Raw genomic sequence first — 55,005 nt, 5'->3', positions numbered from 1 at the left:
CTTCCCCGGGCCCCGCCCCGCCGCCCGGGGCAGCGACAGGGACACGGCCGGCATTCGATTACGCTCGATGTCATGGCCGACGCACCGTACAAGCTGATCCTCCTCCGCCACGGCGAGAGCGAGTGGAACGCGAAGAACCTGTTCACCGGCTGGGTGGACGTCAATCTCAACGAAAAGGGCGAGAAGGAGGCGGTCCGCGGCGGAGAGCTGCTCACGGACGCCGGCCTGCTCCCCGACGTGCTGCACACCTCCCTCCAGAAGCGCGCCATCCGCACCGCGCAGCTGGCCCTGGAGGCCGCCGACCGCCACTGGATCCCGGTCCACCGCAGCTGGCGCCTGAACGAGCGCCACTACGGTGCGCTCCAGGGCAAGGACAAGGCGCAGACGCTCGCCGAGTTCGGCGAGGAGCAGTTCATGCTCTGGCGCCGCTCGTACGACACCCCGCCGCCCGCCCTGGAGGACGGCGCCGAGTTCTCGCAGAGCGACGACCCGCGCTACGCCGACATCCCCAGCGAGCTGCGCCCGCGCACGGAGTGCCTCAAGGACGTCGTCACCCGCATGCTGCCGTACTGGTACGACGGCATCGTCCCGGACCTCGTCGCCGGCCGCACGGTCCTGGTCGCCGCGCACGGCAACAGCCTCCGCGGCCTGGTCAAGCACCTCGACGGCATCTCCGACGCGGACATCTCCGGCCTGAACATCCCCACCGGCATCCCGCTCTTCTACGAGCTGGACGCCGACTTCCGCCCGGTCAAGCCCGGCGGCACCTACCTCGACCCGGAGGCCGCCAAGGCCGCCATCGAGGCAGTGAAGAACCAGGGCAAGAAGAAGTAAGCAGAGCCGAAGAAGCCCCCCACCTGCGGGTTCTCCGCGTGGTGGGGGGCTTTTTGGTGCGCTGGGCCGTCTGTGGGCCGTCAGGTGCTTGACCGGGCCGTGCCGAAGACGGCGGCCACCGCCTTACGCGTGCGCTCCTGGCTGGAGGGCATGAGGTGCGCGTACACGCGGAGCGTCATGCCGGGGTCCGAGTGACCGAGATACTCGGCGAGCGCCTTGATGTTCTCCCCGGCGTCCAGCAGTACTGATGCGTAGAAGTGCCGCATGGCATGCATGCCGTTCTCGCGCGACTCCGCGTACGGCTTGCCCCGCTCAGGCACAGGGATGACCCCGGCCGCCGCGAGCGCCGGTTTCCACGCTTCCTCGTTGAGCGACGTACGCCAGACGTGACCGCCACGAGGCCCGGTGAAGACCAGCCGCTTGGTCACCGGCGGACCGTCCGCGACCTTCCACGGCAAGGTGATGTCGACCGGCGGGAACTGCTTCATGTGAGCCCGCAGCGCATCGGCGACCGGACCGGGGAGGGGCACATCCCGGAGCTTGCCGCCCTTGGGCGGAGCGAAGACGGGCTTGCTGCGGCTCAGCTTCAGCTGTTGGACGACGTGCAGCGTGTCCGAGCCGAAGTCGATCGCATCCACCGCGACGCCCAGGATCTCGCCTTGCCGTAAGCCGCAGCCGCCACCCAGGTCGACCATCGCCTGATACCGGTCGGGTATGGCCTTGCGCACGGCGAAGAGCCGTTCTGCTGTCCACGGCGTGACGCGCTTCGTGTCCACAGCGGGCGGCCGGACCGAGCGGGCAGCGCAGGGATTCCGGGGGAGATGCCCGTCGTCCACGGCCGCGCTCAGAGCGGCCCGGACGTTGGAGTAGATCGTCCGGGCGTACGAGCCGCGGACGCCGTTCGCCTGGAGCTGCTGCACCCAGTCACGAATATGCGCGGGCTGGAAGGAGCCGAGCGGACGTGTACCGAGGTAGGGGAACGCGTGCAGCCGGAGCTGTGACTCCATCGATGCCTGCGTGTTCGGATCAGCTCCTTGTGTGGCCACCCAGCTTTCGGCGTACTGCTGGAACGTGGTCCGAGCCGCGCGAGGATCGATGTACTGACCGCGTGCCATGTCCGCTTCGATATGGCTCAGCCACTGATCCGCGAGCCGCTTCTGCCGGTCCGGGAAACTCTTGGCCTTCTCCGTGCCGTCTGGGCCGATGTAGCGGGCGCGGTAGCGGAGCCCGGTCCCGTACCGGGAGGACTTGACCTTGATCTCCTTGCCATCGGCACCGGCCTTGGTCGTGTACCAGCGATCCTGAACGTGTCCGGCCATCAGGCAGCCATCCCGTTGCGCAGGGAATCGACCCAGGTTCGTACGTCGGCCGGGTCAAAGCGAAGGTGCCGGCCGACCCGGAAGCCGCGGGGACCGGTGCGCTTGCGGCGCCACTGATAGACCGTCTCGACGCTGGGCAGCTCGAATATCTCGACCAGGTCGTCAGGCGTCAGGTAGCGAGGCGGGAGAAAGAGTCACGGTCACCACTCCCGCTCGTCAACCAGGTCTGCGAGGGCTTCGCGAGCTGTCTCGCGGTTGAGCTGGAGGCCACGGGCGATGGTGGTGGCGAGGGCAGTTTCGCCGGGGCTGTGACCGTGGCCTGCGTACTGCCAGTCGGTCAGGACGAGCACGGTGTCCGGTTGGCGGTCGTCGAGGCCGAGGGCCTGGCGCTCCTGGGCCGAGCGGAAGTCGGCGTGGCCGGAGTGGTGGTACGCGAGGACGGACGACTCCTGGCGATCCGCCGCGCCGACAATGGCGCTTGGGAACTCCCGGGCGGCGTGCTCGAACTCGACGAGACCCCCGAGGCAGGCGTCCAGCGGGAAGTCCGGGAAGAGACGGGCATCCACGTCGAGGTCGACGAGCTCACCGGGGTCTACAAGAACACAACACGAGGCATCGTGGCATTGGTCTTCCGGTGCAAGCCCGCAGGTGGCACCGAGCGAACTTCCAGCGAATCGACCGCAGTTGCCTGGTTCACGCCCGACGAGGTCTCCGAGTGGATGTCCGAGGTCTACGCGGTCCGGCTGCTGGATGCCCTGGACGGGAACGGGCCTCACGTGCGGAGCCATGACGGCAAGCGCCTGACACCCACGCGATAGAACTTTCCCTACTTCATGAACTTTCCCTACTTCATCAAGGCCCGCGCACGGCGCGGGCGCGCGCCACCTCTGCGGCGCGGCCTGCCTCCTGTCTCCGCCCCGGCTGGCCGCGCCCGGCGGCGCGCTACGTGCCGCGGGTTGGAGGTAGGGAACCCCGCTTTGGCTGGGGCGGTCGGCTCCACGGCTTTAGCCACCTCCCCGGTTCGGGCCCCGCGTCGAGCAAGACCAGGGGGCCACTCGTTCAAATTCCGGGCAGGTCCACAGCCTGCCCGAGTTGCTGGCCAGCGTACGGCCCCCTGATCATGCTCGACCCCAAACCGGGCAGGACACCGGCCAAACCCGCTGCACCGACCTCACGTCATACCCATCAACATCGTCTTTCAGCCACAGGGCTTGATCTCGTCCTTCTGGTCTCGCCATGCGAAAGGTAAGTATGATCTAGTTTCCATAAATGCAGTGCGCGACATCCAGCGGGCGAGGACCATAGGCAGCATGAAGCAAGCAAGCATGCACGTAGCGTCCTTGACGCTGGATGAGACTAACCCGCGGCACGCGAACAAGACTGCAAGTCTTGAGGAGTCAATCGCTGCCCTGCTCGATAAGGGCCCCGAGAAGCTCCTCAAACTGGCTAGGGATATCTGCCAGCACGGCGTCAATCCCTCAGAACTGACCATCGTGCTCGTAGATGGTGAGGACAACGTAGTACTCGAAGGGAACCGGCGGGTCGCGGCCCTCAAGTTGCTGCACAACCCCGCCCTTGCGCCGACGGATAAGTTGCGCAAGCAGTTCACGGCTATCGCCAAAAGCGGCGAATTTCCGCGGCGGCTCACATGCGTGGTCGCTGAGAGCCGGGTGCAGGCTGAGCATTGGATCAGACTGAAGCACACCGGGGAGAACGGTGGAGTTGGCGTCGTCAAATGGAGCGCCGGCGAAGCGAGCAGGTTCAGCGGCCGGTCGACACCGACCGAAAAAGCTCGACTCTTCATTGATGCAGTCAATGAATGGTTTCCCGACGACCCGGACTTGTTGTCCAATACGCAGACAGTACGTGACGCCCGGATCACCAACCTGGGGCGGATGATTGCGGATCCCGCGGTTCGGAACAGGCTCGGCATCTCCTTCGATGGGGATGTTGTCCTGAGGAGTTATCCGACGATAAAGCTCCAGCCAATTCTCGCCCGCCTATTTCACGACCTCGCTGGCCCCATCTCTGTTGACCAAATCAAGAACAAGAGACAGCGGGAAGATTACCTGGAAAAGGTAGAGGGAGAGCTTCCCAAACTGGCTGACCGGCTAGAGGAGCCCGAGAAGTACTCAAAGTCCGTCGGCGCCGAGGGCTCCGAAGGAACTAGCGAAGCGGACGATGGCTCTGACGCGCCGCCCAAGCCGGGACGGCGGAAGCGGGCAGACTTCGAGAAGAGACTGTTCCAGGGAGTAACGCTGCGACACGTGAGCCTTCGGACCTCTGACGTGGTCGAGGAGGCGAAGCGGATCAAGATCGACGAGATGCCCAACGTTGCAGCCGTCATGGTCCGTGCTGTCGTGGACATCGTAGTCACCGAGGTCGCAGACCAGCTCGGGTGGCGGCGGAACCAGGACACTTTGAAGGGTAGAATCGGCGCCGTTCTGCAGCAGGTGGATCCAGACAAGAAAGACCCTCACCTCTCTAATGCCTGGCGGTTTTCCCAAGAAGTCGACGGAGCGCTAATCTTGCGGTCACTGCATTCCTTCGTGCATTCCTGGAATAATAACCCCATGTCCTCTGAGGTGCGGAAATTGAGCACCGCATACGGAATCGTTCTTATTAAGGCTGATGAATTGCTAGAAAAGAAAAAGCGATGAGGTATATTAGCCCTCTTCGGTACCCCGGCGGAAAGGCCCGCCTGGCTCCCTATGTGGCCCACCTTCTAGCACGACAGCGCCCGCGTCCCAAAGCGTATGCAGAAGCATTCGCGGGGGGCGCGGGCGCTGCACTGAGATTGCTTATCGATAACGAAGTCGAACATATTTATATCAATGATCTGGACCCTGGCGTAGCGGCACTCTGGCGATGCATTTTCAATAACACTGAAGAGCTCGTCGACGCGGTTGCGCATGAAGAAGTAAGCATCAAAGCATGGCATCAGCATGCCGAAATTTACCGAACTCCGACCGGAAGAAGTGATCTGGAGCTCGGATTTTCGACATTCTTCCTAAATCGCTGCAACCGATCCGGCATCTTGCGAGCGCGACCGATTGGAGGACTTGATCAAAAAGGCGACTGGAAGATCGATGCTCGATTCAATCGATCCAACCTTATCGAAAGGATTAGGAACCTCGGGGACTACGGTAGTCGGGTCACCCTGTCGGAAATTGATGCCCGGAAATTCATCAGCTCGTTGGAACATGAGAGTGACGATGTTCTTCTGTACGTAGACCCCCCCTACCTCGTACAGGGCGACCGCCTTTACCTGGACTCTCTCGCTGAAAAAGACCATCAGGAACTTTCTGCCCTATTGCGCGAAACCCCGTTGCGATGGTTGTTGACATACGACGCTGACAAGCGAATCACTGAGGAACTCTACAAGGGTTTCCGTTGTGTCGAGTTCAGTATTCTCCACACAGCTCAGATACAGCGCACAGGAGCCGAGTATGCAATTTTTGGAAATCGACTGATTCTCCCAGAAGTCACCGGAATCATTGGCGAAGGCAACTATCGTTGGATGACCTCAAAACGCAAGAGAAAGACAGCCTAGAGGTCTTCTTCTCCTTGGTCGCATCGCTCGCGTCTTCCACCACCTCGGCCACGTCGCTGCGGAGGATGTGAAGTGAGTCGCCCTGTACCACCCCCGGGGTACCGTCTGGCAGGCACGCGAACCGCGGCGTCGTTGCCACCATCTGCGGCCCACTATGCGCTCCATTGGGCCATCCACCCTGACATCACCGGTTGAAATCCACGGGACGCAGACGGCCCTAAGCGAGCACACACGCCTTACTGGTAGAACTGAGGGAGTCGGGTGAGAGGCTCGCAATTGAATTCCTAAAGCGGTGCGCGATCGGCACAGGAACCCCAGACTTGGCCGGGTGCTCCTCTGCCGATCGCTGTCTATCTGCTAGCTGAGTGCTACGGGCAGATGTGCGGGCTTCCTCGTCTCCGTTGCAACCGTTGGCAGAAGACGGTGACCGCGGCTGATTGCTACACGAAGTGCATCTCGCAGGGCTCCGCTCATATCCGTTGCCAGGAGCCGCAGCTCGTTCGGCTCCGTCTCTCCATCGCCGAGTACTTCGGCAGCGTGCTCCAAGAGCTCGGCCGCCATGCCCAGCTGCACTGCTTCGGTGTTGTCGGCCAGGCGGGACAGGTAGCCGTCGGTATCGTCAGTGCTCAAGTAGCAGGGCTTGCCTTCGGATCCCGTCCAAGGCAGGAGTCGCAGCTCATCGTAATTTTTCATTCACTCTTCCCCTTCTCTTCGGTCATGTGGCGAGTGGTGAAGAAGGCGTCGGCGCGGTCGCCGGGTAACACTGAGAGCCCCGCCTCAACTACGCGTCCGGTGTTGTCCGCCGCCACACGTGTGATGGCGAGAACTGCCAAGGCTGAGCTGATCCGTAGGCTCGCCGCTTCCTCCGGGGTCGGAGGCCGTGTGGTGACTCGTTCTCGAACTTCGGTCAGTGGCGGACGGAGCACCGCCAACTGCGCCTCGATGCACTTGAAGCAGGGTGATTCGTCGGGCACGTCGGTCGGCGACAGGTCGCGGGGGACATAGATGCGAGCCAAGCTGTGCGGTGACTCCCCCTCGTGGCTCAGGCAGAAGTATTCGGTCAATGGGGTGTCTGCTGGCACCCTCAGTAAGTCGATCAACTGTCCGTGCGCCTGGACGTTGGTAGTGCGGACGCTGATGCGTAAGGCCGACTCGGCCGGGGGCTCCGCCTTGGTGCCGCGAACACCGCCGACGTACGTGATTCTGCGGAGCGGGTAGCGGACGTAGTTCCCCTTGCCGTGGATCTTCTCGACGAGTCCTTCGCCCTGGAGGACAGCGAGGGCGCTTCGCAGCGTCGCTGTGCTGACCGTGTAGCGGGAGGCAAGCCGCGCCTCGGATGGGAGACGTTCGCCGGCCTTGATCTGGCCGGTTGAGATCTGGTTCCGAATATCGGCGGCGATGGCCTGGCGGTGGGAAGGCATGGGTTGCATCACCACCTTCTCAGCGTCCGCAGCGCAACGAGCCGGGTACGGGAGTTCATGGTGAGCAGCTCGCCCGACTCGAAGCGCAGGCGTTTTGCTCCGCCGTGGAGTTGGAAGAGGTCGGACACCCGGCACGGCTGACCGCCGATCTGGATGACGTCGCCGCGTTGGACGCTCGCAGAGGTGATCTCGACAGGTCCGGCCATTGCGCTGCCCGGTGCCCAGCCCCTCACTGCGGTGCGTCCGTCCGAGAATCACTGGCCACCGTGTGGCACGGGCAACTGCACGCCTCGTAGACCACAGGGATACCGGCCGGTGCAGCAGTCGGGGTGGAGTGCGCGCACTCGCGGTGCGTACCAATCAGGCAGGAGCTCGATAGGTATCGAACGACCTGCGCGCGATTGACTGGAGATCCGTGACGGGGAGGCATCAGACGACCTCCGCCATCGCGGGCCGGTTGAATGCGAAGCGACCGTCAGGCCCGACGGCCGGTCGGACATGCATCGAGGAACGGCGAGGCTGACTCATTGGGACGCCCCGCTCGTCCGTGTGCGAGACGGTGTGGCGGATACGGTTGAACATGCTGATCAGCTCCTATCGCTGATGGCCCGGCCCCTGGACTTCGCCCGTCGCGGGGGCCGTTGTGTGTAAGGCAGCCCATAAGGTGCGGCCGTTCAAACTGTTGACAAGGAGCCCGAACCGATCGGCTTCCGCCAGCGCTTCCAGGACCTCTCGCCACGACTCGGCGGAGAGCGGCTCCGGTATCTCCGCTTCGATCGACGTGAAGTGGGCGTGACGTTCCACGCGCGGGGCGAGTCCGACGGCGGATAGCCGGGTTGCGATGTCTTCGGCGCTTGCCTCCGAAGCAGGCACAGAGCAGCCCCCGTCGTCACTGGATCACGTTAAGTGAAGCTAGTTAACTAGATTAGAGCTAGTGGACTAGATTTTCCATATGCCTGAGCAACCGCCGTATCTCCGCATCGCCGACGAGCTCCGGCGACGGATCACGGAGCATGAGTGGACACCGGGAGACCGCCTTCCCTCGCGCGCGCAGATCGCCCAGGAGTGCGGCGTGGGGGAGAACGTGGTCCGACGGGCTCAGGAGCTACTGATCTCCCAAGGGGCGTTGGAAGGCCGCGCCGGATCCGGTACGTACGTCGCCGCTCCCCGTCGGCGGGTACGCGTGGTCCGTTCTTCGGCACGCGAGCAGCCGAACGGCTCACCGTTCCGCGCGGACATGAAGGCCGCGGGCAAGCAGGGGGATTGGGAGAGCCGGACTGAGGCGAAGGTGCCGGCCCCGGCTGAGATCGCGTCGCGGCTCGGCATCGTCGAGGGCGACTTGTGCGTCCGTACCGTGTACGAGTTCCTCGCCGACGGCAGGCCCGTGCAGTTGTCGACGAGCTGGGAGCCGTACGACCTCACCGCTGGCACCCTCGTCGTCCTTCCGGAGGGTGGGCCGCATGCCGGGCAAGGCGTGGTCAACCGCATGGCCGAGATCGACATCGCGGTCAGCCACGCCGTCGAGCAGCCGGAGCCACGGTTGGCGACTGCCGAGGAAGCGTCGCTCCTGGGCATCCAGAAAGCCGCTCTCGTCACGCACATCAAGCGGACCTACTACAGCGACCAGGGACGGCCGGTAGAGACGGCGGACATCGTCCTTCCCGCAGCGCTGTGCGAGATCGTTTACGAGGTCCCCATCGGTCGGCAGTAACCCGCGCGGTGAGTGGCGGACGGGCCGCTCCTGGGCCGTCTCTGGGCCGTCCGAGGTTGCTCAAGGGCACCCGATGACGACCAATGGCGACCACTCACCCGGAGTCGATCAGCGTCTCCACCTGCGAAAACCCTGGTCGGCGAGATATCCCGCAAGACCCAAGGCAAGAAGAAGTAGCACGCCCCCACCGAGCCCCCCGCCCGCGGATTCGCCCGCCGGCGGGGGGCTCGGTGCTGCCCGCGACGGGTTCGTCAAGTGGCGGATCAAAGCGCCGAGTTGGGGCACAGTGGTGGCCTCTTCGGGGGCGTTCGCAAGATCCTTCACTCGAAAGGCGGGGAGTGCGCGGGGCGGGTGTTTTCCGCCGTGGGGGCGGAGAAAGTGGAGCCTGGTGCGCGCATCACGTACGGGCCCGCGGTCACCTGGGCCCCCGGCCGGTCGCGCATCTTCGACCCCGCTCCGTCGGAAGGAACCCCTCCGTGCCACTGACCCTGGAAGAACTCCCCAAAGCCGACAAGGTAGGCGACCCCCAGGCGGACGCGCTGGTGGCGGACCTCCTGGATTCCGGGGACGTCGACGGCGTCAACGGGCTGTTCCGCACCATCGGCACCCTCTCCGCCGCCCACCCTCAACTCCCGCCCAGGCTCGAAGCGTTCCTCCACGAGGCCGCCGCCCCGCCGCCCGGCTGGACGGCCGACGACGTGCGCAGGGCGGAGCAGTTCTTCGCGCACCACCACGGCACCGCGTCGATGATGCAGGGCACCGTCGGCCTGATCGGCTGCTACCTCTCCCCGGCCGGAGCCTTCACGCTGCGCTCCACCGGGCGCCTGGGAGGACAGGAAGGCCCCGGGCGCCGCCTGTCCCAGTCGTCCCGGCTCTTCCTCGACATGGGCAACAAGAACGCCCTCACCGACGGTTCCCTGGCCGCCGACGTCACCAAGGTGCGTCTGGTCCACGCCTCCGTCCGCCGGCTCCACAAGAATTCCGGGCAGTGGGACTACGAGAAGTGGGGCGAGCCGGTCTCGCAGAAGTACACCGGCGGCGCCGGCTTCGTCTTCTCCACACAGGTGCTGGAGTGCATGGCCCACCTCGGCCTGCACGTCGACCCGGAAGACGCCGACGGTTTCCTGGCGGCCTGGCACTACGTCCTGCACTACCTGGGCACTCCCGAGGAGTGGCTGCTGCCCAAGAACGCGGGTGAGGCCCGTGAGGTGTGGCACGCCGCACGTGACAGCGAGTGGCAGCGCAGCGACGACGGCATCTTCATGACGCGGCAGGCCCTCGACTTCTACCGCGGCTACCTGCCACCCGGCTTCCACGACGCGTTCGTCGCGATGATCCGCACCGCGCTCACCGACCACTACGCGGACCTGGTCGACATCCCCCGCTCGGCCTTCGACCTGGCCGCGAAGCCCGCGACGACGGTCAGTTCGATCTTCGGGGCGGCCGCGGGTTTCGGCGGTGACGCGGCGAAGCCGGTGGCGGGAGTGAACCCGTTCGAGGAGGTCATCGGCATGGCCAACAAGGCGTTCAACGCCGTGGAGCACTACGCCCTCACCCACGACCAGGACAATCAGCCGCAGATGCATGCCGAACTGCACGACGGCCGCTGAGCGCGGGATGCGCGCGGGCCGCTGAGCACGGTGGCGCGCGGCCTCCGCAGGGCGCCGCGCACGTCACCGGCCCCGTACGGCAAGGTGCCGTACGGGGCCGGATGCGTTTCTGCCCGGATCGCGGTGTTACCCGCAGCAGCCGCCGCACTGGCACGGCGCGCCGGACTGGCAGCCGCAGCCGCAGCCGGAGCCGCAGCCGCAGGCGCCGAGCAGGGGCAGGTGTGGGCGAGCGACGTCCGTCGGCTCGCCGCGGGTCGTGGCGTCGTGGGAATCCGTGCGCAGTGCCATGAATTGCCTCCTCGGGATCACCTGCCGCCATTGCAAGCCCGTGCAGAGCGGCGCGTCAACGGCGCGCAGAGGCACACGACAGCGGCGCGATCCGCTCCCTAAGCGCCCTCGACCGCCGTCGGCGGCGCGATCTCGTCGGCGTGCTCGCCGGTCACCAGATAGACGACCCGCTTGGCCACGGACACGGCGTGGTCCGCGAACCGCTCGTAGTAGCGGCCCAGCAGCGTCACGTCCACGGCGGTCTCGATGCCGTGCTTCCAGCGGTCGTCCATCAGGTGCTGGAAGAGCGTGCGGTGCAGCAGGTCCATCGCGTCGTCGTCCTGCTCCAGCTGGAGGGCCAGGTCGACGTCCTTGGTGATGATGACCTCGCCGGCCTTGGCCATCAGGCGCTGCGCCAGCTGCCCCATCTCCAGGATGGTGGCGTGCAGATCGCGCGGCACGGCCGTCTCGGGGAACCGCAGCCTGGCCAGCTTGGCGACGTGCTGGGCGAGGTCGCCCGAGCGCTCCAGGTCGGCGCTCATCCGCAGGGAGGTGACGACGATCCTCAGGTCGGTGGCGACCGGCTGCTGGCGGGCGAGCAGGGTGATGGCCCGCGCCTCCAGGTCGCGCTGGAGGTCGTCGACCTTCTCGTCGGCGGCGATCACGCTTTCGGCGAGCTTGAGGTCCGCGTCGAGTATCGCCGTGGTGGCGCGCCCGATCGCGGAGCCGACGAGCCGGGCCATCTCGACCAGACCTTCGCCGATCGAATCCAGCTCCTCGTGGTACGCGTCCCGCATCTGTGACCTTCTCTCGCATCGAGTGGTGGTGTGGGAAACCCGCGGTAAGGAACGGCACGGTGCACGCTCCGCTCCCACGCTCCCACGGTCTGTGCGCGCACGGACCGGACTCCGGGAAGAGGCTCCGGACGGTCCCCGGGAGACCGCCCGGATACCGTGTCCAGGACGGCATCCGGGAATCCGTGGCTCCAGGAGGCCGCGCCCGGCTCATGGCCGCGCGCCGCTGCGGGACCGATTCGCCGCCGCATCCGCACGGTCCTCACAGTGAGCGGACCGCGCGACGTGCGGTGCCATCCGGAGTGAAGCGCGGCTGACGCCAAGGTGAACTCTGGGCGACGCGGCCGGGCGCCGAGGGTGATGCCGGGAGGACGGGCGGACCGGCCGGGGGTAGGGGGCGGCGGTTCCGGCCGCCACGGGGGCCGGAGGCCGTCCCCGGGGAACGCTCCGGCGGCCCGCTCGCGGCGCCCGGGGTGAACCACCGCCGACGCCACGGTGAACTCTGGGCGACGGGTGTTCGAGCAGACACTCGCACGGCTGGGGAAGTGTCCGACCAGGCGCATAACCTGGAGCCATGAACGTGGACGCGGCCGTCGCCGCAGTGGCAGCGATAGCCGGGTTGTGCACCGGCGTCTTCGCCATGCTGGCGTTCCGCTGGAGCGAGCGCGACCAGATCAAGCCCACGCGGACATCCCTGCACACCGACGCCGTGCTCCCGCCCGGCGTCGACACCGTCCTGTCGGTGCTGCGCTCCTCCGCGGTGGTGCTGGACGAGGCCGACTCCGTCGTCAAGGCCAGCTCCGCCGCCTACGCGCTCGGTCTCGTCCGCGGCGGCAAACTCGCCGTCGAGCCGATGATGCAGATGACCCGCGACACCCGCAGGGACGGCGAGATACGCCAGGTCGAGCTGGATCTGCCGCGCCGCGGCACCGGCCGCGGTGACGCCCTCGCGGTCTCCGCCCGGGTCGCCCCGCTCGGCTCCCGGCTGGTGCTGCTGCTGGTCGAGGACCTGACGGAAGCCCGTCGCATAGAGGCGGTGCGCCGCGACTTCGTGGCCAACGTCAGCCACGAGCTGAAGACGCCGGTCGGCGCGCTGTCGCTGCTCTCCGAGGCGGTGATGGACGCGAGCGACGACCCCGAGGCCGTCACCCGCTTCGCCGGCCGGATGCAGAACGAAGCGACCCGGCTCACCAACCTCGTCCAGGAGCTGATCGACCTCTCCCGGGTCCAGAACGACGATCCCTTGGAGGACGCCGAACCGGTCCGGGTGGAGGAACTGGTCGAGGAGGCGGTCGACCGCTGCCGCCAGCAGGCCGGCGCGAAGCAGATCACCATGGCGTCGAACCTGGGCGGTCCGGCGGGCTCGTCCGCCGAAGGCAGTGCGGGGCGCGGCCCGGCCGACAGCCCTGAGCTGTACGTATGGGGCAACCGCGGCCAGCTCGCCGCCGCCCTCGGCAATCTCGTGGAGAACGCCGTCAACTACTCCCCGGCGCGCACCCGCGTCGGGATCGCCGGCCGCCGGGTGTCCGCCCCCGGTGGCGACCTGATCGAGCTCGCGGTGACCGACCAGGGCATCGGGATCTCCGAGAAGGACAGGGACCGCGTTTTCGAGCGGTTCTACCGTGTGGACCCGGCGCGCTCGCGCGCCACCGGCGGGACCGGCCTCGGCCTCGCCATCGTCAAGCACGTGGCCGCCTCCCACGGGGGAGAGGTCACAGTGTGGAGCGCTGAGGGACAGGGCTCCACCTTCACCCTGCGTCTCCCGGAAGCCGGAGCCGTACGCGACCGCGAACGGCCCGCCGACCTCACCGCTACGGAGGCCCTCGACGAAGAGGACCGGCCGTACGAGACCTTCAACGATCCGCTTCCAGCTCACCCTGCCCCGGAGGTCCTTCCGTGACCCGAGTGCTCGTCGTCGAGGACGAGGAATCGTTCAGCGACGCACTGTCGTACATGCTCCGCAAGGAGGGATTCGAGGTCGCCATCGCGGCTACGGGCCCCGACGGACTGGACGAGTTCGAGCGCAACGGCGCCGACCTGGTCCTGCTGGACCTGATGCTGCCGGGCCTGCCCGGCACTGAGGTCTGCCGCCAGCTGCGTGGCCGTTCCAATGTCCCGGTCATCATGGTGACCGCCAAGGACAGCGAGATCGACAAGGTGGTCGGCCTGGAAATAGGAGCCGATGACTACGTCACCAAGCCGTTCTCCTCGCGCGAACTGGTCGCCCGCATCCGCGCGGTGCTGCGGCGGCGCGGCGAGCCGGAGGAGGTCACTCCGCAGGCGCTTGAGGCCGGCCCGGTCCGAATGGACGTGGACCGTCACGTCGTCACGGTCGGCGGCGGCAAGGTCGACCTGCCGCTCAAGGAGTTCGACCTGCTGGAGATGCTGCTGCGCAACGCGGGACGGGTGCTGACCCGTATGCAGCTCATCGACCGGGTGTGGGGCGCCGACTACGTGGGCGACACCAAGACCCTGGACGTGCACGTCAAGCGGCTGCGCGCCAAGATCGAGCCGGACCCGGGCGCACCGCGCTACCTCGTCACGGTCCGCGGTCTGGGCTACAAGTTCGAGCCGTAAACCGCCGCGGCACCACCGGCCGCTCGGCCGCCCGCAGTGCGCGTCAGGGGCGCCCCTCCCATCCGGAGGGGCGCCCCTGACGCGTAGCGCTGTGCGGTGGCCGCCCGGGAGGGCGGCGGCCGGTCAGTGACCGGCGTGCTCGCCCTGGCCGGCCGTGCCGGACGGCGACTCCGTACCGGCCGGGCTCCCGGAACCGGCCGGCTTGCCCGACTCCGAGGGCTTGCCGGAGCCCGACGGGGTCGCACCCGGCTGCGGCACGATCGTGGGGCCGTACTCCTTGAAGTAGCCGTTCGCCGGGACGACGTAGGCCCGCAGCTGGACGGTGCCGGTCTCGCTGAAGCGGAAGCTCACGGGCTGCGCGTTGCCGTCCTGGACGGCCTCCCGGCCTTCCGCCAGGACCGCGGTGGCGTTGCCCTTGCCGCCGATCACGACGGAACCGCCGGCCGGCACGGTGATCGGCCCGGCGCCCTTCACCGGGGTGAGCTTGGCCTTCTTGCCGGTGTCCACGAGGGTGATGGCGGTCAGCTTCTGGTCCTTGGTGCCGCTGTTGAACACCGTCGCGGTGATCGCGGCCGGGCCCTTGGCCTTGAGGTCGGGCTGGGTGACCACGGACGCGTTCTGGACCTTGATGTCGCCGACGGTGGTCGCGGCGTTGTCCGGCTTGACCTCCAGCGTCTGGGCGTCGTTCCCGGCCCCGCACGCGGAGAGCGTGGCGATCGAGAGCGTAAGGACGGTGGCGGCGAGGACGCCGCGTCGAAGGCTGCGGCTCACGGCGGCGGCATCTCCTTGGACGAGCTTCGGCGGCCGAACTTCGTCCGGTCGCGGTGGACGGCTGGGGCGGCCGATGCGTACGCGTCATGACGACGGGTGCGTAAAGCCGCCCTAAGGGTGTGTCAGCGCCGCTAGGTTACCGAGCCGCCCTCGTGCCGCCGCACCCGACCCGCCCCCTGGGTGATCACGCCCCGGATCACCCCCGGCGGACACGGGGCCGGAACGGGGCGGACACGCCCGGCAGACGTCACGGGCGCGCGCCGCACCGCGCCCCCTCGGCGCGCGCTCCGGACACCCCGCATACGGCAGCCCCCACCGAATCCACCCTTCACCATCCGTCGCCTCACCCTCCGCCTCCACCGAAATCCCCGCCGTATCTCAGGCCCTCTCTCCGCTCCCCCTCTCCGGTCTCTTCGCGGCCTTCTCAGTGCAGCGGTGAGGGAACGCGGATCGGTAAGTCGGGGAATATGCGCGAAGAGACCGTTCGGGTGGCCGTCCCGCCGGATTCCGCGCAGGTTTCCCCGATGAAATGGAGTATTCGCAGGGAATGCGGCCGGCCCGCGGAATTGATCACGCACCTCCCGCCGTCGGCGGGTGATCAATTCGAGAAACCCGACCGGGGCGCTCGCACGCACCGAACGGAGTAGCGGAAGTCGCTCATACGGATCCGTGCAAACCGGGACTTTCGTCCTGTTGATCAACGACTTCCCGACGTGTCGCGGGCCTGTTTCCGCCCGCCTGAGAAGGGGCTCCCACCTGCGAATACCTGTCCGCGGCGGCCCCTCGCAGCACGTTCCAGGTATGCTTGTCAAGCCCCGAGATATGCCCTGACCTGCGAAAACGCCATTCAGAACGGCCCGTTCACGTGTTAGCATGGATAGCCACGGAAGGGGTACCTGTCACATGACGTTCAAGGTTGGCGACACCGTGGTCTATCCCCATCACGGGGCCGCGCTGATCGAGGCCATCGAAACTCGCCAGATCAAAGGCGTGGACAAGACCTACTTGGTGCTGAAGGTCGCCCAGGGCGACTTGACGGTTCGTGTACCGGCGGACAATGCGGAGTTCGTCGGCGTACGCGATGTGGTCGGCCAGGACGGGCTGGACCGGGTCTTCGAGGTGCTGCGCGCACCGTATGCCGAAGAGCCGACGAACTGGTCCCGTCGCTACAAGGCAAATCTCGAGAAGCTCGCTTCTGGTGACGTGATCAAGGTCGCCGAGGTCGTCCGCGACCTGTGGCGTCGGGAGCGCGAGCGCGGACTCTCCGCCGGTGAGAAGAGGATGCTCGCCAAGGCGCGCCAGATCCTGGTGAGCGAGCTGGCCCTCGCGGAGAACACCAACGAAGACAAGGCCGAGGCTCTGCTCGACGAGGTCCTCGCGTCCTGACGACGCAGGCTGTGCCGGAGCGATCTGTGGTGACGCGACGCAGGTGGTCCCGGTGCAGTGATGCAACGCAGTAATGCCGCGGTGCCCGAGTGACGACTTCTCCTCCGGAGGGGTCTGTTGCCGGGCGCTGCGGCATATCTGCGGCCCTTCCCGGTCCCGGACTCCCGTCCCGCACCGCCGGATCCCGCGCCGCGTGGTCGCGCCCGGAGGTACGGGGGAGCCGACGACACCGGCTGTGCCGTGCACGGCCGGTCCGGGCCCTGAGCGCCCGCCGTATCAGCCAGGTGGTGTGCCGGGCTCGGGCAGCTGACTCGACCACTGTCACGGAAGGGGCGGTCAAGGCGTCGCGCCCGGCACGCTGTGGCCATACCCACCCCGGCTGAGGCAACAAACCTGTCTGCGCCAATTCCGGGAACACCCCGGACTCCGGAGCCTTCGATGCCAGATTCTTCCCGTCCGATCCGCACCGCCGCGGTCATCCCCGCCGCAGGTCGCGGGGTACGGCTCGGCCCCGGCGCCCCCAAGGCGCTGCGCGCGCTGGGCGGCACCCCGATGCTCGTGCACGCGGTCCGTGCGATGGCCGCGTCCCGTGCCGTCTCCCTCGTCGTCGTGGTCGCGCCGCCGGACGGTGCGCCCGAGGTCCGCAGCCTGCTCGACGAGCATCCGCTCGGCGGCCGCACCGAGCTCGTCGTCGTCCCGGGCGGCGAGACCCGCCAGGACTCCGTGCGCCGCGGGCTCGCCGTGCTGCCCGATGACACCGACGTGGTGCTGGTGCACGACGCGGCGCGCCCGCTGGTGCCGGTCGACACCGTCGACGCGGTGATCGCCGCCGTACGGGCCGGTGCCCCGGCCGTCGTCCCGGCGCTGCCGCTGGCCGACACGGTCAAGCAGGTCGAGCCGCGTTCCCCGGGTGAGCCGGAGCCGGTGACCGGCACTCCGGAGCGGGCCCTGCTGCGGGCCGTGCAGACCCCGCAGGGCTTCGACCGGGAGACCCTGCTCAAGGCGCACGAGACGGTCGCCGTCGAGGGCGAGGGCGCCACCGACGATGCCGGGCTCGTGGAGCGGCTGGGGGCGCCGGTGGTGGTCGTCCCCGGTCATGAGGAAGCGTTCAAGGTGACCCGGCCGCTGGACCTCGTCCTGGCCGAGGCCGTACTCGCCCGTAGGAGGGCCACCGATGGCTATGTCTGAGCCGACCACCGATTCCGGCGCCGACGGGCTGCCAGGACTGCCTCTCGTCGGCATCGGCACGGACGTGCACGCCTTCGAGCGGGGCCGTGAGCTGTGGTGCGCGGGGCTTCTCTGGGAGGGCGAGGAGTACGGCCTGGCCGGGCACAGCGACGGTGACGTGGCCGCACATGCCGCCTGTGACGCGCTGTTCTCCGCGGCCGGCATCGGCGACCTCGGCGCGCATTTCGGCACCAGCAGGCCCGAGTGGTCCGGGGCCTCCGGGGTGACGCTGCTGGCCGAGGCCGCGCGCCTGGTCAGGGCCGAGGGTTTCGCGATCGGCAATGTCGCGGTACAGGTCATCGGCGTACGCCCGAAGGTCGGCAAGCGGCGGGACGAGGCGCAGAAGGCGCTGTCGGCCGCGGCCGGTGCGCCGGTTTCGGTGTCGGGGACGACCTCGGACGGGCTGGGGCTCACCGGCCGTGCGGAGGGCCTCGCGGCGGTGGCGACGGCGCTGGTGGTCCGCAGGGCGTAGCGCGCTCCCGTAGGGGCGGGTGGCCGGGGTGTTCCCGTACGGTCCGGCGCCCGTCCCTTACGGGGCACCCCGGCATGTCCCTGGAAGGCGCGGGAATGCCGTTGGGGGGTGGGGAGTTGGGGAAGAAACGGAGTGTTCATGCCCCCGGCCCGGTTCTCAGGAAGGACTCCCGTGACGGCCACCCTGTCCGATGACCTCAAGAACCTCCTCGATGCGCCGGTCTTCGTGACCGTGGCGACGATCCAGCCGGACGGCAGCCCGCAGCTGTCCCCGGTCTGGGTGAAGCGGGACGGCGACGAGCTGCTGTTCTCGACGACGCTCAGCAGCCGCAAGGCCCAGAACCTCCTCCGTGACCCGCGGGTGAGCGTCGTCCTCCATCCCGCTGACACGCCGTACGTGTACGCCGAGATACGCGGCAGTGCCGCGCTGAGCACCGAGGGCGGCCCCGAGCTGGCGGACGAACTGTCGCGGAAGTACACCGGCAAGGACTTCGCCGACTTCGCCCCCGAGCCGGTCAGCGGCGAGCGGGTCGTCGTGCGGATCACGCCGCACAAGGTGGTGGGCCGCCTCTGAGCGTGCGGTGAGGTCCCGGGGCTGCGCACGGGCCCGGTGGTCTGCCGGGCCCTGGTGCGCCCGGTGATTCCTCGCGAATCGGGCGAGTGTCACGCTTGTGTCTCCGCGCGACTGAAGGGGTCGCGGTGCACTCCCTCATTCCGACTACCCTGGTTCCGTGACGATTCGCCTGTACGACACCAGCGCCCGGCAGATTCGCGATTTCACCCCGCTCACGCCGGGCTGTGTCTCGATCTACCTGTGTGGCGCTACCGTGCAGGCCGCCCCGCACATCGGGCACATCAGGTCGGGACTGAACTTCGACATCATGCGCCGCTGGTTCGCCCACCGCGGCTACGACGTGACGTTCGTGCGCAATGTCACGGACATCGACGACAAGATCATCAAGAAGTCCGCCGAGCAGGGCCGCCCGTGGTGGTCGATCGGTTACGAGAACGAGGTCGCCTTCAACGCGGCGTACGACGCGCTCGGCTGCCTGCGCCCGACGTACGAGCCGCGTGCGACGGGCCACATCCCCGAGATGATCGAGATGATGCGCGGCCTGATCGACCGTGGCCACGCCTACGCCGCCGACGGCAACGTCTACTTCGACGTGCGCTCCTTCCCCGGCTACCTGGAGCTGTCCAACCAGGAGCTGGACAAGCTCAAGCAGCCGTCCGGCGAGGGTGAGACCGGCAAGCGCGACTCCCGGGACTTCGCGATGTGGAAGGCGGCCAAGGAGGGCGAGCCCAGCTGGGAGACCCCGTGGGGCCGTGGCCGTCCCGGCTGGCACCTGGAGTGCTCGGCGATGGCGCACAAGTACCTGGGCCGCGCCTTCGACATCCACGGCGGCGGCGTCGACCTCGTCTTCCCGCACCACGAGAACGAGATCGCGCAGGCCAAGGCGTTCGGCGACGACTTCGCCGCCTACTGGTCGCACAACGCCTGGGTGACCATGAGCGGCGAGAAGATGTCCAAGTCGCTGGGCAACTCCGTGCTGGTCAGCGAGATGGTCAAGCGCTGGCGGCCGATCGTGCTGCGCTACTACCTGGGCACCCCGCACTACCGCTCGATGATCGAGTACAGCGAGGAGGCGCTGCGCGAGGCCGAGTCGGCGTTCGCGCGGATCGAGGGCTTCGTCCAGCGGGTCGTCGAGAAGGCCGGGGCCGTCGAGCCGGCGCCCGAGGTCCCGCCGGCCTTCGCCGAGGCGATGGACGACGACCTGGGCGTCCCGCAGGCGCTGGCGATCGTGCACACCACCGTCCGGCAGGGCAACTCCGCGCTGACCGCCGACGACAAGGAGGCCGCCGTCGCCAGGCTGGCCGAGCTGCGGGCGATGCTCGGCGTGCTCGGCCTCGACCCGCTCGACGAGCGGTGGTCGGGCGGCGGCACGGACCGCGGCGAAGACCTGCACGGCGTGGTCGACTCGCTGGTCCGTCTGGTGCTCGACCAGCGGCAGGCCGCCCGTACCCGCAAGGACTACGCGACCGCCGACGCCATCCGTGACCAGCTCCAGCAGTCCGGTCTCGCCATCGAGGACACCCCGTCAGGGCCGCGCTGGTCGCTGTCCTGACCCCGTCGTGAGCCCCGGCGTGATCTCCGTCGTGACCCCCGGCCGCCGTCCGGATTCGCCCTTCCCGGCGGCCGCGGGCGACACTCAATCCATACGTTCGTACCCACTCCACGTCGCGAGACGTCGAGAGCAGTGAAGAAACAGGTGACCCATGGCCGGCAACAGCCAGCGCAGGAACCGCCGCACGTCCAACAAGAAGGGCGCGCAGGTCGGCAGCGGCGGCCAGCGGCGCCGGGGCCTGGAAGGCAAGGGGCCGACCCCGCCCGCCTCCGCGCGCAAGGGGCATGTCAAGAACCGCGTGGCCAACGCCAAGGCGAAGCAGGCGGCCGCGCGCCGTCCCGCGCCGCGGCGCGGCGGCGCGAAGGGCACGTCGGAGCTGGTCGTCGGCCGTAACCCGGTCTTCGAGGCGCTGCGCGACGGGGTGCCCGCGACCGTTCTCTACGTCCAGCAGTTCATCGACACCGACGAGCGGGTGCGCGAGGCGCTCCAGCTCGCCTCGCAGCGCGGCGACATCAACCTCATGGAGGCGCCGCGCCCCGAGCTGGACCGGATGACCAACGGCCTCAACCACCAGGGCCTGGTCCTTCAGGTGCCGCCGTACGACTACGCGCACCCCGAGGACCTGGCCGCGGCCGCGTTCGACGACGGCGAAGAGCCGCTGATCGTGGCGCTGGACGGGGTCACCGACCCGCGCAACCTCGGCGCCGTCGTCCGCTCCGTGTGCGCCTTCGGCGGCCACGGCGTGGTCGTGCCGGAGCGCCGCGCGGCCGGGATGACGGCCGGTGCGTGGAAGACGTCGGCGGGCACCGCGGCCCGTACGCCGGTCGCCCGTGCCACCAACCTGACCCGGACCCTGGAGCAGTACCAGAAGGCCGGTCTGACGGTCGTCGGTCTGGCCGCGGACGGCGAGACGGAGCTGCAGGACGTCGCGGCGCTGGACGGGCCGGTCGTCATCGTCGTCGGCAGTGAGGGCAAGGGCCTGTCGCGGCTGGTCGGCGAGACCTGCGACGTGCGGGTGCGGATTCCGATGCCGGGCGGCGCGGAGTCGCTGAACGCCGGTGTCGCCGCCGGTGTCGTCCTGTGGGAAGCGGCGCGCCGCCGCGGCTGAGCGGATGCCTGCGGGTACCGGCCGTCCAGGAGGGCGGCCGGTACGGCGGCGGTTCAGTCCAGGGCAAGACGTGACGCTCCGTACGATTTCCGGCGATCCCGTGACCTTTTGACGGGTCTCGGACAGATCGGCGTGGTCAAGACAGTGTCTTAACCGCTCGTCACTCGGTTAGATGAGCGTGGACACCAGAACACCCCGCACACCTACGGGGGGACGCTCGCCTGGCTTCGATGACGAGCCGCTGTTGAGCTCGGTCAAGGTGCCGTGCGACCCCGCGCAGGTCATCGTCAACCACGCCAGCTTCCGTGTGCAGCTCGCCGCGCCCGTCGTGAGCCGGGCCATGGCGTCGGCCGCGCTCCTCCCCGCCATCAGGGGGACGGCAGGCGGTGCCAGACGACGGGCCCCCGTGGTGTGGACCGGCCGCACGGATCCGGGCAGCCAGACCGGCGCCACCACCCAACTCCTGCGCGCGGTCCGCCATGCGGGCCTCGGCCTCGGCGCCGCCGAGCCGGGCGACGACGCCGGCACGACCCAGGTCCTGCCTCGGGTACGGCTCGACGACGGGGCGCAGGCGCCCGCCGCCACCGTCATCGGGCAGCGCGGCCCCACCGACTCCGACACCTCGCTCATGCGCGGCGTGCGGCCCGTCGGCGGCGCGTACGACGGCACGGGCCACGACGCCTACGACGGCGCGTACGGCGGCCCGCACTCCCGCGACGCGTACGCCGAGGACCGCTACGAAGCGCAGGACCGCTACGACACGGCGGCCCGGCGGCGCAACGCCGACAGCGTCCGGCACGCCTACTATCCCGGGCGCCGGATGAACCTCGGCGTCGTCCTGCTCCCGCTGCGTATCTTCCTCGGCCTGATCTCCATCTATGCCGGGATGGGCAAGCTCTGCGACCCCGTCTACTTCGACGGCGGCGAGCGCGGCTCGATGGTCAAGTGGATGCTGTCGCTCGATCCTTGGGCGCTGGCCGTCCCGCTGCGGGACTTCGCCGTCGCGCATCCGGTCGGGGCCGGCCTGACCGTCGCGTTCCTCCAGGTCGTGGTCGGCGTGCTGACCATCTGCGGCCTGTGGCAGCGGCTGGCGGCCTCGTTCGGCGCGCTGCTCTCCGCCGCCCTGCTGATGACCGTCACCTGGCGCAACGTCCCCGCCTACGACGCACCGGACATCATCTACCTCGCCGCCTGGAGCCCGCTGATCATCGCGGGCGCGCCGGTCTACTCCATGGACGCCCGGCTGGCCGGCGAGGCATGGCGGCGGCTCGGCCCGCGCGTCGACGTCATCGACCTGCGGCGCCGGGTGCTGCGCCGCGGCGCCGTGCTGGCGGCCGTGATCGGGGGGCTCACGCTGCTCATCGGCTCGCTGCTCGGCGGGGCCGTACGGTCCGCGACGGTGGTGCCCGTGCCGCGGCCGGGTGAGCCGGCGATCAACAACCTGCCCGGTTCGCCGCTGCCCAGCCCGCGCCGTCACGTCACCCGCCCCCAGCAGTCCAGGACCGCCGCCCCTGAGCCCACGGGTACGCCGACGGCAGGCGCCTCGCACACCGCGGGCCCGTCCGGCTCGCCGTCCGCCTCGGCCCCCGGCAGCTCCCCGTCGGCGGGCAGCACCAGCGGCACCGCCCAGCAGCCCGGCGCGACCACCAGCGGGGCGCCGCAGCGGACCGCACCGACCCACGCCCCGGCGCCCACCCGGGCGTCGCCCACCTCGGGAGGCGCCGGCGGTGGCGCCACCGGAGGCGGCTCGGACGGGGACAGCAGCGGCGGCTCCGGTGGCGACTCCGGACACCACGGCACCCTGGGCGGCCTCCTGGGCTGACCCGCCCCGGGTGCGCCCCGGCCCCCGAACACCCCGTATGCGGAGGGGAGTTCGGGGGCCGGAGTCCGTTGCGGCCCGCTACCGGGCGGGGGCGGGCAGCGACCGCAGCCAGTCGACGAGGAGGCGGTTGACCTCGTCGGGGCGTTCCTGCTGCACCCAGTGGCCGCAGCCGTCGAGAAGGTGCGAGGAGACCAGGCCCGGCAGGGTGGTGGGGAAGGCGTCGATGGCGTCGGCCATCCAGGTCGTGGAGGCGTCGCGGGTGCCGCCGATGAACAGTGAGGGCTGGGTGAGCGGGGCCCCGTCCAGGGCGCTCAGGTCCGACCAGTCACGGTCGACGTTCCGGTAGCGGTTGAGCGCCCCGGTCAGCCCCGTCCGCTCGAACTCCTCGGCGCAGACGTCGAGATCGGCCTCGGTGAGCCAGGACGGCGAGGCGCCGCGGACGAACCGGTCGGACATCCGGCCGCCGTCGGGAACGAAGAAGTGCCCGGAGCCGCCGTCCGCGGGCATGGTGTCGCCGGACAGCGAGGCGTAGAACCCCGCGAGCCAGCCGCGGACATCCGGTTCGATCTCCGCCTCGGCCCGGCCCGGCTCCTGGAAGTAGCTGACGTAGAACTCCTCGCTGCCGCCGATGGCCGCGAACGCGTCGGTCGGCCGGTAGCCGTTCCGGGGTGCGTAGGGGACGCCGAGCAGCGCGACGGCGGTGCAGACGTCGGGGCGCAGCAGCGCCGTGCCGGCGGCGATGGGGGAGCCGACGTCGTGGCCCACGAGCGTCGCGGTTCGTTCGCCCAAGGCGTGCACGACCGCGACGTTGTCGGCGACGTGGGCCGCCATCCGGTAGCCGCCGACGTCAGCGGGCTTCGACGAGCGCCCGTAGCCGCGTACGTCGATCGCGACCGCGCGGTAGCCGGCCGCGGCGAGCGCCGGGAGCTGGTGGCGCCACGAGTGCCAGGTCTCGGGGAAGCCGTGGAGGAGGAGCACCAGGGGGCCCGAGCCCTGCTCCACCAGATGGATGCGGCCGTCGGGAACGTCCACCAAGCGGTGTGTCGGGTCCGGCAACGGGGTGGGCTGCGGCATGCGTCCTCCCAGGGAGACGGGTTCGTCGTGGCCGGCCGCTCCGTGCCCGGCCGGTACGGCGGAGCATGCGGCAGCGGGCGGGGCGGCCGTGAGCGAACTTGCCGTTCCGGCAAAACCGGGCGGCGCGCCGCCGGTCTCAACTCGCCTGCGCGCCCAGTTCCTTGGCGGCCTCGGTGAGGTCCTTGGTGGTGTCGATGGCCCGCCAGTAGGCGCCGTGCGGAAGCGGGTAGCCCGCCAGCCGGCGTTCGCGGGCCAGCCGCGGGAAGGTGGTGCGCTCGTGGTCGCCGCGTACCGGCAGCAGGTCGGCGAAGGCGGCGGAGAAGACGTAGACGCCGGCGTTGATGAGGTACGGCGAGGGCGGCGCCTCGATGAAGTCCAGGACGTGCCCGAACTCGTCGGTCTCCACGACGCCCCACGGGATCCTGGGGCGGGCCAGCGCGAGGGTGGCATCGACGCCGCGTTCGTCATGGAAGGCGGCCATCTCGCGGAGCGGGAAGCGGGTCCAGATGTCGCCGTTGGTGGCGTACCAGGGCTCGTCGGGCCGGGGGAGGGCGGCGGCCGCATATTTGAGCCCGCCGCCGCGTCCCAGCGGTTCGGTCTCGACAACTGTCGTGACGCTCAAGGGGAGTTCGGTCTCGTCCAGCCAGTCCTTGAGGACGTGGGCGAGGTGGCCGCAGGAGACCACCACGTCGGTGACGCCTTCCGAGGCCAGCCAGGTGAGCTGATGGCCGATGATCGGGGTTCCGGTACCGGGAATCTCGACCATCGGCTTGGGGCGGTCGTCGGTGTACGGACGGAGGCGCGAGCCCTGGCCTCCTGCCAGGACAACGGCCTGCGTGGGGAACGGGGGCGGGGCGACTGTCATGATTCGCACCCTATGCGGTGCGAGAGCAGGTCACTGGGCGGCGGCGACGCCGGTGGCGAAGGAGGTGTCGCAGACCGGGCGGGAGAACGCCTGGGCGCGATGCGCGGCACCGTACTTGATGACGGCTGCCCGTCCCAGCGCCTGCGCGATGGACACGCAGTGCTTGGCGAGGGACGGCCTTTCGGTCGTGGCCTTCTGGAGATGGGTCAGGGCGACCCCGGGGTCCTTCTCCTGTAGTTCGACCAGGAGGCGGTCCCGGAGGACGTCCTGCGGGGCGCGGGGGGCGGCCTTGGCGGCGACCTTGCCGGAGGACGCGGTCAGCACCTGCGGATCCGTGGCCGTCGAGGCCCACGGCACGCGGGTGACCGCGAGCGTCCCGGAGAGGACGAGGACGACGGGAAGGACGAGGGCGAGAGTTCTGCCGATACGGCGGGCTGCGGAGTTCACGGTCGCGATGGTAGCGAGGGGTGACGATGTGGCGACATTTGGTCACCTTATCGGGGGACGGAACGGCCGTCGGGGCGGTGCTGATGTTGACGTACAGATTCGAAAAGCGGTGTGTGGTGGGGAGTTCGGAGGGCGTCGGGGTGTGTGGAGGAGGGCCTGCAAGTACGAGCAAAAGGGGGGGCACGCGAAAGGGGCGGCGCGGCACTCGGCCGCCCCGCCCCTTCCCGCTTCAGCCGGACCTCGCGCCCGGCCCGCTTTCAGTCGCTCAGTCGCTCGCCCGAGGACGTTGAGAAGACATGCGTCTCGCCCGGCAGCGGCACGACGTGCAACTGCGCGCCCTTCTCCGGTACCTGGCGGCCGTTGACCCGTACGACCAGGTCCTTGATCTCGCCGCCGACCTCCGCGGAACCGTAGACGTAACCGTCGGCGCCCAGCTCCTCGACGATGTTGACCGTGACGGCCAGGCCCGCGGGCGCGTCGGCCGATGCCTTGGACAGCGACTTCGCGGCAGCGCCGTTCTGCTCGACGATCTCGAAGTGCTCGGGACGCACGCCGACGGTGACCGTCGTGTCGCCCTTGTCCGCCGCCGAGGTCAGCGCCTCACGGCTGACGGGCACGACGCTGTTGCCGAACTTCACCCCGCCGTCGGTGATCGGCACCTCCACGAGGTTCATGGCGGGAGAGCCGATGAACCCTGCCACGAACAGGTTCGCCGGCCGGTCGTACATGCTCCGCGGCGAGTCGACCTGCTGGAGCAGCCCGTCCTTGAGCACCGCGACCCGGTCGCCCATCGTCATGGCCTCGACCTGGTCGTGGGTGACGTAGACGGTGGTGATGCCCAGGCGGCGCTGGAGCCCGGCGATCTGCGTACGGGTCTGCACGCGCAGCTTCGCGTCGAGGTTGGACAGCGGCTCGTCCATCAGGAAGACCTGCGGCTCCCGGACGATCGCCCGGCCCATTGCCACCCGCTGCCGCTGGCCGCCGGACAGTGCCTTGGGCTTGCGCCCGAGGTACTCCGTCAGGTCCAGGATCTTCGCCGCGTCCTCGACCTTCTGCCGGATCTCGGCCTTCGGCACACCGGCGATCTTCAGGGCGAAGCCCATGTTGTCCGCGACGGTCATGTGCGGGTAGAGCGCGTAGTTCTGGAACACCATGGCGATGTCCCGGTCCTTGGGCGGAAGGTGCGTGACGTCACGGTCGCCGATGCGGATGGCCCCGCCGTCGACGTCCTCAAGACCGGCGAGCATGCGCAGCGAGGTCGACTTGCCGCAGCCGGAGGGGCCGACCAGAACGAGGAACTCGCCGTCCTCTATGGCGATGTCGAGCTTGTCGACCGCGGGCTTCTCGGAACCCGGGTAGACGCGGGTTGCCTGGTCATAGGTGACCGTAGCCATGGTGATGTGTCCCTTCACCGGCAGGAACGTGCCGGACGATCCGAGTAAAAGGAGTGGCGTGGCCCACAATCGTGGGCTGCCCGAGACGCTACCTGCGGCAACGCCCGGTGTCAGTAGCCCACCGGTCACGAAATGGCGACCGGCATCCGGCCCGCCTGGGTACACTGCTTCCGCACGCCTCCTTAGCTCAGCTGGCCAGAGCACCGCTCTTGTAAAGCGAAGGTCGTCGGTTCGAATCCGACAGGGGGCTCTGAGTAGGAGCGTTATGACCTGCGGTTTTGTTGCGCGGGGGCGCTGTGATTGGCCCCGGACTCCTTGTCCGGGGCCTTTTGCGTGAGCGGTGCGTGAGCGGATGTGTCGCCAAGTCCCGTTACGGCGGCGGATTCCCCGGCAGTTTTGGACGGATCCGGTGCGGCCTCGCAGGCGAAGGCGTGCCAGGCCGCACGTCGGAGCGGAGTGACAGGTCCCGGCACGCCCATGGCGAGTCGCCGGGACGCGACTGTGGAGGTCCTCCGAGGGCTAGCGGGTCCTGAAGCGGCGGAAGAGGTTTCGGGCCACGTACGCCCCCGGGCCGCCGAAGCCGACGATGTCGACGCGCCCGTCGCCGGTGATGTCGGCGAGGAAACGGGGGTGGCGGTCGACCCGCCAGCCGCCTGCGTCCTCGTTGTACCCGAACCCTCGGCACACCAGCTGGGCCTGCTCGAAGTGGCCGTCGCCGCGGCCGTGTGACACCCAGACCCCTTCGTTGCCGAAGCCGACGATGTCCGGGGTGCCGTCGCCGGTGACGTCGGCGAGGAACCGGAGGTGCTTCCCGCTCGTCCACCCCTGGGCGAGCCCGAAGTCGTTCAGGACGAGCTTCGATGGCTCGAACGTGCCGTCGCCGCGCCCCCGTGCCGCGACGACGCCCTGCGGCCCGAACCCGACGATGTCCGGAGCTCCGCCACCGGTGGTCCTGAGCAGGAACCGGGGGTGCTCCTCGACCGAGCTCCACCCCTGGTCGACCCCGAAGTCGTCGAGGACGTACAGGGGGTCGGCGAACGCTCCGTCCTCGTCCTGGAGCGATACCCAGACGCCGTCGTCGTGGCAGCCGACCACATCGAGCCTGCCGTCACCGGTGGTGTCGCCGAGGAAGCGGGGATGCTTGTCGGCAAGCCAACCGCCCGCCTTCTCGTCGTGGCCGAACGCCCGGAGAACCGGTTCGTCGCCGATCGGTGCGAACTTTCCTTCCTCGTCCTGGAGTGACACCCAGACGCCGTCGTCATGGCAGCCGACCACATCGAGCCTGCCGTCACCGGTGGTGTCAGCGAGGAAGCGGGGATGCTTGTCGGCAAGCCAACCGCCGGCCTGCTCGCCGTGTCCGAACGCCTTGAGGGCCGGCTCACCGCCCGCGGGCGCGAACGTCCCGTCCTCGTCCTGGGGGGACACCCGGACACCGTCGGCGGCGAGCACGATGACATCGGGCTTGCCGCCGCCCGTCGTGTCCGCGAGGGTCCACAGGTCCTCGGGGCTCGCGGAGGGTACGGGCGGGTGCAGGACGCGCTCTTCGTCGTCGAACGTGCCGTCGCCCCTGCTGGACGACGTCACGGCCCCCTCCGCGGCCTTGAGCCCTACGATGTCCGCCCGCCCCGCTCCCGTGGTGTCGGCGAGGAACCGCGCACCGGCCCCGGCCCACCACCCCGGTTGCCCGCCGGGGGAGCGGGTGGCCCCTTCGCTCTTCCACTCCCCGGCGTCCTCGTCGCTCCCGAACTGCTCCAGGACCAGCAGCACGTTGCTGAAGGAGGGCGTCGCGCCGGGTGCCGGCCGCAGCCCGGCCGACGGGGCCAGCCGCCAGGACCGGCGGCCGTTCCAGTGGTCCAGCGCTGCCCAGTGCAGCACGGGGTCGCTGGTGCGCTCGGGCTCGGCCGGGACGAATCGCCACCGCTGGCTCTCCGCGCTGTCGTCGTGCTCGCGCAGGACGATCCGGGTGTCGTCCGCGCCGGGCTCGTCAAGGTCGAGAACGGCGCCATCGGTCGCGCCCTCGATGAAGAAGAGGCCCGCTTCGCCCTCAACGGGGACGACGTGCCACTGCTGACTCCGATTGCCGTCTGCGGCGTCCCACTGGCGGACGCCGCGGTCCGCGGCGGCAGGGTTGTCGAGCACCTTGCCGCTGACCGCGTTGCGGATCACGTATACCTGGTCGCCTTGCGCTTGCCCGCCCTGTGCGGCCTGCACGGGGGCGAGTTGCCACTGCTCCGGGCTCGGGCCGCCGTCGGGGAAGTCGCGGACGACGAGCACCCCGTCCGCGCTCGGCGCGGCCTCGGCGCCGAGGGTCTTCCCCGTGGCGGCGTTGACGATCTCCAACTTCAGTTCTTCGATGGGCACGGGCATCGTGGTGCCTCTTCCAGGCGGTGCGGGCGTTGGCTCGGGACGGGTTCGGCGCGACGGTGGCCGCGGATCACGTGAAGACGTGGTGGTACGGAACGTTCCACTCGCTGGGCAGCCGCGGGTAGAACGTGTTGATGACCGTCCCGGTGAAGTCCCCGCCCCAGTTGTAGGTGAGACGCACCTCGCTGTCGGCCGTCACCGCGTGGTCCTTGAACCCGAGAATGGCGTCGGGGTGGGTGATCGGCACGAAGGTGATCCCGCCCCACGGCGTCACCGTGACGACCCAGAGCTGAGTGTCCTCGGGCGCGCCGTTCTTCCCGCGCCACTTGTCGCCGACCTTGTTGGGGAGTCCTACCTGCACGGTGTCGGCCGTGCTCTTCGGGGCCTCCTGGTGGACGGCGATGCGCCTGCGCTGCGGCTTCGGCGCGCCGTCGTCGCCGCGCCCGGCGCCGGCTTCGCCCGCACCGGCGGGTTCGGGCGACACCTGGCCCGCGGCGCTCTCGATGAAGTACAGCGGTCGCTGCCCGAAGAAGCCGGCGGGAGTGATGTACCAGAGGTGGCCCTGCGCTTCCTTGGTGTCCGGGTCGAGCGCGGTGGCCAGTTTGACCCCCTTGTCGTGGCTCTCCTCCTTCAGCTCGGTGGGCCGCAGGTAGCCGCCGTTGAAGGCGTGGACGAGCATGACCGGCCGGTTTTCGAGCAGTGCCGCCACGATTGCGTTGTCGTAGCTGTTCACCGCCACCGGTCCGCCGACCACCAAATTCGACATCGCCGTGCGTTCTTGGGTGTACATCGCGGAAACCTCACCTGTTCTGAATGTGGAGAACAATGCGTCGGGCGCTCAGTTCAGTGCTTTATCGCGCGGCATTACCGCAGACTCAATCACCCTCGATCAAGACGCCTCCAAGACGCCTTCGAAAGCGATGAGATGGTCGAATCGAATCCCCTCACCTGCGTCAACGGCGAGGCCGCAGCGCTCACAGGAAGGGCTGTCGGAAAGTCATCGATCGGATGATTGGCAGCGCTTCAACGTACCTACAGCTCTTGCAAGTTGAGAACAGCCACTGAACCTTGATCACCCGATTGGGTGAATGTCCAGAGGCGCCCTTCCGAGTGATGAAGCCCGTGGTAATTTCAATTTCCGGGACATGCGCAGACGCCTGTTACCGCTTTGCCGTTCACTGAACGCAGTTCGATCAGATCAGTCGAGGACGGGGAATGCCTTCCAACGCGTACAACCTGGAACGGGCCAAGCGCCAGCCGCTGACGAAGAAGAACCTGCGGGAACTCAATATCGAGCAGACCTGGCAGTCCGTCCTGGACCATCCCAACCTGGTCTACGTCGATGACTACGGCGTGCGGCACAAGCCGGTCGGGTTCTCCTTGAACAAGTCGAGCTTCGGCGCCTTCCCCGGTTCCGCGTTCAAACTGGGCTGGCTCGCCTACATGAACCTCGGGGAGCCGCTGATCGAGGAGCGGCGCAACGTCGATCAGCCCCCGCCCGACACGTTCTCCTCGCGCACCTACGTCAACCGCAGCCAGACGTCCACGATGAAGTTCACCGACTCGGTCGAGTTCACCGTGTCGAACGAGGTCACCTGGACGCTCCAGGGCGAGGCCCAGCTCACCTTCGGCGGCAGCGTCGGCGCGGAGCTCCAGCTTCAGCTCCAGAGCCACCTCCAGGTGGACCTCCAGGCGCAGTTCGGGACGGAGCTGCAGAACCAGCTCCAGAACGAAATGGGGAACAAGGTCACGAACACCGTGACCAACGAGAACAGCAAGGACGACATCGGGGTCGACACCGCCAACGGCACCGAGAACGGCGTGACGAACTCGACGACGAACGGCGTGACGAACTCCGCGTCGAACTCGGTGACGAGCTCGGGGGCGTTCACGACCTCGGGCAGCGCCACCGGCAGCGCGGAACTCAACGCCCAGTTGATGCTGGGCATCATGGCCTCCGTCGGCGGCTCCCTGACCACCAGCTGGGCCTCGAACTCGCAGATCGAGGGCGAGGTTCCGCCGGATTCCCGCGTGGAGACCATCGTCACGCAGCGGCGTACCCGCAAGCAGTACTCCTACGAGATTCCGGTGACCTTCTCCGGGTTGCTCGCGGTGAAGTACGACGTACCGGTGGCGGTCCTGTCTCCCCCACAGTCCAGGGATTACCCCGGCCTTGAGTACGTGGTCGCCCGCGACCTCGGCGACATCGACCTGGCGGGCGGGAACGGCTTCCGTATGAAGGGGCTGGCCGAGGTCGTGTCCGCCCTGGAGGTCCACCACACGATGTTCGACGGCGAGAGCCTGACCGGCAGCGAACGCGGGCTGCACAAGCAGCCTTGAGCAGGCGGGCGGCGTCGGCATGACGACGACAAGGGGTGACGATCATGGTGTTCGACAACGTTTTCGGCTTCGCGGGCAGGGGTGCGGGGCTTTTCTCGGTGACCACCGACGGCGCCAAGCCGCAACCGGGGGTGGGCGTCGACTTCGAGGACGCCGACGACGACACATACGACGACACGAGCACGAGCCTGTTCACCAGCTCGATCCACGGGGCCAACTCCCGCGCGAAGGTCGTGCAGGAGCAGTCGCCGGAAGCGCGGGCCATCCTGGGCTTCCTCGGCTCCTTCATCCAGACCACCCAGGCGTCGGCCGGTGCGCAGGCCCAGTACGCCCAGAACCCCGGCTCGGTGTCCACGGCGGCGTCCGCCGGCATGCAGGAGTCGAGTGCGACGGTGACGGAGCACAGCGACCTCCAGAAGGACGAGGACCTGGAGAACAGGCCGAAGAAGAGCGACTTCTCCAAGGCGCCCGAGGCCCCTCCGGCCCCCGAGGCCGAGGCCCCGAAGGCGTCCAAGCCGACCGCCGAGGACCCGTCCGCCTCCAACGACAACCGCTCGCGGTAGGCGGTCAGTGAACGGTGAAGGGATGACGATGAGCACTGCCCACGAGGCAGCCACAGGTGGCGAGGACTCCGCCCCTCCGATCAGCACGGCCGCGGGGACCGGGGCCAGTGGGTTCGCAGGGGACAACGGGCCTGCCGTTTCGGCCAAGTTGCAACACCCGTACGAGGTCGCGGTGGACACCACCGGAGCCCTCTACGTCTCCGAGTACAGCCACCGGGTCCGTAAGATCACGGCTGACGGGAAGATCAGCACGGTCGCCGGCACGGGCACCAAGAGCTTCGGCGGTGACTGCGGCCCCGCCGTCTCGGCCCAACTGAACACCCCGCGCGGGGTGGCGGTGGACAGTGTGGGCGCCGTCTACATCGCCGATTCCGAGAACCAACGGGTCCGGAAGGTCTCGGCCGACGGGAAGATCTGCACGGTCGCCGGCACCGGCACCAAGGGCTTCAGCGGTGACGACGGACCCGCCACCGCCGCGCAATTGGACGGCCCGTTTGGGGTGGCGGTGGACAGCACCGGCGCCCTCTACGTCACGGACTGCAACAACCACCGGGTCCGTAAGATCACGGCTGACGGGAAGATCAGCACAGTCGCGGGGACCGGGACCGCGGGATCCGACGGAGACGGCGGTCCAGCGGTTTCGGCCCAGCTGAACCGCCCACGCGGAGTGGCGGTAGGCCGCGCGGGCGACCTCTACATCGCCGATGCCGGAAACCACCGGGTCCGTAGGATCGCGGCCGACGGGAAGATCTGCACGGTCGCCGGCACCGGCACCAAGGGCTTCAGCGGTGACGACGGACCCGCCACCGCCGCCCAATTGGATAGCCCGTTGGGGGTGGCGGTGGACAGCATCGGCACCCTCTACATCGCTGATTTCAACAACCATCGGGTCCGGAAGATCGCGGCCGACGGGAAGATCAGCACGATCGTCGGCACCGGCACCGCGGGCTTCGACGGTGACGACGGCCCGGCCGCTTCGGCCCGGCTGAACAAACCGATCGGGCTCGCCGTGGACCGCGTCGACACCCTCTACATCGCCGACCACGCCAACCACCGGGTTCGGAAGGTCGCGTTGCCGGAGATGGCCGGGCTGCCCGATTCGGGCGCGGTGGTCTCCTGGGCCAACATCCGCAGCAGGCTGCGCATGGCGGTCCACCGTGAGTCCACCAAGGACGGGGCCGAGATCCACCAGTCCCTCGCCGCCCCCAGGGAACACCAGCGGTGGCGGCTCGTCGTCGCGGGCCAGGACAACGGCGAAACCCTGTACACCATCGAGAACGTGCGCAGCGGCAAGGTCCTGGAGATCGTCGGGGCGCACGAGGCGGCCGGGGCAGTGGTCGCGCAACGCGCCTACGAGGGTGACGACGCACACCACCAGCAATGGAGGCTGATCCCGGTGAGCCCCGCGACCGACACCCCGTCGGTGTACGAGATCGCGAACCGGAACAGCGGTCTGCTCCTGCGCGTCGACACCAACGCCCGCACAGCGCTCAAGCAGCACAGGGCGGAGGGCGACCACCGGGACCGGCAGTGGCACCTGCTCCCCGTGTGACGCACGAGGAGTCAGGGGCGGCCTCACCCCTGACCATGCCTGGCCAGCCGTCCGTTATGCGTGAGCGATGCGTGAGCGGACGGTGGAACATGAGCCATCAGAGGCAGGACCGGCTATCAGGCCGGGTGGTGCTGACCTGCGAAGACAGCATCACCCAGCCTGATCCAGCACGCTGGATCAGGGATTCGGTCCCGCTTGTCAAGCGAAGGCCGTCGGTTCGAATCCGACCGGGGGCTCTGTGGAGGGGCGCTGCGAGCCGCGGGTTGGTTACGTGGTGGCGTTCTGGTCGGCCCCGGATCTTTTGGTCCGGGGCCGATTGCGTGAGCCGTGGGCGCTGAGCGTGGCGGCGGCGGTGGTCAGCAGGGGCTACGCCTTGTCCCAGGTGACCGGGAGGTGGTGTACGCCGTAGAGGTTTGAGTGGGTGCGTAGGGGGATCTCGTTCGGGGGGACCGCCAGGCGCAGGGTGGGGAACCGGGTGAGGAGTGCGGGGAGGGCTACGCGCAGTTCGACGCGGGCCAGTTGCTGGCCCAGGCACTGGTGGATGCCGTGGCCGAAGCCGAGGTGGCCGGTGGCCTTGCGGTGGAGGTCGAGGGTGTCGGGGTCGGGGAAGCGCTGCGGGTCGCGGTTGGCGGCCTCGATGGAGAGGGTGACCGTCTCGCCGGCCTTGATCAGCCGGCCGTCGATCTCGACGTCCTCCAGGGCCGCCTTCATTCCGGTGTGGGCGATGGTCAGGTAGCGCATCAGCTCTTCGACGGCCTGGTCGGCGAGGGCCGGATCGCTGCGCAGGGCGTGCAGTTGGTCCGGGTTGCTCAGCAGGGCGAAGGTGCCGTGCGCGATCATGTGGGCGGTGGTGTCGAGGCCGGCGGCGAGCAGGAAGCCGCCGACGCCGGCGAGTTCTTCGTCGGTGAGGGTGCTGGTGGTCAGGTCGCCGAGCAGGTCGTCGGTGGGCTCGGCGCGCTTGGCCACGACCAGCGCGTGCAGGTACTCCTGGAGCCCGGCCATGGCGGAGTACCTGTCTTCTTCGGTGGCGTGGAGGTCGGTCAGCGTCTGTGTCTGACGCTGGAAGAGCTCGCGGTCGGCCGTGGGCACACCCAGCAGTTCGCAGATCATCAGGGCGGGGACGGGCTGGGCGAACGCCTGCACCAGGTCCACCGAGGGCCCCTGGCGTTCCATGGCGTCCAGGTGATCTGTGGTGATCTCCCGGACGCGGTCGGTCAGTTCGCGCATCCGCCGGACGGTGAACTTGCCGGCGAGCAGCTTGCGGTAGCGGGTGTGTTCGGGGGCGTCCATGCCGGTCATGTCGCCGACCGGCGCCGGGGGCAGGCTGCCTTCGGGTCCGCCGGGGAGCGGGTAGTGCATCAGCTCGTAGCGTGAACTGAAGCGGGGGTCGGCGAATATCGCGCGGACCGTGGCGTAGCCGGTGGCCAGCCAGCCCACGTGGCCGTCGGGGTAGGTCATCCGGTGGAGCGGTTGTTCCGCGCGCAGCTGGGCCAGTTCGGCGGGCGGGTCGAAGGGGCAGCCTGCGGGACGGGCGGTGGGCAGGCCGGGGAGCGGCGCTGTGGCCTCTCCTGGGGTCTTCTCGGGCGGGTTCGGCGAGGGTGCGTGGGTCATGGGGCCTCCGGGGTGTGATGCGGCGTGTGTGGTGGGGGGTCAGCATTTGGTGTTACGGGTGAAGGCGGTGCGGGCCCAGAGGTAGCCGGTCAGGGTGAGGCCGAGGCACCAGGCGAGGGCGATGAGCCAGTTGTTGCCGATTTCGGTGCCCATCAGCAGGCCGCGCAGCGTCTCGATGACCGGGGTGAAGGGCTGGTACTCGGCGAACCAGCGCAGCCCGGCGGGCATGGACTCCGGCGGGACGATGGCGCTGCCGAGGAAGGGCAGGAACGTCAGCGGCATGGGCAGATTGCCGGCGGTCTCGACGTTCTTGGCGATCAGGCCCATGGCGGCCGCCAGCCAGGTGAGCGCCAGGATGAGCAGGGTCAGGACGCCGATGGTGGCGAGCCACTCCACGGGGGTGGCGGTGGGGCGGAAGCCCATCAGCAGGGCGACGCCGAGGACGAGCGCGATGCTGATCAGCGTCTGGATGACGCTGCCGACGACGTGCCCGGTCAGGAACGAGGCGCGGGAGATCGACATCGTACGGAACCGGTTGACGATGCCCTCGGTCATGTCCGAGCAGACGCTGATCGCGGTGGACAGGGCTCCGGAGGTCGCGGCCATCAGGATGATGCCGGGGGCGACGTAGTCGATGTAGGAGCCGCCGCCGGTGGGCGCGCCGCTGATGCCGGAGCCCAGGGCGCCGCCGAAGACGTAGTTGAAGAGCAGCAGCATCACCAGCGGCATCGCGACGACCGTGACCGTCATGCTCGGGTAGCGCAGTGCGTGCTTCAGGTTGCGCCGCAGCATCGTCAGGGAATCGCCGGCGGCGTAGGACAGGGAGCTCATCGGACGCTCTCCTTCCGGGAGTTGGCCCCGGCGCCCGGCCGGGTGCGGGCGGTGAGGGTGAGGAAGACGTCGTCGAGGTCGGGGGTGTGCACGGTGAGGGCCTCGGCCCTGAGCTGCGCGCCGTCCAGGGAGTCGAGGACGGCTCGGAGCGTGCCGATACTGCCGTCGGCGGGGATCCGCAGGGCCAGGTCTTCGCTGTCGCGCGTCGCGGAGGCGAAGAGGGCCGCGGCCGCGTCGAAGGCGCGCGGGTCGCCGAACCGGAGGCGGATGTGGCCACCGGGGACGAGGCGTTTCAGCTCGTCTGCGGTGCCTTCGGCCACCAGCCGTCCCTGGTCCAGTACGGCGATGCGGTCGGCGAGTTGGTCGGCTTCTTCCAGGTACTGCGTGGTCAGGAAGATCGTGACGCCGTCGTCGGTGACCAGGCCGCGGATGATCTCCCACATCGTGCGGCGGCTTCGCGGGTCCAGGCCGGTGGTCGGCTCGTCGAGGAAGATGATGCGCGGCTTGCCGACCAGGGTCATCGCGAGGTCGAGTTTGCGCCGCATTCCGCCCGAAAAGGTGGAGACGGGTTTCTTGGCCGCCTCGCTCAGCTCGAAGCGGTGCAGCAGCTCGGCGGCACGGCGTCTGCCCTCGTGGCGGCGGAGATGCAGCAGGTCCGCCATCAGCATCAGGTTCTCGTGGGCGGTCAGCAGGTTGTCCAATGCCGCGAACTGGCCGGTGACGCCTATGACGGCGCGTACGGCATCGACCTCGTGGGTCAGGTCGTGGCCCGCGATCCGCACCTGGCCGGCGTTCGCGGAGATGAGGGTGGAGAGGATCTGGACGGTGGTGGTCTTGCCCGCGCCGTTGGGCCCGAGCAGCGCGAAGACCGTGCCTTCGGGGACGTGCAGATCGATGCCGTCGAGCACCACTTTGTCGCCGTAGGACTTGGAGAGGCCCGAGGCGGTGATGGCTGGGGGGAGGGGGGATCGCGTGGGCGCCGTGGGAGTCGCAGGCATGGGAATAGCCATGGGCATGACAGTCCTCTGCTGAGCAGTGAGTGCGGTGTCGTGGTGGGGTGTGTGATCAGGCGTGGCGGGCCAGGCGGCCCGGTGGCGTCCGCCCGGTCCCTGGTCCGGTGTGACGGATTGCCTGGTCAGGGGCGGTGGATGAGGATGTCGCCGACTCCTGTGCGGGCGCGCACCTCGACGGTCTCGTCGGAGTCGCCGGGGCTTTCGGCCGGGCCCAGGGAGTTGCGTACGCTGCCGAAGCCGGTGTGCACGTCGAGCCAGGCGGCGGTGGACTCGCGGATACCGACGGCGATGTCACCGGCGGCGGCCTGGAGCGTGACGTGGCCGCGCGCCACGTCGCCGATGCTGATGCCGCCGTTGGCGGACCTGGCGTCGGCCCCGGCGTGCGCGATGCCGACGGAGATACGGCCGTTGGACGCGTTCACCTTCACCTCGCCTGCCACCTCGCCGATCTCGGTGTCGCCGTTGGCGTTCTTGACCGTCGCCGCGCCCTTGACCTCGCCGATGTCGACCTGGCCGGCCGCGACGACGTCGGCGTTCCCTGTTACGTGGCGGGCCCGGACGGTGCCGTGACCGGACTTCAGGTTCACCGTCGCCGCCTGGTCGATCTGGATGTCGCCGAGCGACGTCTTCAGGCGGCAGTCCCCAAGGCGGCCTTCACAGGTGAAGTCGGCCACGGGGGAGGTGCCGTGGAGATCCGAACCGGCCGGCAGCTCGATGCGTACATCGAGCGAGCCGCTCTTGCCGAACAGGGAGCGCTTCTTCGACCCCTTGATCAGCAACTTGCCGTCCGAGCAGGAGACTTTGACCTGCTGTGCGGCCCGCACGTCGGCGTCGTCGGCCGCATCGCTCGGCAGGATGTCGACGACCGTGTCGGCGCGCTTGCTCGCGGTGATCCGGACGGATCCCATGTCGAATTCCAGGGTGACGGAGAGCGGTTCAGACGTATCGAATGCAGGCATGGCTGTGCCGTCCTCATGGCTGTGGAGTGAGTTCCCGCCGGTGGGGCGGGTGTTGGAGGGAGAAGCGGTACGGGAGGGCGGGCCGGCTAGCGGACCCAGCCGGTGTAGCCCTGCTTGCCCCGGTGGCGGCTGCGGGCGGGCGGGCCGCCGCCGCTTGTGCCGGGTTCCAGCGCGGCGGCTGCGGCCCGTACCAGCCAGGCGTTGACCGAGAGACCTTCCTGGCCCGCCGCGTCCTCGACCCGCGTCTTCAGCTGTGCGGGAAGCCGGAAGTTGACCCGCGCCGTGCCGCCCTCGTCGCCGTCCGTAACCGGGGGCACGGGCGCCGGCGCGCCGCTCGGTGCACCTTCCCGGCCGTCCGCCTCTTCGTACGGTTCCGAGGTCGGCGACGGCGTCACCACGAACTCGGGGTCGAGCCCGCGCAGCCGTACGTCGACCGAGCCGGGCGCCAGGTCGCGGGTGACCTCGGCCATGGCGGCGGACAGTGCGTTGAGCAGGGTGAGCCGGGCGGCGGATTCCATCGGGGCGGTGAGGCGCTCGGCCAGGGCACGGGCTTCGGCGCCACCCGCGTCCGCGGCGACGGCGAGCTCATGCCGGAGATTGTCGACGTAGGGCGTGAGGTCCATGACGCCATCATGGCGCCACTGTGGCGCCATGGCAAGCCCTTGTGGCGCCATCATGACGTCGAGGTGGCCCCGGGTGCTGAGTCGATCTCCGCTGCCCGGCTTCGGCCCGCGCGCCGCCGGGTGAGGGATTCGTCACCCGGGTCCGCCGCCTGGGGCGGGTGCGGAAGTGGTGATATTCCTCGTCGAAACAGCGGGAATATGCAGTGCGACGTCCGGGGAAAATGCTGGTCAGGGCAAAATTCCGGGCATTGCCCCGGCACGGTTGGCCGCGCCGTGCTACTGTCGTAATCAGTTGCAGTTGTGGTTCCCAAGAGACTTCGAGTGCCTCCGCCGTCATACACGGCGGGAGTGCTTTTGTATTTTCCGGTGCATTTCCGGACGGGGCGATCATCGCGGCGACGCGGGGTCCACATGGTGTGGGCTCCGGGCACTGCCCCGAAGGAGAAAAAAATGGCTACAGGCACCGTGAAGTGGTTCAACTCGGAAAAGGGCTTCGGCTTCATCGAGCAGGAGGGTGGCGGCGCTGACGTCTTCGCCCACTACTCGAACATCGCCGCCCAGGGCTTCCGTGAGCTCCAGGAAGGCCAGAAGGTCAGCTTCGACGTCACCCAGGGCCAGAAGGGCCCGCAGGCCGAGAACATCGTTCCCGCCTGACGCTGACGCGTACGACGCAGCTGGGGCCCGCACCTTGGGTGCGGGCCCCAGCTCGTTGTTTTCCCGGTAACTCCCTCGTGCGTGCCATCGCCGCCGCACGAGCGACGCCGGCCACCCCTCGGGGTGCCGGACCGTCAGCTGCCGAGGCGGGACGTCCGTCCGCCCGGCTCACGATCGGCAGGAAACGCCCTTCTGTACGGCGAATTCCGATCGTTTTCGACACAGCGGATCCGGTGTATTCCGCATCCGCTTCGTTTCATCTATTTTTTCGGTTCGTCTTTGCGGTTCTCTTGTGTGCGGCCGGCAGCTGCCGAGGATTCCTCGACGTACCGCATCGAGGAAGGTTCCCATGAACCGCACAGCACGCTCCAACGACCGCTCCCGCACCGGCTCGTCCGGCTCCGGACGCAGCGGTGGCCCCCGCTCCCCGGCCCCGAGCCGTTCCGGTGGTTCCGGACGCGGCGGAGCCCCCAACCGCTCCGGTGCGCAGGGCCGTTCCGGCGGCGGCGGGCGTCGTCCCGCCGCGCTGCGGGGCGAGTTCGCGGCGCCCGCCACCCTGACCCCGGCCCTGCCCCCTGCGGAGACCTTCGCCGAACTGGACATGCCGGCCGAGCTGCTGGCGGCCCTGGCATCCGAAGGCATGGCGGCGCCGTTCCCGATCCAGGCCGCCACCCTGCCGAACTCGCTGGCCGGCCGCGACGTCCTGGGACGGGGCCGCACCGGATCGGGCAAGACGCTCGCCTTCGGCCTGGCGCTGCTGGCCCGCATCGCCGGCCGCCGCGCCGAGCCCCGCGAGCCCCTGGCCCTGGTCCTGGTGCCCACCCGTGAGCTGGCGCAGCAGGTCAGCGACGCGCTCGCGCCGTACGCCCGTTCGCTGAAGCTGCGGGTGGCCACCGTCGTCGGCGGGATGTCGATCGGGCGGCAGGCCGGCGCGCTGCGCGGCGGGGCCGAGGTCGTCGTGGCGACTCCCGGGCGGCTCAAGGACCTCATCGACCGTGGCGACTGCCGCCTGCGCCAGGTGTGCGTCACGGTGCTCGACGAGGCCGACCAGATGACGGACATGGGCTTCATGCCGCAGGTCACCGCGCTCCTCGACCAGGTCGGCCCCGACGGGCAGCGGATGCTGTTCTCGGCCACCCTGGACCGAAACGTCGACCTCCTGGTGCGCCGCTACCTGACCGACCCGGTGGTGCACTCCGTCGATCCCTCGGCGGGTGCGGTCACCACGATGGAACACCACCTGCTGCACGTGCACGGCGCCGACAAGTACGCCACCACCACCGAGATCGCCGCACGTGACGGCCGGGTGATCATGTTCCTGGACACCAAGCACGCGGTGGACAAGCTCACCCAGCACCTGCTGAGCAGCGGTGTCCGCGCGGCGGCGCTGCACGGTGGCAAGTCCCAGCCCCAACGCACCCGGACGCTGGCCCAGTTCAAGACCGGGCACGTCACCGCCCTGGTGGCCACCAATGTCGCCGCCCGCGGCATCCACGTCGACAACCTCGACCTGGTCGTCAACGTCGATCCGCCCAGCGACCACAAGGACTACCTGCACCGTGGCGGCCGTACCGCCAGGGCCGGCGAGTCAGGCAGCGTCGTCACGCTCGTCCTGCCGGGCCAACGCCGGGGCATGACGCGCCTGATGGCGGACGCCGGCATCACCCCGCAGACCACTCAGGTCCGCTCCGGCGAGGCCGAACTCAGCCGCATCACGGGCGCCCAGGCCCCCTCGGGCGTCCCCGTCACCATCGCCGCGCCGGTCGCCGAACGTCCCAAGCGGTCCGCTTCCTCCGCGCGGGGACGGCGCAGCAGGCCCGCCCGTGCCCGGCGGGCCGCCGGTGCCGCGCAGAAGACGGGCGGGAAGCCCTCCTTCGGCTCGGCGGCGTGAGGACGGACCGGAATTCCGCGCTCCACGGACCCGCCCCGACCCCTGCCGCACCGTTCTCCGCCCGGCGGCACGTCCGTTGCCGGCTTTCTCTTCGACCCTGTTGAGGCCCCATGCGCTGCGTCATCGCCCGCTTTCCCTTCGACCTGATCAAGAGTGAGGTGCAGGAGTCGATGAAGGGCGTCAAGCCCGAGCCCATCACGGGGGAGTCCGTGATCATCGGCCGCCGCCACTACCCCGTCAAGCAGGTCGGGGAGATCATCACCCGGCAGGACCGCCGCGACTTCAGCGCCGGCGAAGTGACCAGGGCGCTGAGCCGCCTCGGCTTCACCTGCCGCCCCGCCCCGACGGAGCTGCCCGCCGCCGGCCTCACCCCGCTGGAGACGGCGTCGGCGCTCCTGGGGCCGTCCGGCAGCTGACCGGCGCCACGCGCCCCTCGCCCGTGCGGAGTTGAGATTTCCGCGCCCGCCCCGTCCCGCCTGCGGAAGCCGGTGACGGGGCGGCGGCGTATGGCCGATCATGATACGAATGGCGCATGCCGGACCTCACGCTGCCCGCCCTGACGCCTGAGCCGGCCGCCGTGCCGCAGCAGGCCCTTCCCTTCGAAGCGGAGCGGGCCCCGGCCGTTTCGGACGCGGAGCTGGCGAGCGAGGTGAGCGGGCTGCTGCGGATTCCGCTCGACAGGGCGATGCTGGTGGTGACGGAAGCCGAGCGGCTCTACGTCAACCGGATGCGGGAGAGGTTCTCGTCGCTGAAAGTCGCGGACCGCCTGAAGCGCACCAATCCTTTCCTGCTGCGCATCAGGAAAGCGGAAACCGTCCGCGATTGGGCGACGCTCCAGGTGCGGAGCGCCCTGTACGCGTCCGAGGAAGAGGCCGTCGGGCATCTCCTGGAAGCCGTCGTCAAGGCGTGCTTTCCCGGCGCCCGGTATCCCGAGCACCCCGACGACTTCGACTTCGAGGTGCTGGGGGAAGACGGTGAGGTGCAGGGCTACCAGGTGAAGATGAGCTGGGACTGCATGCCGATGAGTTCCCGGAAGAACCTGTCCCACACCATTGTCCGGGTACGCGGCGAGTACGAGAAGACCGGCCAGGATTTCGTCGGATACTTCGCCCCTTGCTACGGCAGGGCGCGGACTTCCAAGGCGCCGGGACAGGAATATGTGACGCTTTCCAGCCGGGAGTTCTGGGAGCGGGTGGGAAATGGCACCGCGGACTACGACGTACGGGTGGGCGAAGTCTGCGCGCTGCTGTGCTCGGAGTTCCGGAAAGAGGTGCTGGACACTCTCGTGCCCGATCTGCTGGATCGCCTCACCCGCGCCGCACAGCCGGAGATCGGCGACGCGGACGGAAACATCGACTACGCGAAGCTCTTCCGCCGGGTCAATCGACAGGCGGCGGCCTGGTCAGACGGTGACGGTGGCCGGCCGGCTTTCCAGGGTGCAGCGCAGGTGCGTGCCGAGCGCCTCGGCGAGACGGACCGGGACGGCGTTTCCGACGAGTTTGTACTGGTCGCGGCCGAGCCCGTAGAACTTCCAGCCGTCGGGGAATGTCTGCAGCCGCGCGCATTCGCGTACGGTCAGCGGCCGGTCGGCCACGGGGTGGCAGAGGGCGGTGCTGGCGTTCTGCGGTTCGGTGAGGATGGTGGGCGAGGGGGTGGCGAAGCTGAGCCTGCGCCAGTAGCCGGAGCGGCCGCCCTTGGCGTAGAAGGCGCGGCCCATGGATTCCTGCTGTATTTCTTCGGGAAGGTCGCGCCAGTTCCCGCCCTCGGGAATCATCCGCAGATACTTCAGCTTGCGCTCGCTGAACTTCGCGCAATACGAGTCGTCGGAGTCCAGGCCCGCCAGACCGTCGCCGATCGTCTGCCAGGGCTCGGTGAAGATCCCGGGTTCCTTGGCGTGCGTGGGGTCGGGGAAGGTGACCGTGCGGCCGTCGCGGTAGCCGATCAGGAATACCCGCTGCCGAGTCTGCGGAACGCCGTAGTCCGCGGAGTTGAGCTGGCGGTGGTCGAGGCTGTAGCCGAGTGCCTGCAACTGTGCGCAGAGTTCACGGAAGAGCGAGCCGTGCAGGTCATCGATGATCTTGCCGTTGTTGTTGTACGGCAGTTGCCGCCATTTCATCGAGGCCGAGAGCAGCCCCTTGACGTTCTCCATGATGAACGCCTTGGGCTGGAGGTCCTTCACCAGGCGGACGAACTCGAAGACGAGCGAGCCCTTTTCCTCGTCGTCGAGACCGCGGCGCTTTCCCGCGGTGCTGAAGCTCTGGCAGGGCGGACCGCCGGCGAGCAGGTCGAGCTCGCCCTCGCGGAGACCGGATGCCGCCCAGATATGATCGGTGGAAAGTCTGCGGATATCGTCCGGGTAGAAAGGAAGTCCGGGGCGGTTCGATTTCGCCGTTTCCACTGCGGCACTCATGTTGTCGGCGCCGAAACGGATCGAAAAACCCGCCTGTTCGAGGCCGAGGTCCAGGCCCATCCCGCCCGAAAAGACTGATACGCAGGTCGGTGCATCGCTCATGGGATGGAAACTCACTCCTGGTGGTATTTCTGCTACCTCTTCGTGACGCGAAACTCTCGCTTTTGCCGCCGTGTTCGTGACCGCGGCCGCTGTCAAGATCCGTCACGGCGCGGGTGTGAGGGCGTGCGCATTCTACACGATGAGCGGGGCCGTGTAATGGCCAATGGCGGGCGGCGGGCCTGTGGGTGAGGGATATCCCTTCCCTTTTCCTTCGGGAATGGGCGGGGAATGGGCGGGCCCGCGTTTCCCGAGAGAGCGTGGGCGGGTGCGGCGTACCCGGACCGGCCGCACCCGCGTGCCGTTCGGGTGCTTTCGCTCTGCCGCGCGCCCGGCGGCGGGCGTACATTCCTGGCATGGCGACTTCCACGACGCGTGACGACCACGAGCAGCGGATGGGACGGGCCGCCGCGACGGCCGCAGAGGCGGGCCTTGCCGGGCTGATCGTGACGCCGGGGCCCGATCTGGCATGGCTGTGCGGCTACCGCGTCACCGCGACCACCGAGCGGCTGACCGCACTGTTCCTCGCTCCCGGCAGGCGCCCGCGGCTGCTGGTGCCCGTACTGGAACAGCCGGACGCCGAAGCGGCCGCCGGGGCCGGGGCGCTGGACATCTCCGGGTGGGGCGACGGCGCGGACCCGTATACGGAACTGGCCGAGTGGCTCGATCCCAAGGGGCGTTACGGGGTGTCCGACGCCACCTGGGCGATGCATCTGCTGGGGCTGCAACGGGTATTGCCCGGCAGCGGCTACGGCGCGCTGTCCGAGGTGCTGCCGATGCTGCGGGCCGTCAAGGACGCGCACGAAGTGGAACGGCTGGCGGCGGCCGGTGCCGCGGCCGACGCGACGTACGAGGACATCCTGGGCCTGCCGTTCGCCGGCCGCCGCGAGCGTGAGGTGGCGGCGGACCTCGCCCGGCTGCTGACCGAACACGGGCACAGCCAGGTGGACTTCACCATCGTGGGATCAGGACCCAACGCCGCGAATCCGCACCACGAGGCGGGGGCGCGGTACATCAAGGACGGCGACATGGTCGTCCTCGACTTCGGCGGGCTGCGGGACGGGTACGGCTCGGACACCTCGCGCACGGTCCACGTGGGCGAGCCGACCGCCGAGGAGCGCAAGGTCCACGACATCGTGCGGGAGGCGCAGCAGGCGGCGTTCGACGCGGTGCGGCCCGGGGCGGCGTGCCAGGAGATCGACCGGGTCGCCCGGCGGGTGATCAGGACGGCGGGGTACGGCGAATACTTCATCCACCGCACCGGCCACGGCATCGGGGTGACCACGCACGAGCCGCCGTACCTGGTGGAGGGCGAACATCTGCCGCTCGTACCGGGGATGTGCTTCTCGATCGAGCCGGGGATCTACCTGCCGGGGCGGTTCGGGGTGCGCATCGAGGACATCGTGACGTGCACGGAGACCGGCGGGCGGCGGCTGAACGAGACGGAGCGGGGGATGGCGCTGGTGCGGTAGCCGCGGGCCGGACGGTACGTGGGCAGGGAGGCGGGCGGCGGGCCGGCTTCCTGCCACGCGTTCGGTGCCGCGGGCCCGCCGTCGCCTCAAGCGCGGTGGGGCACCGCCGTGTTGCGCAGGGCTCGGGCGGAAGCGAGCGCGAGCGAGACCGCCTCTATGGCGCTGCTGAAGGACACCTCGCACAGCACACCGGGGGCCGCGACCTGATCGCCCGCCAGATAGACGCCGTGCCCGCGGTCGATGGCCGGACGGTCCCGCCACGTGGTGCCCGGCAGATCCACCGCGCCCGTACGGCCGGTGGCCAGGGAGTCGCGCCGCCAGGTGGTGCGTGCGCGCCAGCCGGGGAAACCGGCGTCCAGGAGGAGCTCGGCCCGGCGGATCCCGTCGGCGCGCTGCTCGTGAGGCCCGATGCCGCTCTGCCCCTGGAGCAGCTGCTCACCCCGGGGAGCCAGCCCCGGATCCTGGGCGGTGAACCGCTCGACCCAGGCGGGGAAGTCGAGCCCGGACACCAGGAACGCGTCGCCGCGACGGGTCCGTACGGCGACGTCGATCAGTGCGGTACGGGCGCTGCCCCAGGTGAGGCCGTCGTCCTTCAGGAGGGCGCGGGCGGAGTCGAGTTGGGTGGCGACGATGACGGGGCCCGACTCGGGCAGGGTGCCGATGCGGGCGCCGGTTTCGATGCGTACGCCGAGGCCGCGGGCGTGGCCGGCCATCCGGGCGATCAGCTCGCTCCAGCCGCCCCGGATGTAGCGCGCTTCGGGCACGAGGGCGGTGGTGCGGCGCAGCCGCTCCTGGACGAAGGCCGCGGACAGGCTGCCCGGGTCGTGGTGGTAGGTCGCGACACCTGCGTAGTGGGCCGCGGCGCGGGCGGTCCGTTCGCCGGCCTGCCCGGCCGCCCAGGTGTGGAAGTCCTGGTCGACGGGGGCGTTGCGCCGGGTGCGGAGCCGCAGGATGCCGAGCGGCGGCGTGCGCCGCAGGGCGCCTCCGCGGAAGAAGCGCAACCGGGCGCCTTCGCGCAGCGGCAGCGGGGCGAGCGGCCCGGTCAGCCCCCGCTGGGCGAGCCAGGCCCAGTGCGGGCCGCGGCTGTAGAGCGCGTGCGGGCCTTCGTTGGTGCGGTAGGGCGCGTCGGCGGTACGGGCGCGTCCGCCGAGGGTCTGGTGCGCCTCGTACAGGGTGACGTCGGCGCCGGCCTCGGCCGCGGAGATGGCGGCGGTCAGCCCGGCGAAGCCGCCGCCGATGACGGTGAGGCGGGCGGGGGCGGGGTGGGGCGCGGGGCGACCTGTGTGCGCCGTGTCGGCCGTGCGTGCCATGAGAGTTCCTCCGTCGCGATGTGTCCCGGGCGCGCTGGGTGCGCGGTGTGTGCGGTGCGTGCGTGCCTGTGTGGGCTTGGACGGGAGGGCGGGGCCGGATGTGACATGCGGGGACGCGCGGGCGGGGGTGAGGTGTCAGGCGATGTCGGATCGTCACAGGTCAGAGGGGTGGGGAGGGGTCGCGGACGGGCATTGTCAGTGGTGTGGTTCACGATGGGTGTGCAGACGGGGACAGGGCTCACGTGCCGCGTGGGCCGCTGCGTCCGGCCGACGTGGAGCGGTGGCCGGGGGCGGGCGTACGGGCGTGGTGAGGCGGAAGGCGGTGAGCGCCGTGGCGGCGCGGGGCAAGGGGACGGCGCGGGCGGTACGGCGGGCCGAGGTGCGGCTGCCCGAGCTGGCGCCGCACGACGGCGCGGAGCTGGAGACCGAAGGGGACTACGACGGGCTGGAGTTCACCGAGGCCGACTGGGCGGGGCAGTCGGCGCGGGGCGCACGGTTCATGGACTGCGCGGTGCGGCGGTGCGCGCTCGACGAGACGGTGCTGAGCCGGGCGCGGATCATCGACAGCGTGCTGAGCGAGGTGCGCGGCGTCGGCACGGACCTGTCGCAGGCGTCGCTGCGCGATGTGGAGGTGACGGACGCCCGGCTCGGCGGGATACAGCTGCACGGCGCGGTGCTGGAACGGGTCCTGGTGCGGGGCGGGAAGATCGATTTCCCGAATCTGCGCAAGGCGAAGCTGCGGGACGTCGTCTTCGAGGGATGCGTGCTGGTCGAGGCGGACTTCTCCGGCGCCGAGATGGAGCGGGTGACGTTCGACGACTGCACGATCGCGCGGGCGGACTTCAGCGGGGTGCGGATGAAGGACGTCGACCTGCGGGGCGCGGCCGCACTGGACATCGCACGCGGGATCGAGCAGCTGTCGGGCGCCGTGATCAGCACCGTCCAACTGATGGACCTGGCACCGGCGTTCGCCGCGCAGGTGGGGGTGCGGGTGGAGTGACGGGGTGGGCCCTGGCGACGGGCCGGGGGCGGGTGGTCCGGGTGATCCGGCCGGTCCGGGTGACCCGGTCGGCCTGGTCGGTCAGACGCGGGGGAAGCGGGCCTGGAGGGCCCATACGGCCGGGTTGTCGTCCAGGCCGTCGTGCATGTCGGCGAGGTCGGCGATCAGGTCGTGCAGGAAGTCGCGGGCCTCGCGCCGGAGCGCACCGTGGTTGAAGGTGAGCGGCGGCTCGTCCGTGGGCATCCAGTCGGCGGCCACGTCGACCCAGCCGAAGCGGCGCTCGAAGAGCATCCGGTCGGAGGACTCGGTGAAGTCCAGCTCGGCGTGGACCGGCCGGGCCGAGCGGCTGCCCCGCGGGTCGGTGTCGAGCTGCTCGACGATGTCGCACAGCGCCCAGGCGAAGTCGAGTACCGGCACCCACCCCCAGGCCGTGGACACCTCGCGGTCCTCCTTGGTGTCGGCGATGTAGACATCGCCGCAGAAGAGGTCGTGGCGCAGCGTGCGGACGTCCGCGGTCCGGTAGTCGGTCTGCGGGGGGTCAGGAAAGCGGCGGGAGAGGGAGTAGCCGAGGTCGATCACGTCATCGATGGTGTCACGAGGCCGCCCGTCCCGCGTCGTGGCGGGTCGGGCGGCCTCGGCCGGCTTGTCAGTGCGTCGGCACGGGTCAGACGTTGACGCCGAAGTCCTGGGCGATGCCGACCAGGCCGGAGGCGTAACCCTGGCCCACGGCGCGGAACTTCCACTCGGCGCCGTTGCGGTACAGCTCGCCGAAGACCATGGCGGTCTCGGTCGCCGCGTCCTCGCTGAGGTCGTAGCGGGCGATCTCGGTGCCGCCGGCCTGGTTGACGATGCGGATGAAGGCGTTCCGCACCTGGCCGAAGTTCTGGCTGCGGTTCTCGGCGTCGTAGATCGAGACCGGGAAAACGATCTTCTCGACGTCGGCCGGCAGGCCCGCGAGGTTGACCTTGATCTGCTCGTCGTCGCCCTCGCCCTGGCCGGTGACGTTGTCGCCGGTGTGCTCGATGGACTGGTCCGGCGTCACCTTGTTGTTGAAGAAGACGAAGTGCTGGTCGGAGTAGACCTTGCCGCTCGGGTTGACCGCGATGGCGCTCGCGTCGAGGTCGAAGTCCGTGCCGGTGGTGGTGCGGACGTCCCAGCCGAGGCCGACCGTGACGGCGGTCAGGCCCGGGGCCTCCTTGGTGAGCGAGACGTTGCCGCCCTTGGACAGGCTTACAGCCATGGGAAGTCCCTTTCCTCATCGAATCGTCGAACCGTCGGGCTTCGTACCGAACTGACGAAGCTACCGTCATCCCTCTCAACGCGCCCAGGGCGTCAGGAGGTTCCAGGCGACTTTACTTTCTTTGCCGAATCCTGATGGCGTGGCGGCCGCGTGCCGACGAAAAGCGGGTGCCCGGCGCCGGGAAACACGGGAACATGGGACACATGTCCGGTCCCTATGTCATCCGCGGTTCGGTCGCCCTGCCGGAGGCCGAGCTGATGTGGCGCTTCTCGCGCTCCTCGGGTCCGGGCGGCCAGCACGTCAACACCAGCGACAGCCAGGTCGAGCTGCGCTTCGATCTCGGCAGGACGCAGGTGCTGCCCGAGGTGTGGAAGGAGCGCGCCCTGGAGCGGCTGGCGGGCCGGCTCGTCGACGGCGTGCTGTCCGTACGGGCGTCCGACCACCGCTCCCAGTGGCGCAACCGCGAGACCGCGGCCGTCCGGCTCGCCGCGCTGCTGGCGCAGGCGACCGCGCCGCCGCCCAAGCCGCGCCGCAAGTCGCGGATTCCGCGGGGCATCAACGAACGCCGGCTGCGCGAGAAGAAGCAGCGCGGCGACACCAAGCGCGGCCGCTCGGGCCGCGACTGGGGCTGAAAGAGCCGGGGCCTGCGGAGCGCCGCATCACGGGCGGAGCCGTCCGTGCGCGTATCCGTATGCCGAACTCATCGATGTGCGCACGGCGTGCCGGCCCGAGCCGTCCGTGCGCGCACCCGTACGCCTCGCGCGCGCCCGCATCCGTACGCCTCCACCGCGGCAATTCACCCCAAATGCCGGTATTTTCCGCGGAAGTATGTGAGCGGTCCGGCGTCCTCGCCCGGTGCCGACGCCGTCAGGACGCGGCCGATGACGAGGGTGTGATCGCCGGCCACCACCCGCTGTTCGGTGCGGCATTCCAGGGTGGCGAGCGCGCCGCCGATGAGCGGTGCGCCGGCCGCTTCGCCCCGTACGTGGGGAAGGTCGGCGAAGAGCAGTCGGTCGCTGATGCGGCCCTTCATGGCGAATCGCCCGGCAATCTGCCGTTGATGCTCCGACAGGACCGACACCGCCCATAGCGGCTGTTGCGCCAACAGGTCGTCCATCCGGGAGTCGTTGCGAACGCTCACCATCACCAAGGGTGGGTCCAATGACACGGAAACGAACGCCGTGGCGGTCATGCCGACGTCCTCGCCGTGCGGTCCTTCGTCCGGGGCGTGTGCGGTGATCAGCACCACGCCGGCGGCGAGGCGGGACAGGGCGGCTCGGAACTCGTCGTCACTCACCCCACCAGAATGGGGGATCGGCGCTCCGTCCGGCACGGATGCGGTGGTGACGGCGGGGATACCGGCGGATGCGGCGGCAGGGCTTTTCGTGAACACGCCATGAACGCTAACGTCATCCGCCCCGAGGGCGCATCGGGCCCGGGAACCACCCGCGTCCTAGGTCTGACGGCTGAGACGGCCGACGCCGGAATTTGCTTTCAGGAAGTGCAGGAACGCTCCTGGCGGGGTTCCCGGGGACGTCGTCAACTACACTTCACGTTCTGTGACTTGAGTCACAGCGCACGGTAATTGTTGACCCTGTGTACCGAGTGGGCAGCTCACTGTGATTCAGTGAGCGTGGAATCGGACGATAAAGAATCCTGGAGTTGCTGTCGAGGTCTCAGGGAGAGCGAGCGATGGAGGCCGAGTCGGAGCCGTACGTCCGTCTTGCGACCCTGCGGCAGCTGCACCAAGTGGTCGCCGAGCTGAATACCGCACGTAGCCTGGCGGACACCTTGCAGATCGTCGCCGACGGGGCGACCACGGGGCTGGGCTACGAGCTGGCCGCGGTCAACCTCGTCCGCCCCGACGGCGATCTCGTCGTCGCCGCGGTGGCCGGCAGCGCGGGTGCCGAAGCGCTGATGGCCGGGCGGGTCGGCTCGCGCAGCTCCTGGGAGCGCCGGCTGGCCATGGGCGAGCGGTGGGGCGAGCTGTGCTTCATCCCGCACACCGAGGGCTGGGTGCTGGACGACGACGACGTCCCGCAGTGGCACACCGCGGGGCCCGCGCCCCGCTTCGCCGACGAGTGGCATCCGATGGACCGGCTCTTCGCCCCCATGTACGCGGCGGCCAACGGCAGCGGCGAACTCCTCGGAGTGATCTCCGTCGACCGGCCGCGCAACGGCCGCCGCCCCGGCGCCTGGGGCCAGGAGGCGCTCCAGATGTACGCCTTCCAGTCCGCCATCGCGATCAGCAACGCCCGGCTGCGGGCCAACATGCAGCGGGCCCTGGTCCGGCTGGAGCGCGAACAGCAGGCGCTGCGGGCGAGCGAGGAGAGCTTCCGGCAGGCGTTCGAGTACGCGCCGAGTGGGATGGCGGTGGCCGAGATGGGCGGTGACCAGCACGGCAGGCTGCTGCGGACCAACGACGCGCTGTGCCGGCTGCTGGGCCGCCCGGCGTCCGCGATGCGCCGCTACTCCTTCTCCGACCTCGTGCACCCCGAGGACATCGGCACCCTGCTGCGCACCTCGGCCGAGGGCGGCAGGGCGGAGCTGCGGCTGGCCCGCAGGGACAGCACGTACGTATGGGTCTCGCTGCGCAACTCCGTCGTCGCCGACACCGCCGACGGGCCGCGGTTCCTGCTCACGCACGTCGAGGACATCGAGGACCGCAAGCGGCACGAACTCCAGCTCGCGCACCGTGCCAGCCACGATTCGCTGACCGGCCTGCCCAACAGCGCCGAGCTGCGGGCCCGGCTCGGCGCCCGGCTGTGCGGCTGCCCGCCGGGCTCGCCCGCCGACGCGTACGCGGTCTCCGCCACGGTCTTCGCCGACCCGTCCGATCCGCACGGTTTCCGGGTCGACGACGAGGCGTTCGACGGTCTGGAGGGCATGGAACGGTCGGTGGGCGGCCCGCTGCCCTACGACCATCACGTGCACACCATCGCGCCGACGGACGGCCCCGCCGACGACGGCTCCAAGGGCCTCGCCGTCCTCTTCTGCGACCTCGACGGCTTCAAGTCGATCAACGACAGGTTCGGGCACCACACCGGCGACGCGGTGCTGATCGAGGTCGCCAGGCGGCTGACCAGCGGCGTGCGGGACGGCGATACGGTCGCCCGGCTCGGCGGCGACGAATTCGTGGTGCTGGCCGACGGTCTCGGCACCGCCGACGCCCAGGACCTCGCGGTACGGCTGCGGAACGCGATCATCCCGCCGATCCGGGTGGACGGCCGCGCGGTGCGGGTCGGCGCCAGCTTCGGGATCAGCTGGGCGAGCTGCGGAATGTCGGCCGAGGAGGTCCTGGCCTCGGCCGACCAGCGGATGTACGTGGAAAAGCGCTCCCGGTCGAAGGCGAAAGGGCGGGCGGCGGGCTGAGGCGCCGGGCCCCGGAGCGCGTCAGGTTGCCGCGTATCTCACACCCGCGGCATCGCTCCTCCTCACACCGGTCGTTCACCGATCCGTAGCGATCTTGTGGCTGGACGGACCCGGCGTGGGCCGGTGCCGAAGGGGTAGGCTGCGCCGATGCGGCGCGGCGCCGCCGGGGGCCCGAAAAACAGTTCACGCAGACATCTGCGAATGCGTACGGATGCGGTACAGATCGCTGGGGAGTGACACGGAATGACGGCCGGCAACAATGGCGCGGACACGCCGGAGAACGACGACCCGTTCGCCTACCTCTACCGCTCGGAAGGCGGCGAAGGCGGCGCGGGAGCGACGGGCGACGGCGGGACGGCGCGGCAGCCGGGAGTCCCGCGGACCTCTTACAACCAGGTGCGCGCGGTCGGCGAGCGGCAGTACGGCGGCCAACAGGCCCCCCAGCAGCCCGCGTACGGCCGGCCGCACGCCAACTACGCCGCTCCGGAGACGCTGCCGGGCGGCGAGCCTCCCCGTTCCGGCCGGCCGCCCCAGGGCCAGGAGCCGCGTCGCAGCCACAAGGGCCTGCTGATCGGCGCCGTCGCGGTGGTCGCGGTGGTGTGCATAGGCATCAGCGTCGCGATGATCACCAACAACAAGGGCGACAGCACCGACGACCAGGCGGGCAAGAAGGAGCCGACGGCGAGCGACTCCGTCAAGCCCACCGACAAGCCGTCCGACAAGCCCAGCGACGCCCCGCTCCCCAAGGACGACGCGGGCAGCCTCAAGCTCCAGGGCGGCGCGACCACCACGAAGGACCTCCCGGGCGCGCGCTCGGCGGGCGGCACGTACGTCGCGGGCATGAACAACCAGGGCGCGTCCGTGACGTGGACGCTGGACGTCCCCGAGCCCGGCGCCTACAAGATGTGGGTCGGCTACAACGTGCCGGGCGAGGACGAGAACCTCACGGTGACGGTCAACGGCAAGGCGCAGTCGCGGCCGGTGAGCATGGGCAACTTCGCGAACGCCGAGAAGGGCTCCTGGGACAGGTGGACCAAGACCTGGGCGCGCGTCGACCTGGACAAGAAGAGCGGGAACACCGTCATGCTGTCCTGCGAGGACGGCAACAAGTGCGATGTGAACATCGACCAGATCTGGCTGGAGAAGAAGCTCTAGCAGACACCCGGGTCTGCCGCCTCATGTGGCCGGAACCGGATGGTCCGTCACTTTCACGCGCGGCAGCAGCTCTTCGTAGGTCGCCGCGTCGAACTCACCGGCGGCGGGGGCCCGTACGGTCGCGGCGGACAGGGCCACCGCGCGGGTGAGCCGGTCCGGCCAGGGAAGCCCTTCGACCAGGCCGGACAGCAGACCGGCCACCGCCGAGTCGCCCGCGCCCGTGGGGTTGCCCGCGATGCGGCGGGGCGGGGCGGCCTGCCAGGTGCCGTCGGGGGTGACCGCGAGCATGCCGTCGGCGCCCAGGGAGGCGACCACGGAGTGCGCACCGCGGCGGCGGGTTTCGCGGGCGGCGCGCAGCGGTTCGGTGGAGCCGGTGAGGGCGGCGAGTTCGTCGGCGTTCGGCTTGGCGAGGTCGGGGCGGGCGGCGAGGCCGCGGCGCAGCGGTTCGCCGCTGGTGTCCAGGAGGACGGGGACGCCGGCGGCGCGTGCGGCCCGGGTCAGCCGGGCGTAGACGTCGACCGGTACGCCGGGCGGCAGGCTGCCGCAGAGCGCCACCGCCCGTGCGTCGCCCAGGAGTTCGCGGTAGGTGCCGAGGAAGGTGTCCCATTCGGCGGGGGATACGGTCGGGCCCGGTTCGTTGAGCTGGGTGGTGTCGCCGGATGCGGTGTCGACGACGGCGATGGTGCGCCGGGTGGTGCCGCCGACCGGGAGCAGTGCGTCGGTGACGTCGGTCTCCTGGGCGAGCAGGGTGCGCAGCGCGTCGCCGGTGGCGCCGCCGGCGAATCCGGTGGCGACGGTGCGGTGGCCGAGCGCGGTGAGCACCCGGGCGACGTTCAGGCCCTTGCCGCCGGGGCGTTCGACGACCTCGGTGACGCGGTGTGTGGTGTGCGGGCGCAGCTGCGGTACCCGGTAGGTGATGTCCAGGGCGGCGTTCAGCGTGACCGTGAGGATCATGGTTCCCCCTCCCGCGCCGTGCTCGGACGGCTGTGCCGATGGGGCAGCCGCCGGCCGGGCAGTGGTTGGCCGGACGGCCGTCGGGCGGACGGCCGCTGGTCTGGCAACCGCGCTCGGCGGCCGCGTACGGACAAGTGCGCGAGCGATCATGCCATCGCGGACGGCGGTTGGCCCAGACCCGGGCCGACCGCCGTCCGCTGAACGGCGGTTCGGCCCGCGCTCCTGCGGTCCGTCAGACACCGGCCGGGCGGACCACCCATTCACCGCGGCGCATCACGCCGGCCACTTCGTGGGCGGCGTCCAGGACCACCAGGTCGGCGTCCTTGCCGGCTTCCAGGGAGCCGGTGCGGTCGTCGATGCCCAGGAGGCGGGCCGGGTTGGCGGACAGGGCCTGTACGGCCTGTTCGACGGGGAGCCGGTCGAGGGTGACGGCGCGGCGGAAGGCGCGGTCGAGGGTGAGCGTGGAGCCGGCGATGGAGCCGGCCGTGGGGCCTTCGCTGATCCGGGCGACACCGTCCTTGACCTCGACCCGCATCGGCCCGAGCGGGTACATGCCGTCGGTCATGCCGGCCGCGCCCATGGCGTCGGTGATGAAGGCGACGCGTCCGGCGCCCGCGTCGCGGAAGGCCATCTCCAGGACGGCCGGGTGCAGATGGGTGCCGTCGTTGATCAGCTCGACGGTGACCCGCTCGTCCTCCAGGAGGGCCAGGACCGGTCCCGGTGTGCGGTGTCCCAGGGCGGGCATGGCGTTGAAGAGGTGGGTGGCGACGGTGGCGCCGGCGTCGATGGCGTCGCGGGTGGCGTCGTACGTGGAG

53 protein-coding genes, 1 tRNA gene and 2 pseudogenes (1 of these 56 only partly in view) are annotated in these 55,005 nt (G+C 69.6%); 28 read left to right on the top strand and 28 right to left on the bottom strand.

Annotation, left to right across the window (positions count from 1 at the left end; genetic code table 11):
- Positions 1–72 precede the first annotated feature (72 nt).
- Entirely contained in the window at positions 73–834 is a 762-nt protein-coding gene (locus LIU39_RS13030; protein WP_227046823.1) for a phosphoglyceromutase, read from the top strand.
- Positions 835–914: 80 nt separating this feature from the next.
- On the opposite strand, the gene LIU39_RS13025 is transcribed toward LIU39_RS13030, so the two are convergent.
- From LIU39_RS13025 to LIU39_RS13015, 3 genes and pseudogenes are all read right to left on the bottom strand, one after another.
- Positions 915–2,153 (bottom strand): tyrosine-type recombinase/integrase, encoded by a 1,239-nt coding sequence (locus LIU39_RS13025; RefSeq protein WP_227046822.1) that lies wholly within the window; start codon positions 2,151–2,153, stop codon positions 915–917.
- The gene (locus LIU39_RS13020) at positions 2,153–2,326 is read right to left on the bottom strand and encodes a helix-turn-helix domain-containing protein (RefSeq protein ID WP_227046853.1); all 174 of its coding nucleotides are present in this window, start codon (positions 2,324–2,326) and stop codon (positions 2,153–2,155) included. Before LIU39_RS13020 ends, LIU39_RS13025 begins: the two co-directional genes overlap by 1 nt.
- Before the next feature lie 27 nt (positions 2,327–2,353).
- A pseudogene (locus LIU39_RS13015) lies at positions 2,354–2,566 on the bottom strand (replication initiation protein); the annotation flags it as partial.
- Between LIU39_RS13015 and LIU39_RS13010 the strand changes: the two are divergent.
- The 3 genes from LIU39_RS13010 to LIU39_RS13000 all read left to right on the top strand — a co-directional run bounded on the left by LIU39_RS13010 (position 2,537) and on the right by LIU39_RS13000 (position 5,706).
- Entirely contained in the window at positions 2,537–2,971 is a 435-nt protein-coding gene (locus tag LIU39_RS13010) for an NUDIX hydrolase (RefSeq protein WP_227046852.1), read from the top strand. The pseudogene LIU39_RS13015 and the gene LIU39_RS13010 sit on opposite strands and share 30 nt — an antisense overlap.
- A gap of 456 nt (positions 2,972–3,427) precedes the next feature.
- Positions 3,428–4,813 carry a ParB N-terminal domain-containing protein gene (locus tag LIU39_RS13005; RefSeq protein ID WP_227046821.1) on the top strand — a complete coding sequence of 462 codons (1,386 nt, stop codon included), beginning with the start codon at positions 3,428–3,430 and terminating at the stop codon, positions 4,811–4,813.
- A complete protein-coding gene (locus LIU39_RS13000) occupies positions 4,810–5,706 on the top strand; it encodes a DNA adenine methylase (RefSeq protein ID WP_227046820.1) in 897 nt (298 codons plus the stop codon). Before LIU39_RS13005 ends, LIU39_RS13000 begins: the two co-directional genes overlap by 4 nt.
- A gap of 357 nt (positions 5,707–6,063) precedes the next feature.
- Here LIU39_RS13000 and LIU39_RS12995 read toward each other — a convergent pair whose 3' ends face one another.
- From LIU39_RS12995 to LIU39_RS12980, 4 genes are all read right to left on the bottom strand, one after another.
- On the bottom strand, positions 6,064–6,399 hold the full coding sequence (locus LIU39_RS12995) for a hypothetical protein (protein ID WP_227046819.1): 336 nt from the start codon (positions 6,397–6,399) through the stop codon (positions 6,064–6,066).
- Positions 6,396–7,136 (bottom strand): GntR family transcriptional regulator, encoded by a 741-nt coding sequence (locus LIU39_RS12990; protein ID WP_227046851.1) that lies wholly within the window; start codon positions 7,134–7,136, stop codon positions 6,396–6,398. Before LIU39_RS12990 ends, LIU39_RS12995 begins: the two co-directional genes overlap by 4 nt.
- Positions 7,136–7,333 carry a hypothetical protein gene (locus LIU39_RS12985; RefSeq protein ID WP_264482699.1) on the bottom strand — a complete coding sequence of 66 codons (198 nt, stop codon included), beginning with the start codon at positions 7,331–7,333 and terminating at the stop codon, positions 7,136–7,138. Before LIU39_RS12985 ends, LIU39_RS12990 begins: the two co-directional genes overlap by 1 nt.
- Positions 7,334–7,721: 388 nt before the next feature.
- Entirely contained in the window at positions 7,722–8,000 is a 279-nt protein-coding gene (locus LIU39_RS12980) for a hypothetical protein (RefSeq protein WP_227046817.1), read from the bottom strand.
- A gap of 79 nt (positions 8,001–8,079) precedes the next feature.
- Between LIU39_RS12980 and LIU39_RS12975 the strand changes: the two genes are divergently transcribed.
- Both LIU39_RS12975 and LIU39_RS12970 read left to right on the top strand, forming a co-directional pair.
- The gene (locus tag LIU39_RS12975; protein WP_227046816.1) at positions 8,080–8,838 is read left to right on the top strand and encodes a GntR family transcriptional regulator; all 759 of its coding nucleotides are present in this window, start codon (positions 8,080–8,082) and stop codon (positions 8,836–8,838) included.
- A gap of 476 nt (positions 8,839–9,314) precedes the next feature.
- Positions 9,315–10,448, top strand: a complete 1,134-nt coding sequence (locus LIU39_RS12970) for an oxygenase MpaB family protein (protein WP_227046815.1) — start codon at positions 9,315–9,317, stop codon at positions 10,446–10,448.
- Positions 10,449–10,574: 126 nt separating this feature from the next.
- On the opposite strand, the gene LIU39_RS12965 is transcribed toward LIU39_RS12970, so the two are convergent.
- Positions 10,575–10,736, bottom strand: coding sequence for a hypothetical protein (locus tag LIU39_RS12965; protein ID WP_227046814.1), 162 nt, complete (start codon positions 10,734–10,736; stop codon positions 10,575–10,577).
- 98 nt (positions 10,737–10,834) lie between these two features.
- Positions 10,835–11,512, bottom strand: coding sequence for a phosphate signaling complex protein PhoU (gene phoU / locus LIU39_RS12960; protein ID WP_227046813.1), 678 nt, complete (start codon positions 11,510–11,512; stop codon positions 10,835–10,837).
- Between the two features lie 571 nt (positions 11,513–12,083).
- Here phoU and phoR point away from each other — a divergent pair.
- Entirely contained in the window at positions 12,084–13,409 is a 1,326-nt protein-coding gene (gene phoR, locus LIU39_RS12955; RefSeq protein WP_227046812.1) for a two-component system sensor histidine kinase PhoR, read from the top strand.
- 5 nt (positions 13,410–13,414) lie between these two features.
- Positions 13,415–14,086, top strand: a complete 672-nt coding sequence (phoP, locus tag LIU39_RS12950; protein ID WP_467605373.1) for a two-component system response regulator PhoP — start codon at positions 13,415–13,417, stop codon at positions 14,084–14,086.
- A gap of 123 nt (positions 14,087–14,209) precedes the next feature.
- On the opposite strand, the gene LIU39_RS12945 is transcribed toward phoP, so the two are convergent.
- On the bottom strand, positions 14,210–14,857 hold the full coding sequence (locus tag LIU39_RS12945; protein ID WP_227046811.1) for a copper chaperone PCu(A)C domain-containing protein: 648 nt from the start codon (positions 14,855–14,857) through the stop codon (positions 14,210–14,212).
- 903 nt (positions 14,858–15,760) lie between these two features.
- On the opposite strand from LIU39_RS12945, the gene LIU39_RS12940 reads away from it, so the two are divergent.
- The 7 genes from LIU39_RS12940 (at position 15,761) to LIU39_RS12910 (ending at position 22,997) form a co-directional block, all read left to right on the top strand.
- Positions 15,761–16,243, top strand: a complete 483-nt coding sequence (locus tag LIU39_RS12940) for a CarD family transcriptional regulator (RefSeq protein ID WP_003953493.1) — start codon at positions 15,761–15,763, stop codon at positions 16,241–16,243.
- Between the two features lie 438 nt (positions 16,244–16,681).
- Positions 16,682–17,431 carry a 2-C-methyl-D-erythritol 4-phosphate cytidylyltransferase gene (ispD, locus tag LIU39_RS12935; protein WP_227046810.1) on the top strand — a complete coding sequence of 250 codons (750 nt, stop codon included), beginning with the start codon at positions 16,682–16,684 and terminating at the stop codon, positions 17,429–17,431.
- Positions 17,424–17,942 (top strand): 2-C-methyl-D-erythritol 2,4-cyclodiphosphate synthase, encoded by a 519-nt coding sequence (gene ispF, locus LIU39_RS12930; RefSeq protein WP_227046850.1) that lies wholly within the window; start codon positions 17,424–17,426, stop codon positions 17,940–17,942. Before ispD ends, ispF begins: the two co-directional genes overlap by 8 nt.
- A gap of 171 nt (positions 17,943–18,113) precedes the next feature.
- Positions 18,114–18,515, top strand: coding sequence for a PPOX class F420-dependent oxidoreductase (locus tag LIU39_RS12925; protein WP_227046809.1), 402 nt, complete (start codon positions 18,114–18,116; stop codon positions 18,513–18,515).
- Between the two features lie 157 nt (positions 18,516–18,672).
- On the top strand, positions 18,673–20,067 hold the full coding sequence (gene cysS, locus LIU39_RS12920) for a cysteine--tRNA ligase (RefSeq protein WP_227046808.1): 1,395 nt from the start codon (positions 18,673–18,675) through the stop codon (positions 20,065–20,067).
- Between the two features lie 151 nt (positions 20,068–20,218).
- On the top strand, positions 20,219–21,175 hold the full coding sequence (rlmB, locus tag LIU39_RS12915) for a 23S rRNA (guanosine(2251)-2'-O)-methyltransferase RlmB (RefSeq protein WP_227046807.1): 957 nt from the start codon (positions 20,219–20,221) through the stop codon (positions 21,173–21,175).
- A gap of 172 nt (positions 21,176–21,347) precedes the next feature.
- Positions 21,348–22,997 (top strand): DoxX family protein, encoded by a 1,650-nt coding sequence (locus tag LIU39_RS12910; RefSeq protein WP_227046806.1) that lies wholly within the window; start codon positions 21,348–21,350, stop codon positions 22,995–22,997.
- A gap of 78 nt (positions 22,998–23,075) precedes the next feature.
- Here LIU39_RS12910 and LIU39_RS12905 read toward each other — a convergent pair whose 3' ends face one another.
- From LIU39_RS12905 to LIU39_RS12890, 4 genes are all read right to left on the bottom strand, one after another.
- Positions 23,076–24,071, bottom strand: a complete 996-nt coding sequence (locus LIU39_RS12905) for an alpha/beta fold hydrolase (RefSeq protein ID WP_227046805.1) — start codon at positions 24,069–24,071, stop codon at positions 23,076–23,078.
- A gap of 136 nt (positions 24,072–24,207) precedes the next feature.
- Positions 24,208–24,936 (bottom strand): nucleotidyltransferase family protein, encoded by a 729-nt coding sequence (locus LIU39_RS12900; RefSeq protein WP_227046804.1) that lies wholly within the window; start codon positions 24,934–24,936, stop codon positions 24,208–24,210.
- Between the two features lie 30 nt (positions 24,937–24,966).
- Positions 24,967–25,383: a hypothetical protein gene (locus LIU39_RS12895; protein WP_227046803.1), complete on the bottom strand. Its 417-nt coding sequence runs from the start codon at positions 25,381–25,383 to the stop codon at positions 24,967–24,969.
- A gap of 257 nt (positions 25,384–25,640) precedes the next feature.
- Positions 25,641–26,777 carry an ABC transporter ATP-binding protein gene (locus tag LIU39_RS12890; protein WP_227046802.1) on the bottom strand — a complete coding sequence of 379 codons (1,137 nt, stop codon included), beginning with the start codon at positions 26,775–26,777 and terminating at the stop codon, positions 25,641–25,643.
- Positions 26,778–26,953: 176 nt separating this feature from the next.
- On the opposite strand from LIU39_RS12890, the gene LIU39_RS12885 reads away from it, so the two are divergent.
- A tRNA-Thr gene (locus LIU39_RS12885) sits at positions 26,954–27,027 on the top strand.
- Positions 27,028–27,296: 269 nt separating this feature from the next.
- Here the strand turns inward: LIU39_RS12885 and LIU39_RS12880 are convergent.
- Positions 27,297–29,144, bottom strand: coding sequence for an FG-GAP-like repeat-containing protein (locus LIU39_RS12880; RefSeq protein WP_227046801.1), 1,848 nt, complete (start codon positions 29,142–29,144; stop codon positions 27,297–27,299).
- A gap of 67 nt (positions 29,145–29,211) precedes the next feature.
- Positions 29,212–29,931, bottom strand: coding sequence for a hypothetical protein (locus tag LIU39_RS12875; RefSeq protein WP_227046800.1), 720 nt, complete (start codon positions 29,929–29,931; stop codon positions 29,212–29,214).
- 425 nt (positions 29,932–30,356) lie between these two features.
- Here LIU39_RS12875 and LIU39_RS12870 point away from each other — a divergent pair, with 425 nt between their 5' ends.
- The 3 genes from LIU39_RS12870 to LIU39_RS12860 are packed head-to-tail and all read left to right on the top strand — an operon-like array spanning position 30,357 to position 33,596.
- A complete protein-coding gene (locus tag LIU39_RS12870) occupies positions 30,357–31,481 on the top strand; it encodes a hypothetical protein (protein WP_227046799.1) in 1,125 nt (374 codons plus the stop codon).
- 44 nt (positions 31,482–31,525) lie between these two features.
- Complete coding sequence (locus tag LIU39_RS12865; protein WP_227046798.1) at positions 31,526–32,044, top strand: hypothetical protein; 519 nt, start codon at positions 31,526–31,528, stop codon at positions 32,042–32,044.
- A gap of 28 nt (positions 32,045–32,072) precedes the next feature.
- Positions 32,073–33,596, top strand: a complete 1,524-nt coding sequence (locus LIU39_RS12860; protein WP_227046849.1) for an NHL domain-containing protein — start codon at positions 32,073–32,075, stop codon at positions 33,594–33,596.
- A gap of 366 nt (positions 33,597–33,962) precedes the next feature.
- Here LIU39_RS12860 and LIU39_RS12855 read toward each other — a convergent pair whose 3' ends face one another.
- The 5 genes from LIU39_RS12855 to LIU39_RS12835 all read right to left on the bottom strand — a co-directional run bounded on the left by LIU39_RS12855 (position 33,963) and on the right by LIU39_RS12835 (position 38,633).
- Complete coding sequence (locus LIU39_RS12855) at positions 33,963–35,207, bottom strand: cytochrome P450 (protein WP_227046797.1); 1,245 nt, start codon at positions 35,205–35,207, stop codon at positions 33,963–33,965.
- A gap of 39 nt (positions 35,208–35,246) precedes the next feature.
- A complete protein-coding gene (locus tag LIU39_RS12850; RefSeq protein ID WP_227046796.1) occupies positions 35,247–36,038 on the bottom strand; it encodes an ABC transporter permease in 792 nt (263 codons plus the stop codon).
- Positions 36,035–37,036, bottom strand: a complete 1,002-nt coding sequence (locus LIU39_RS12845; protein ID WP_227046795.1) for an ATP-binding cassette domain-containing protein — start codon at positions 37,034–37,036, stop codon at positions 36,035–36,037. Before LIU39_RS12845 ends, LIU39_RS12850 begins: the two co-directional genes overlap by 4 nt.
- Positions 37,037–37,173: 137 nt before the next feature.
- Positions 37,174–38,010: a DUF4097 family beta strand repeat-containing protein gene (locus LIU39_RS12840; RefSeq protein ID WP_227046794.1), complete on the bottom strand. Its 837-nt coding sequence runs from the start codon at positions 38,008–38,010 to the stop codon at positions 37,174–37,176.
- An 86-nt stretch (positions 38,011–38,096) separates the two neighbouring features.
- Positions 38,097–38,633, bottom strand: a complete 537-nt coding sequence (locus LIU39_RS12835) for a hypothetical protein (RefSeq protein ID WP_227046793.1) — start codon at positions 38,631–38,633, stop codon at positions 38,097–38,099.
- Positions 38,634–39,083: 450 nt separating this feature from the next.
- Between LIU39_RS12835 and LIU39_RS12830 the strand changes: the two genes are divergently transcribed.
- The 4 genes and pseudogenes from LIU39_RS12830 to LIU39_RS35550 all read left to right on the top strand — a co-directional run.
- Entirely contained in the window at positions 39,084–39,287 is a 204-nt protein-coding gene (locus LIU39_RS12830; RefSeq protein WP_181763581.1) for a cold-shock protein, read from the top strand.
- Positions 39,288–39,636: 349 nt separating this feature from the next.
- A complete protein-coding gene (locus LIU39_RS12825; protein WP_227046792.1) occupies positions 39,637–41,178 on the top strand; it encodes a DEAD/DEAH box helicase in 1,542 nt (513 codons plus the stop codon).
- Between the two features lie 110 nt (positions 41,179–41,288).
- Positions 41,289–41,594, top strand: coding sequence for an SCO5918 family protein (locus LIU39_RS12820; RefSeq protein WP_227046791.1), 306 nt, complete (start codon positions 41,289–41,291; stop codon positions 41,592–41,594).
- A gap of 116 nt (positions 41,595–41,710) precedes the next feature.
- Positions 41,711–42,367, top strand: a pseudogene (locus LIU39_RS35550) (PmeII family type II restriction endonuclease); the annotation flags it as partial.
- Positions 42,368–42,580: 213 nt separating this feature from the next.
- On the opposite strand, the gene LIU39_RS12810 reads toward LIU39_RS35550, so the two are convergent.
- Positions 42,581–43,690 (bottom strand): DNA cytosine methyltransferase, encoded by a 1,110-nt coding sequence (locus tag LIU39_RS12810; RefSeq protein WP_227046790.1) that lies wholly within the window; start codon positions 43,688–43,690, stop codon positions 42,581–42,583.
- Between the two features lie 353 nt (positions 43,691–44,043).
- On the opposite strand from LIU39_RS12810, the gene LIU39_RS12805 reads away from it, so the two are divergent.
- On the top strand, positions 44,044–45,159 hold the full coding sequence (locus tag LIU39_RS12805) for an aminopeptidase P family protein (RefSeq protein ID WP_227046789.1): 1,116 nt from the start codon (positions 44,044–44,046) through the stop codon (positions 45,157–45,159).
- Positions 45,160–45,245: 86 nt separating this feature from the next.
- Here LIU39_RS12805 and LIU39_RS12800 read toward each other — a convergent pair whose 3' ends face one another.
- Positions 45,246–46,469, bottom strand: a complete 1,224-nt coding sequence (locus tag LIU39_RS12800; RefSeq protein ID WP_227046788.1) for an NAD(P)-binding protein — start codon at positions 46,467–46,469, stop codon at positions 45,246–45,248.
- A 322-nt stretch (positions 46,470–46,791) separates the two neighbouring features.
- On the opposite strand from LIU39_RS12800, the gene LIU39_RS12795 reads away from it, so the two are divergent.
- Positions 46,792–47,469 (top strand): pentapeptide repeat-containing protein, encoded by a 678-nt coding sequence (locus LIU39_RS12795; RefSeq protein ID WP_227046787.1) that lies wholly within the window; start codon positions 46,792–46,794, stop codon positions 47,467–47,469.
- Positions 47,470–47,550: 81 nt separating this feature from the next.
- Here LIU39_RS12795 and LIU39_RS12790 read toward each other — a convergent pair whose 3' ends face one another.
- Positions 47,551–48,048, bottom strand: a complete 498-nt coding sequence (locus LIU39_RS12790; RefSeq protein ID WP_227046786.1) for a hypothetical protein — start codon at positions 48,046–48,048, stop codon at positions 47,551–47,553.
- Between the two features lie 85 nt (positions 48,049–48,133).
- The gene (locus LIU39_RS12785; protein WP_227046785.1) at positions 48,134–48,709 is read right to left on the bottom strand and encodes a TerD family protein; all 576 of its coding nucleotides are present in this window, start codon (positions 48,707–48,709) and stop codon (positions 48,134–48,136) included.
- A 203-nt stretch (positions 48,710–48,912) separates the two neighbouring features.
- Here LIU39_RS12785 and arfB point away from each other — a divergent pair, with 203 nt between their 5' ends.
- Positions 48,913–49,341, top strand: a complete 429-nt coding sequence (gene arfB / locus LIU39_RS12780) for an alternative ribosome rescue aminoacyl-tRNA hydrolase ArfB (RefSeq protein WP_227046784.1) — start codon at positions 48,913–48,915, stop codon at positions 49,339–49,341.
- Between the two features lie 164 nt (positions 49,342–49,505).
- Here arfB and LIU39_RS12775 read toward each other — a convergent pair whose 3' ends face one another.
- Positions 49,506–50,066, bottom strand: coding sequence for a flavin reductase family protein (locus LIU39_RS12775; protein ID WP_372463850.1), 561 nt, complete (start codon positions 50,064–50,066; stop codon positions 49,506–49,508).
- A gap of 335 nt (positions 50,067–50,401) precedes the next feature.
- Between LIU39_RS12775 and cdgB the strand changes: the two genes are divergently transcribed.
- Both cdgB and LIU39_RS12765 read left to right on the top strand, forming a co-directional pair.
- Positions 50,402–52,081, top strand: a complete 1,680-nt coding sequence (gene cdgB / locus LIU39_RS12770) for a diguanylate cyclase CdgB (RefSeq protein ID WP_227046782.1) — start codon at positions 50,402–50,404, stop codon at positions 52,079–52,081.
- Positions 52,082–52,324: 243 nt separating this feature from the next.
- The gene (locus tag LIU39_RS12765) at positions 52,325–53,236 is read left to right on the top strand and encodes a carbohydrate-binding protein (protein WP_227046781.1); all 912 of its coding nucleotides are present in this window, start codon (positions 52,325–52,327) and stop codon (positions 53,234–53,236) included.
- Between the two features lie 21 nt (positions 53,237–53,257).
- Here the strand turns inward: LIU39_RS12765 and LIU39_RS12760 are convergent, their stop codons facing one another.
- Both LIU39_RS12760 and nagA read right to left on the bottom strand, forming a co-directional pair.
- Positions 53,258–54,190 (bottom strand): 1-phosphofructokinase family hexose kinase, encoded by a 933-nt coding sequence (locus LIU39_RS12760; protein ID WP_227046780.1) that lies wholly within the window; start codon positions 54,188–54,190, stop codon positions 53,258–53,260.
- Positions 54,191–54,422: 232 nt separating this feature from the next.
- On the bottom strand, positions 54,423–55,005 hold the end of the coding sequence (nagA, locus tag LIU39_RS12755; protein ID WP_227046779.1) for an N-acetylglucosamine-6-phosphate deacetylase. The gene runs 620 nt beyond the window's last position; 583 of the gene's 1,203 nt are visible here — the last part of the coding sequence; its start codon lies beyond the right edge, outside the window; it ends in the stop codon at positions 54,423–54,425.

Origin of the sequence: Streptomyces pinistramenti, from assembly GCF_020564935.1 — a bacterium.
Taxonomy (GTDB): Bacteria; Actinomycetota; Actinomycetes; order Streptomycetales; family Streptomycetaceae; genus Streptomyces; species Streptomyces pinistramenti.
This window is presented reverse-complemented; position numbering and strand designations above follow the sequence as displayed.

What these genes read in the sequence shown, in the direction of transcription:
- LIU39_RS12805 (WP_227046789.1), top strand. Translation starts at nt 44,044, where the DNA reads ATGGCGACTTCCACGACGCGTGACGACCACGAGCAGCGGATGGGACGG.
- rlmB (WP_227046807.1), top strand. Translation starts at nt 20,219, where the DNA reads ATGGCCGGCAACAGCCAGCGCAGGAACCGCCGCACGTCCAACAAGAAG.
- LIU39_RS12860 (WP_227046849.1), top strand. Translation starts at nt 32,073, where the DNA reads ATGAGCACTGCCCACGAGGCAGCCACAGGTGGCGAGGACTCCGCCCCT.
- LIU39_RS12870 (WP_227046799.1), top strand. Translation starts at nt 30,357, where the DNA reads ATGCCTTCCAACGCGTACAACCTGGAACGGGCCAAGCGCCAGCCGCTG.
- LIU39_RS12855 (WP_227046797.1), bottom strand. Translation starts at nt 35,207, where the DNA reads ATGACCCACGCACCCTCGCCGAACCCGCCCGAGAAGACCCCAGGAGAG.
- LIU39_RS12890 (WP_227046802.1), bottom strand. Translation starts at nt 26,777, where the DNA reads ATGGCTACGGTCACCTATGACCAGGCAACCCGCGTCTACCCGGGTTCC.
- LIU39_RS12975 (WP_227046816.1), top strand. Translation starts at nt 8,080, where the DNA reads ATGCCTGAGCAACCGCCGTATCTCCGCATCGCCGACGAGCTCCGGCGA.
- cdgB (WP_227046782.1), top strand. Translation starts at nt 50,402, where the DNA reads ATGGAGGCCGAGTCGGAGCCGTACGTCCGTCTTGCGACCCTGCGGCAG.
- LIU39_RS13000 (WP_227046820.1), top strand. Translation starts at nt 4,810, where the DNA reads ATGAGGTATATTAGCCCTCTTCGGTACCCCGGCGGAAAGGCCCGCCTG.
- LIU39_RS12800 (WP_227046788.1), bottom strand. Translation starts at nt 46,469, where the DNA reads ATGGCACGCACGGCCGACACGGCGCACACAGGTCGCCCCGCGCCCCAC.
- LIU39_RS12825 (WP_227046792.1), top strand. Translation starts at nt 39,637, where the DNA reads ATGAACCGCACAGCACGCTCCAACGACCGCTCCCGCACCGGCTCGTCC.
- LIU39_RS12845 (WP_227046795.1), bottom strand. Translation starts at nt 37,036, where the DNA reads ATGCCTGCGACTCCCACGGCGCCCACGCGATCCCCCCTCCCCCCAGCC.
- phoR (WP_227046812.1), top strand. Translation starts at nt 12,084, where the DNA reads ATGAACGTGGACGCGGCCGTCGCCGCAGTGGCAGCGATAGCCGGGTTG.
- LIU39_RS12905 (WP_227046805.1), bottom strand. Translation starts at nt 24,071, where the DNA reads ATGCCGCAGCCCACCCCGTTGCCGGACCCGACACACCGCTTGGTGGAC.
- LIU39_RS12765 (WP_227046781.1), top strand. Translation starts at nt 52,325, where the DNA reads ATGACGGCCGGCAACAATGGCGCGGACACGCCGGAGAACGACGACCCG.
- LIU39_RS12865 (WP_227046798.1), top strand. Translation starts at nt 31,526, where the DNA reads ATGGTGTTCGACAACGTTTTCGGCTTCGCGGGCAGGGGTGCGGGGCTT.
- ispF (WP_227046850.1), top strand. Translation starts at nt 17,424, where the DNA reads ATGTCTGAGCCGACCACCGATTCCGGCGCCGACGGGCTGCCAGGACTG.
- LIU39_RS12965 (WP_227046814.1), bottom strand. Translation starts at nt 10,736, where the DNA reads ATGGCACTGCGCACGGATTCCCACGACGCCACGACCCGCGGCGAGCCG.
- LIU39_RS12910 (WP_227046806.1), top strand. Translation starts at nt 21,348, where the DNA reads ATGAGCGTGGACACCAGAACACCCCGCACACCTACGGGGGGACGCTCG.
- LIU39_RS12760 (WP_227046780.1), bottom strand. Translation starts at nt 54,190, where the DNA reads ATGATCCTCACGGTCACGCTGAACGCCGCCCTGGACATCACCTACCGG.
- LIU39_RS12940 (WP_003953493.1), top strand. Translation starts at nt 15,761, where the DNA reads ATGACGTTCAAGGTTGGCGACACCGTGGTCTATCCCCATCACGGGGCC.
- LIU39_RS12985 (WP_264482699.1), bottom strand. Translation starts at nt 7,333, where the DNA reads ATGGCCGGACCTGTCGAGATCACCTCTGCGAGCGTCCAACGCGGCGAC.
- ispD (WP_227046810.1), top strand. Translation starts at nt 16,682, where the DNA reads ATGCCAGATTCTTCCCGTCCGATCCGCACCGCCGCGGTCATCCCCGCC.
- LIU39_RS12840 (WP_227046794.1), bottom strand. Translation starts at nt 38,010, where the DNA reads ATGCCTGCATTCGATACGTCTGAACCGCTCTCCGTCACCCTGGAATTC.
- LIU39_RS13030 (WP_227046823.1), top strand. Translation starts at nt 73, where the DNA reads ATGGCCGACGCACCGTACAAGCTGATCCTCCTCCGCCACGGCGAGAGC.
- LIU39_RS12875 (WP_227046800.1), bottom strand. Translation starts at nt 29,931, where the DNA reads ATGTACACCCAAGAACGCACGGCGATGTCGAATTTGGTGGTCGGCGGA.
- LIU39_RS12995 (WP_227046819.1), bottom strand. Translation starts at nt 6,399, where the DNA reads ATGAAAAATTACGATGAGCTGCGACTCCTGCCTTGGACGGGATCCGAA.
- phoU (WP_227046813.1), bottom strand. Translation starts at nt 11,512, where the DNA reads ATGCGGGACGCGTACCACGAGGAGCTGGATTCGATCGGCGAAGGTCTG.
- LIU39_RS12810 (WP_227046790.1), bottom strand. Translation starts at nt 43,690, where the DNA reads ATGAGCGATGCACCGACCTGCGTATCAGTCTTTTCGGGCGGGATGGGC.
- LIU39_RS12900 (WP_227046804.1), bottom strand. Translation starts at nt 24,936, where the DNA reads ATGACAGTCGCCCCGCCCCCGTTCCCCACGCAGGCCGTTGTCCTGGCA.
- LIU39_RS12785 (WP_227046785.1), bottom strand. Translation starts at nt 48,709, where the DNA reads ATGGCTGTAAGCCTGTCCAAGGGCGGCAACGTCTCGCTCACCAAGGAG.
- LIU39_RS12830 (WP_181763581.1), top strand. Translation starts at nt 39,084, where the DNA reads ATGGCTACAGGCACCGTGAAGTGGTTCAACTCGGAAAAGGGCTTCGGC.
- LIU39_RS12835 (WP_227046793.1), bottom strand. Translation starts at nt 38,633, where the DNA reads ATGGACCTCACGCCCTACGTCGACAATCTCCGGCATGAGCTCGCCGTC.
- LIU39_RS12990 (WP_227046851.1), bottom strand. Translation starts at nt 7,136, where the DNA reads ATGCAACCCATGCCTTCCCACCGCCAGGCCATCGCCGCCGATATTCGG.
- LIU39_RS12880 (WP_227046801.1), bottom strand. Translation starts at nt 29,144, where the DNA reads ATGCCCGTGCCCATCGAAGAACTGAAGTTGGAGATCGTCAACGCCGCC.
- arfB (WP_227046784.1), top strand. Translation starts at nt 48,913, where the DNA reads ATGTCCGGTCCCTATGTCATCCGCGGTTCGGTCGCCCTGCCGGAGGCC.
- LIU39_RS12850 (WP_227046796.1), bottom strand. Translation starts at nt 36,038, where the DNA reads ATGAGCTCCCTGTCCTACGCCGCCGGCGATTCCCTGACGATGCTGCGG.
- LIU39_RS13025 (WP_227046822.1), bottom strand. Translation starts at nt 2,153, where the DNA reads ATGGCCGGACACGTTCAGGATCGCTGGTACACGACCAAGGCCGGTGCC.
- LIU39_RS12820 (WP_227046791.1), top strand. Translation starts at nt 41,289, where the DNA reads ATGCGCTGCGTCATCGCCCGCTTTCCCTTCGACCTGATCAAGAGTGAG.